42 protein-coding genes and 15 pseudogenes (2 of these 57 only partly in view) are annotated in these 57,671 nt (G+C 68.5%); 26 read left to right on the top strand and 31 right to left on the bottom strand.

Annotated elements, in window-relative coordinates:
• Positions 1–345: the 5' portion of a response regulator transcription factor gene (locus tag OG395_RS54315; protein WP_327249220.1), read on the bottom strand. It extends 294 nt beyond the left edge of the window; the window shows 345 of its 639 coding nt (coding positions 1–345); it begins with the start codon at positions 343–345; its stop codon lies beyond the left edge, outside the window.
• Positions 346–653: 308 nt separating this feature from the next.
• Here OG395_RS54315 and OG395_RS54310 point away from each other — a divergent pair, with 308 nt between their 5' ends.
• Both OG395_RS54310 and OG395_RS54305 read left to right on the top strand, forming a co-directional pair.
• Entirely contained in the window at positions 654–1,625 is a 972-nt protein-coding gene (locus tag OG395_RS54310; RefSeq protein WP_327241193.1) for an ATP-binding cassette domain-containing protein, read from the top strand.
• A pseudogene (locus OG395_RS54305) lies at positions 1,622–1,849 on the top strand (ABC transporter permease); the annotation flags it as partial. The gene OG395_RS54310 and the pseudogene OG395_RS54305, both read left to right, overlap by 4 nt.
• 5 nt (positions 1,850–1,854) lie before the next feature.
• On the opposite strand, the gene OG395_RS54300 reads toward OG395_RS54305, so the two are convergent.
• On the bottom strand, positions 1,855–4,005 hold the full coding sequence (locus OG395_RS54300) for a zinc ribbon domain-containing protein (protein WP_327249207.1): 2,151 nt from the start codon (positions 4,003–4,005) through the stop codon (positions 1,855–1,857).
• Between the two features lie 432 nt (positions 4,006–4,437).
• Between OG395_RS54300 and OG395_RS54295 the strand changes: the two genes are divergently transcribed.
• From OG395_RS54295 to OG395_RS54265, 7 genes are all read left to right on the top strand, one after another.
• Entirely contained in the window at positions 4,438–4,929 is a 492-nt protein-coding gene (locus OG395_RS54295) for a hypothetical protein (protein WP_327241195.1), read from the top strand.
• 123 nt (positions 4,930–5,052) lie between these two features.
• Entirely contained in the window at positions 5,053–6,798 is a 1,746-nt protein-coding gene (locus OG395_RS54290; protein ID WP_327241196.1) for a sensor histidine kinase, read from the top strand.
• A 19-nt stretch (positions 6,799–6,817) separates the two neighbouring features.
• Positions 6,818–7,483, top strand: coding sequence for a nitroreductase (locus OG395_RS54285; RefSeq protein WP_327241197.1), 666 nt, complete (start codon positions 6,818–6,820; stop codon positions 7,481–7,483).
• Positions 7,484–7,559: 76 nt separating this feature from the next.
• Positions 7,560–8,090 (top strand): hypothetical protein, encoded by a 531-nt coding sequence (locus OG395_RS54280; protein ID WP_327241198.1) that lies wholly within the window; start codon positions 7,560–7,562, stop codon positions 8,088–8,090.
• Positions 8,091–8,281: 191 nt separating this feature from the next.
• Entirely contained in the window at positions 8,282–8,950 is a 669-nt protein-coding gene (locus tag OG395_RS54275; RefSeq protein ID WP_327241199.1) for a hypothetical protein, read from the top strand.
• Between the two features lie 387 nt (positions 8,951–9,337).
• The gene (locus OG395_RS54270) at positions 9,338–9,553 is read left to right on the top strand and encodes a hypothetical protein (protein ID WP_373302700.1); all 216 of its coding nucleotides are present in this window, start codon (positions 9,338–9,340) and stop codon (positions 9,551–9,553) included.
• Positions 9,554–9,640: 87 nt separating this feature from the next.
• On the top strand, positions 9,641–9,769 hold the full coding sequence (locus OG395_RS54265) for a hypothetical protein (protein ID WP_327241200.1): 129 nt from the start codon (positions 9,641–9,643) through the stop codon (positions 9,767–9,769).
• A 77-nt stretch (positions 9,770–9,846) separates the two neighbouring features.
• On the opposite strand, the gene OG395_RS54260 is transcribed toward OG395_RS54265, so the two are convergent.
• Together OG395_RS54260 and OG395_RS54255 are read right to left on the bottom strand one after the other, a co-directional pair.
• A complete protein-coding gene (locus OG395_RS54260; protein WP_327241201.1) occupies positions 9,847–10,269 on the bottom strand; it encodes a YjbQ family protein in 423 nt (140 codons plus the stop codon).
• Positions 10,270–10,700: 431 nt separating this feature from the next.
• Positions 10,701–11,204: a hypothetical protein gene (locus OG395_RS54255; protein WP_327241202.1), complete on the bottom strand. Its 504-nt coding sequence runs from the start codon at positions 11,202–11,204 to the stop codon at positions 10,701–10,703.
• A gap of 201 nt (positions 11,205–11,405) precedes the next feature.
• Between OG395_RS54255 and OG395_RS54250 the strand changes: the two genes are divergently transcribed.
• Positions 11,406–13,025 carry an IS1634 family transposase gene (locus OG395_RS54250; protein ID WP_327241203.1) on the top strand — a complete coding sequence of 540 codons (1,620 nt, stop codon included), beginning with the start codon at positions 11,406–11,408 and terminating at the stop codon, positions 13,023–13,025.
• 109 nt (positions 13,026–13,134) lie between these two features.
• On the opposite strand, the gene OG395_RS54245 is transcribed toward OG395_RS54250, so the two are convergent.
• From OG395_RS54245 to OG395_RS54230, 4 genes and pseudogenes are all read right to left on the bottom strand, one after another.
• Complete coding sequence (locus OG395_RS54245) at positions 13,135–13,866, bottom strand: helicase associated domain-containing protein (protein ID WP_442818492.1); 732 nt, start codon at positions 13,864–13,866, stop codon at positions 13,135–13,137.
• A 41-nt stretch (positions 13,867–13,907) separates the two neighbouring features.
• Positions 13,908–14,951 carry an IS630 family transposase gene (locus OG395_RS54240; protein ID WP_327244963.1) on the bottom strand — a complete coding sequence of 348 codons (1,044 nt, stop codon included), beginning with the start codon at positions 14,949–14,951 and terminating at the stop codon, positions 13,908–13,910.
• Between the two features lie 113 nt (positions 14,952–15,064).
• A pseudogene (locus OG395_RS54235) lies at positions 15,065–16,453 on the bottom strand (Helicase associated domain protein); the annotation flags it as partial.
• Positions 16,454–16,596: 143 nt separating this feature from the next.
• Positions 16,597–16,857 carry a hypothetical protein gene (locus OG395_RS54230; RefSeq protein ID WP_327241204.1) on the bottom strand — a complete coding sequence of 87 codons (261 nt, stop codon included), beginning with the start codon at positions 16,855–16,857 and terminating at the stop codon, positions 16,597–16,599.
• 93 nt (positions 16,858–16,950) lie between these two features.
• Here OG395_RS54230 and OG395_RS54225 point away from each other — a divergent pair, with 93 nt between their 5' ends.
• Both OG395_RS54225 and OG395_RS54220 read left to right on the top strand, forming a co-directional pair.
• Entirely contained in the window at positions 16,951–17,529 is a 579-nt protein-coding gene (locus OG395_RS54225; RefSeq protein ID WP_327241179.1) for an IS607 family transposase, read from the top strand.
• The gene (locus tag OG395_RS54220; protein ID WP_327241178.1) at positions 17,522–19,150 is read left to right on the top strand and encodes a transposase; all 1,629 of its coding nucleotides are present in this window, start codon (positions 17,522–17,524) and stop codon (positions 19,148–19,150) included. The genes OG395_RS54225 and OG395_RS54220 overlap by 8 nt, the downstream gene beginning before the upstream one ends.
• Here the strand turns inward: OG395_RS54220 and OG395_RS54215 are convergent.
• Positions 19,147–19,371, bottom strand: a complete 225-nt coding sequence (locus OG395_RS54215; RefSeq protein WP_327241205.1) for a hypothetical protein — start codon at positions 19,369–19,371, stop codon at positions 19,147–19,149. The genes OG395_RS54220 and OG395_RS54215 overlap by 4 nt on opposite strands.
• Positions 19,372–19,589: 218 nt before the next feature.
• A pseudogene (locus OG395_RS54210) lies at positions 19,590–19,910 on the bottom strand (transposase); the annotation flags it as partial.
• Between the two features lie 67 nt (positions 19,911–19,977).
• Between OG395_RS54210 and OG395_RS54205 the strand changes: the two are divergent.
• Positions 19,978–20,166: pseudogene (locus OG395_RS54205) on the top strand (alpha/beta fold hydrolase); the annotation flags it as partial.
• A 5-nt stretch (positions 20,167–20,171) separates the two neighbouring features.
• Here OG395_RS54205 and OG395_RS54200 read toward each other — a convergent pair.
• Entirely contained in the window at positions 20,172–21,629 is a 1,458-nt protein-coding gene (locus OG395_RS54200; RefSeq protein ID WP_327241206.1) for a VCBS repeat-containing protein, read from the bottom strand.
• Positions 21,630–21,763: 134 nt separating this feature from the next.
• Between OG395_RS54200 and OG395_RS54195 the strand changes: the two genes are divergently transcribed.
• The gene (locus OG395_RS54195; protein WP_327241207.1) at positions 21,764–21,886 is read left to right on the top strand and encodes a hypothetical protein; all 123 of its coding nucleotides are present in this window, start codon (positions 21,764–21,766) and stop codon (positions 21,884–21,886) included.
• 80 nt (positions 21,887–21,966) lie between these two features.
• On the opposite strand, the gene OG395_RS54190 is transcribed toward OG395_RS54195, so the two are convergent.
• Positions 21,967–22,176, bottom strand: coding sequence for an Lrp/AsnC ligand binding domain-containing protein (locus OG395_RS54190; protein ID WP_327241208.1), 210 nt, complete (start codon positions 22,174–22,176; stop codon positions 21,967–21,969).
• Positions 22,177–22,600: 424 nt separating this feature from the next.
• A complete protein-coding gene (locus OG395_RS54185) occupies positions 22,601–22,999 on the bottom strand; it encodes a DUF2750 domain-containing protein (RefSeq protein ID WP_327249745.1) in 399 nt (132 codons plus the stop codon).
• Between the two features lie 178 nt (positions 23,000–23,177).
• On the opposite strand from OG395_RS54185, the pseudogene OG395_RS54180 reads away from it, so the two are divergent.
• A pseudogene (locus tag OG395_RS54180) lies at positions 23,178–23,474 on the top strand (transposase); the annotation flags it as partial.
• Positions 23,475–23,515: 41 nt separating this feature from the next.
• Here the strand turns inward: OG395_RS54180 and OG395_RS54175 are convergent.
• Positions 23,516–24,608 (bottom strand): annotated as a pseudogene (locus tag OG395_RS54175) (integrase core domain-containing protein).
• Positions 24,609–24,718: 110 nt separating this feature from the next.
• On the opposite strand from OG395_RS54175, the gene OG395_RS54170 reads away from it, so the two are divergent.
• Together OG395_RS54170 and OG395_RS54165 are read left to right on the top strand one after the other, a co-directional pair.
• Entirely contained in the window at positions 24,719–24,922 is a 204-nt protein-coding gene (locus OG395_RS54170; RefSeq protein WP_327241210.1) for an integrase core domain-containing protein, read from the top strand.
• A 373-nt stretch (positions 24,923–25,295) separates the two neighbouring features.
• Positions 25,296–25,853 (top strand): GNAT family N-acetyltransferase, encoded by a 558-nt coding sequence (locus OG395_RS54165; protein ID WP_327241211.1) that lies wholly within the window; start codon positions 25,296–25,298, stop codon positions 25,851–25,853.
• A 227-nt stretch (positions 25,854–26,080) separates the two neighbouring features.
• On the opposite strand, the pseudogene OG395_RS54160 reads toward OG395_RS54165, so the two are convergent.
• The 8 genes and pseudogenes from OG395_RS54160 to OG395_RS54125 all read right to left on the bottom strand — a co-directional run.
• Positions 26,081–27,160: pseudogene (locus OG395_RS54160) on the bottom strand (cytochrome P450); the annotation flags it as partial.
• A 174-nt stretch (positions 27,161–27,334) separates the two neighbouring features.
• Positions 27,335–28,705 (bottom strand): annotated as a pseudogene (locus tag OG395_RS54155) (NAD(P)/FAD-dependent oxidoreductase); the annotation flags it as partial.
• Positions 28,702–28,929, bottom strand: coding sequence for a ferredoxin (locus OG395_RS54150; RefSeq protein ID WP_327241212.1), 228 nt, complete (start codon positions 28,927–28,929; stop codon positions 28,702–28,704). The pseudogene OG395_RS54155 and the gene OG395_RS54150, both read right to left, overlap by 4 nt.
• 656 nt (positions 28,930–29,585) lie before the next feature.
• A complete protein-coding gene (locus tag OG395_RS54145) occupies positions 29,586–30,878 on the bottom strand; it encodes a cytochrome P450 (RefSeq protein WP_327241213.1) in 1,293 nt (430 codons plus the stop codon).
• A gap of 555 nt (positions 30,879–31,433) precedes the next feature.
• Positions 31,434–31,772 (bottom strand): DUF6529 family protein, encoded by a 339-nt coding sequence (locus tag OG395_RS54140; RefSeq protein WP_327241214.1) that lies wholly within the window; start codon positions 31,770–31,772, stop codon positions 31,434–31,436.
• A gap of 232 nt (positions 31,773–32,004) precedes the next feature.
• Positions 32,005–32,493, bottom strand: coding sequence for a hypothetical protein (locus OG395_RS54135; protein WP_327241215.1), 489 nt, complete (start codon positions 32,491–32,493; stop codon positions 32,005–32,007).
• A 2-nt stretch (positions 32,494–32,495) separates the two neighbouring features.
• Positions 32,496–32,735, bottom strand: coding sequence for a hypothetical protein (locus OG395_RS54130; protein WP_327241216.1), 240 nt, complete (start codon positions 32,733–32,735; stop codon positions 32,496–32,498).
• A gap of 45 nt (positions 32,736–32,780) precedes the next feature.
• Complete coding sequence (locus tag OG395_RS54125) at positions 32,781–32,957, bottom strand: hypothetical protein (RefSeq protein ID WP_327241217.1); 177 nt, start codon at positions 32,955–32,957, stop codon at positions 32,781–32,783.
• 107 nt (positions 32,958–33,064) lie between these two features.
• On the opposite strand from OG395_RS54125, the gene OG395_RS54120 reads away from it, so the two are divergent.
• On the top strand, positions 33,065–34,450 hold the full coding sequence (locus tag OG395_RS54120) for an ATP-dependent DNA ligase (RefSeq protein WP_327241218.1): 1,386 nt from the start codon (positions 33,065–33,067) through the stop codon (positions 34,448–34,450).
• 32 nt (positions 34,451–34,482) lie between these two features.
• On the opposite strand, the pseudogene OG395_RS54115 reads toward OG395_RS54120, so the two are convergent.
• Positions 34,483–35,569 (bottom strand): annotated as a pseudogene (locus tag OG395_RS54115) (IS110 family transposase); the annotation flags it as partial.
• A gap of 276 nt (positions 35,570–35,845) precedes the next feature.
• On the opposite strand from OG395_RS54115, the gene OG395_RS54110 reads away from it, so the two are divergent.
• From OG395_RS54110 to OG395_RS54095, 4 genes and pseudogenes are all read left to right on the top strand, one after another.
• Positions 35,846–37,048 (top strand): M14 family zinc carboxypeptidase, encoded by a 1,203-nt coding sequence (locus OG395_RS54110; protein ID WP_327241219.1) that lies wholly within the window; start codon positions 35,846–35,848, stop codon positions 37,046–37,048.
• 11 nt (positions 37,049–37,059) lie between these two features.
• Entirely contained in the window at positions 37,060–38,091 is a 1,032-nt protein-coding gene (locus tag OG395_RS54105) for a M14 family zinc carboxypeptidase (RefSeq protein WP_327241220.1), read from the top strand.
• Between the two features lie 76 nt (positions 38,092–38,167).
• Positions 38,168–38,467, top strand: a pseudogene (locus tag OG395_RS54100) (IS5 family transposase); the annotation flags it as partial.
• A gap of 261 nt (positions 38,468–38,728) precedes the next feature.
• Positions 38,729–38,974: pseudogene (locus OG395_RS54095) on the top strand (transposase); the annotation flags it as partial.
• 625 nt (positions 38,975–39,599) lie between these two features.
• On the opposite strand, the gene OG395_RS54090 reads toward OG395_RS54095, so the two are convergent.
• Positions 39,600–40,400: an SAM-dependent methyltransferase gene (locus tag OG395_RS54090; protein ID WP_266993504.1), complete on the bottom strand. Its 801-nt coding sequence runs from the start codon at positions 40,398–40,400 to the stop codon at positions 39,600–39,602.
• A gap of 519 nt (positions 40,401–40,919) precedes the next feature.
• Between OG395_RS54090 and OG395_RS54085 the strand changes: the two are divergent.
• Positions 40,920–41,195 (top strand): annotated as a pseudogene (locus tag OG395_RS54085) (DDE-type integrase/transposase/recombinase); the annotation flags it as partial.
• Positions 41,196–41,443: 248 nt separating this feature from the next.
• Here the strand turns inward: OG395_RS54085 and OG395_RS54080 are convergent.
• The gene (locus tag OG395_RS54080; RefSeq protein ID WP_327241221.1) at positions 41,444–47,254 is read right to left on the bottom strand and encodes a family 78 glycoside hydrolase catalytic domain; all 5,811 of its coding nucleotides are present in this window, start codon (positions 47,252–47,254) and stop codon (positions 41,444–41,446) included.
• A gap of 502 nt (positions 47,255–47,756) precedes the next feature.
• Positions 47,757–48,512: pseudogene (locus OG395_RS54075) on the bottom strand (integrase core domain-containing protein); the annotation flags it as partial.
• A 111-nt stretch (positions 48,513–48,623) separates the two neighbouring features.
• Here OG395_RS54075 and OG395_RS54070 point away from each other — a divergent pair.
• Complete coding sequence (locus tag OG395_RS54070) at positions 48,624–50,264, top strand: IS1182 family transposase (protein ID WP_442818493.1); 1,641 nt, start codon at positions 48,624–48,626, stop codon at positions 50,262–50,264.
• Positions 50,265–50,326: 62 nt separating this feature from the next.
• Here the strand turns inward: OG395_RS54070 and OG395_RS54065 are convergent, their stop codons facing one another.
• Positions 50,327–51,526, bottom strand: a complete 1,200-nt coding sequence (locus OG395_RS54065) for an RNA-guided endonuclease InsQ/TnpB family protein (protein WP_327241223.1) — start codon at positions 51,524–51,526, stop codon at positions 50,327–50,329.
• A 51-nt stretch (positions 51,527–51,577) separates the two neighbouring features.
• Here OG395_RS54065 and tnpA point away from each other — a divergent pair, with 51 nt between their 5' ends.
• Entirely contained in the window at positions 51,578–52,006 is a 429-nt protein-coding gene (gene tnpA, locus OG395_RS54060) for an IS200/IS605 family transposase (RefSeq protein WP_327241224.1), read from the top strand.
• A 592-nt stretch (positions 52,007–52,598) separates the two neighbouring features.
• Here the strand turns inward: tnpA and OG395_RS54050 are convergent.
• The 3 genes and pseudogenes from OG395_RS54050 to OG395_RS54035 all read right to left on the bottom strand — a co-directional run bounded on the left by OG395_RS54050 (position 52,599) and on the right by OG395_RS54035 (position 55,157).
• Entirely contained in the window at positions 52,599–52,994 is a 396-nt protein-coding gene (locus OG395_RS54050) for a zf-HC2 domain-containing protein (RefSeq protein ID WP_327241225.1), read from the bottom strand.
• 143 nt (positions 52,995–53,137) lie between these two features.
• Positions 53,138–54,672, bottom strand: a pseudogene (locus OG395_RS54045) (ISKra4 family transposase).
• Positions 54,673–54,677: 5 nt separating this feature from the next.
• Positions 54,678–55,157, bottom strand: coding sequence for a hypothetical protein (locus OG395_RS54035; RefSeq protein ID WP_327241228.1), 480 nt, complete (start codon positions 55,155–55,157; stop codon positions 54,678–54,680).
• 406 nt (positions 55,158–55,563) lie between these two features.
• Between OG395_RS54035 and OG395_RS54030 the strand changes: the two are divergent.
• A pseudogene (locus OG395_RS54030) lies at positions 55,564–56,385 on the top strand (transcriptional regulator); the annotation flags it as partial.
• Between the two features lie 1,095 nt (positions 56,386–57,480).
• On the opposite strand, the gene OG395_RS54025 reads toward OG395_RS54030, so the two are convergent.
• Positions 57,481–57,671, bottom strand: the 3' portion of a protein-coding gene (locus OG395_RS54025; RefSeq protein WP_327241229.1) for an alpha/beta fold hydrolase. It continues 628 nt past the right edge of the window; only the last 191 of its 819 coding nucleotides appear in the window; the start codon falls outside the window, past its right edge; the stop codon is at positions 57,481–57,483.

Here is a 57,671-nt window from a genome sequence, read left to right as displayed (position 1 = left end):
GGCGCTCACCGCCCGTACGCCGTTGAGGAGTTCCCTCGGGTCGTCGGCCTTCAGCAGGAAGCCGTCGGCGCCTTCTTCCAGGGCGCGGGTGATGTACTCGTCCTGGCCGAAGGTGGTCAGCATGATCACACCGACCGTGGCCAGCTCCTGGTGGAGCCGCGCGACCGCCGTCAGCCCGTCCATGCCGGGCATCTGGATGTCCAACAGGACCACGTCCGGCCGGTGCCGGCGGGTGAGCGCGAGGGCCTCGTGCCCGTTGCTCGCCTCGGCGACCACTTCGACGTGCGGGTCCCTGGCCAGGACGGCCAGCACCCCGGCTCGGACCATCGCCTCGTCGTCGGCCATAAGGACCCGGACCGGCCGACTGCCGGGTGTCGTCTCTTCCACGCAGCGAGCCTACGGCCGGTGCGCCGCCGTGCGGACGTCGAGTGCCGCAGATCCGCCCAGGGGCGGAGGGCACCCCTGACGAAAGGCAGGACGCCGCTGCCGTTCGACCGGTGGGAGCGGGCGCCGCGGACTCCTAGCGTCGCTTCCGTACGGGAAACGGGACAGCCGCTCCGGGCCGACCGCACGTCGATGTGCGCCCCCGTCACCGCCGCCGTCACCTTTCGCGAGCTGTACTCCGCGGTCCGTAACCGACACGAAGGAATTCCGTGATCACCCTCCGAGGACTGACCAAACGCTACGGCGACACCCTCGCCGTGGACGAGCTGACATTCGATGTCCGGGCCGGCCGCGTGACCGGCTTCCTCGGCCCCAACGGGGCCGGGAAGTCCACCACCATGCGCATGATTCTCGGCCTGGACCATCCCACGCGCGGGCAGGCCCTGATCGCCGGGCGCCCCTACGCGGACCTGCGCAGGCCGCTGTGCTCGGTCGGCGCGATGCTGGATGCCCGGGCCGTCCACCCGGCCCGTTCCGGCCGCACGCATCTGGTCACCCAGGCCCGGTCGAACGGCATCCCGCTGCGCCGCGTGGACGAGGTGCTGGAGCGGGTGGGCCTGGCCAAGGCGGCCCGTCGGCCTGCGGGCACGTACTTGCTCGGCATGAGCGGGCGGCTCGGGGTGGCGGGTGCCCTGCTCGGCGATCCGCCGGTGCTCGTCCTGGACGAGCCGGTCAACGGCCTCGACCCGGACGGCGTGCGGTGGATTCGCGGGCTCGTCCGGGACCAGGCGGCGGAGGGACGCACCGTGTTCCTCTCTAGCCATCTGATGAGCGAGATGCAGCTGACGGCCGACCATCTCATCGTCATCGGACGCGGGCGGCTGCTGAGCGATACCTCCATGACCGAGTTCCTGGCTGCTGCCTCTCCCGCGTCGGCGCGCGCCGTGGTGCCCGACGCCGAGGAGAGAGCGACGCTGGTGCGGCGTCTGATGGCGGCTGACGGGGTGAGCGTCGAGTCCTCCGGGTCCGGCGAACTCACCGTCGAGGGCCGCACCGCCGCCGAGATCGGTGACCTGGCCCACCACTGCCGAGTCCGGTTGCACCAGCTGAGCGACGTTCGGGTCTCGCTGGAGCAGGCGTACATGGACCTGACCGCACGCAGCGTCGAGTACACGACGGGCAGCAGCGCCGCGGACACGACTGCTGCGCTCGCGGCGCCGAATGAAGGGGGACGACCGTGACCATCCCGACGACACCCGTCAGGCGCGCGGACCCGCCACACGCCGTCCCTGAGACTCCTGGCTGGGGCGCACCCGGAGGTTTCGCCGGGGCCGTCGCCGCCGAGTGGACCAAACTGTGGTCCGTCCGAGCCGCCTGGCTCTGTCTTCTGGCGGGCCTTGCGATCACCGGTGTTTTCACCTACTACTGCGCTTCGATCGCCCGCATCAACGAGCATCCGGTGCAGCGTCTCTAGAACTCTGTGTGTGCCTGTGGTTTCCGGGCTTTTCGGGCGCGGCGTGGCCGTGTGCGGTTGCCGTCCGGTGGTCCGATCCTTGGGGTGAGGGGGTGGACTGCGGTGGCGTGCAGGTGGTGGAAGCCGGTCCGCTCGGCGGCGCGGGTGCGTCGTCGACAGGTTCTGCGTGAGAGCCGCGTGCGTCCGGGTGGAGGAAGGTCTTCCTCCGGCCGGGCGTGGGCGGGTACTCCATGACCTGGCACCGGCCCGGTGGGGGTGGGTGTCGTGGTGTCATGCCCCGCCGGACGCTGGACCATCCCGGTGGGGGTGGTGGCGGGGACCGTACGCGCGTCGGGCATACGGCGGGAAGTCTTCGGGCCCGGGGCCTGCCCTTGGGCGGCGTGCCGGGTGTCTCGGCCACCAGGGCCGGTGGGTCTGCTGGGGGTGGGGTGACCCTTGCCCGGGGTGGTCTTCGGCCCGTGCGGGCGGGGCGGGGCCGTCTGTGCTTGGTGTTGGCGGCGCATGCGGTGGGTGGTCTTCTTCGGGCGGCGGACCGGGGTCACGGTGCCGTCGACGGTGGTGCGGATGGTGCGGGTGTGGGTGGTGGGGTCGGTGGTGGTGTGGGTCTGGGCGAGCAGGCCGCGGGAGACGATCCGGCGGGCGGCGGCATGGTCGCGGTCCATGGACAGCCCGCACCGGGTGCAGTGCGCCCATTTCCAGCCGCGTTCGGCCAGCCGGTCGGGGGCGGGGTGGTGGGTCAGGGTGGCCAGGCAGCCGGGGCACAGCCTGGAGGTGCCGCGGGCCGGGACGGTGACCACCGCGATGCCCGCCTTCGCGGCCAGGTGCCGCATCGCCTGGGCCACGGTGCCGCGCACCTGCCCCGACAGGCGGGCATTGCCACGCCGGTGGCCACGCGCCTCCAGGGTGGCCAGGTCTTCGAGGTAGATGACGCTCGCGCCGAGCGCTGCCGCCTGGTCGACGGCCCAGCGGGCCGCCGCCCGGGCCAGTGCGTCGTTCAGGTGCCGGATCCGGGCACACACCCGCCCGTGCTCGACCTCCAGCACCCGGGCCCGATCGAGGTGTTCGCCCCAGCGAAGGTGCGGGGAGCCGAGGCCATCCGCGAGGGCCCGGTGGTGATCGCGCTTGGCGGCGAGGTGCTCGCGGACGCCGCGCAGCCGGTGCAGGGCGGCGCTGACGGTGGTGGCGTCGAAGATCAGGGGCCGCCCGTCGGTGAGAACCCGCCGGGTCTGTCCTTTGCCGGTCAGGCGGCCGAGCGTGCCGGTGAGCAGGGTGCCCACACCCCAGTCGAAGCCGAGTGCCACGGTATGCCCGCTCGCTTTGGTGGCCGGGGCGGGCCGGGAGTGCGGCAGGTCCACCGCGATCCTTCCGGCCCGGGTGGGGCGCAGGGTGGGGGTGTGCAGCACCGCGTCCGTGGTGACGGTGCCGGGCAGGCGGATGTCGATCCCGTGCCAGGCCCAGTCACGGCCCGAGGCGGGAGCCGCACACAGCGGAAGCTTGAGACGCAAACGGGCGGTGGTCTCGTCCACCCTGGCCAGGGTGACCTGCTGGCGGTCCATCGCGGCAAGCAGCACCAACTCGCCGACCTGCGGTGGTCCCTCCAGCACGCACAATCCGGCGGGCAGGTACCCGTGCTCGGTCACGTACGCACGGATCTGGCGGGTGCGGTTGCGGATTTCGGCACCGCTCACGCCGGCGGGCAGCAGCTTCCGCAGCGCCGCCCACTCCGCCTCGGTGCGCCGCCTCGGATCGGTGGGCCAGGTGGCCAGGATCGCGGTCACGATGGTGCGCCGGTGCAGGGCCAGGCGCAGAGTCCTGGCCGCGTACTCCTCGGCACCGCGGCGCACCCGGTCCGACACATACACCCCGGCCGGGAGTGTGACGGCCTGCGGCCAGTCCAGGCGGCGCATCGCCATCCACCCCTTGGACGGCAGCGCCTCGCCCCGCTCGTCGACCCCGGCGGCCAGCACGTCCAGGGAGTCCTCGTCCCACCGCGAAGCCACCAGAGCACCGGTCAGCTCCTGACTCAACCGGGCCCAAAACCCCACCCGTTCGAACAGCAAGCCCTGCCCGACCCGCTCACCGCTGCTCTCCAGGACACCACGGAAGGCGGTACAGGTGGCCGTCGCCATCAACTTGGCCACACCCATCCCCCTTCCTTTTCCGCACGATCCCGGTCAGTCCCCCGAAGCGGCCACCCCCGGCGCTTTGATCGGACTAACGAACGACCCTCACACAAGGACACGGCCTTACCGTGTCCCGTCGATCCGCCCGAGCCCTCCGCACCCCGGGGCACCGCAATGCACGGGGAAACCAAGATCGTCGACGTCCCACGACGCAGAGAAGGAGGAACCCCCCTCACAACAACAGCGGAAACCGTTACCAGGAAGGAGGAAACGGGTGGGAGAGTCCGAGGAACCGTCCCAATAACGCGAAGCAGCATCAACCAGCCTGCTTAAGCCAAACCCCCAACAGTTGAAGACCCTGTCGGGAACGCGGCGGCCTCCTCCGCCGTCCTCGTCCAGTTCACCGTCGTCGTCCTGGCCACGGTCGCGGTCACCTCCGAGTACGCGACGGGCAGCGTGCGGGCTTCCCTCCTGTCAGTTCCTCGGCGGCACCGGGTCCACGCCGCGAAGGCACTGGTGGCGGCCGTGGTGGCGTTCGTCGCCGGCACCACGTTCGCCGTCGTGGGCGCGGCGGTGGCCTGGGTGGGGTTCGACGGACGGGCCTCCTTCGCGGCCGGCCCGAGCCTCCGTCAGGTCCTCGCGGTCGGTCTCTACGAGGCGTTGGTCGCTGTGCTGAGCGTCGGGGTGGCGTTCGCCACGCGTCATCCGGCAGGCGCGCTTTCGATCCTCGTCACCCTTCTGTGGGCGCTGCCCAGCATCCTCCTGGGCCTGGGAGGCCCGACGCTCGCGGACCTCAACGACCAGCTGCCGCACGGCGCAGGGGACCACTTCATGCGCCCCGCCGCCGAGACACCGTACGGGCCGGTGACGGGGGTCCTGATCGTGGCGGCGTGGGCCGCGACCGCGCACCTGATCGGCCTGTACGTGCTGCGTCGACGGGACGCCTGACTCCGACGCCGGTGGCGGCCCGAAGCCCTCGCCGGGCCCGCTTTCGCGCCGGACGTCCGGGCCCGTCCCGCAGAATCGACTCGGAAAGGTGAGGACATCCACCAGAAGGACGGTCGACGCACCATGCCGTACATACACATGCCCCCGGCCAGACTCGTGTGCGGTGACGTGGCCCTGTGGAGCGTGCTCGCCGCTGCCACCGGCTACGGGTTCAGGGACGCGGGCGTTGCACCCTCGCCGGTCCAGGACCTGTGTCTCCCGTTGGCCGTCCTGGCGGTGGCCGTGCCGCTGTCCCGCCGCCGGCCGGGGACCGCGGTCGTCCTGGTCAACGGGCTGTGCGCGCTGGGCATGGCCGACTCCGCGACCCCCGCCAACGCCCACGTTCTCTCGCTGGCCGCCCTGAGTTGTCTGCTGGGGGCCCGGGTCGCCGCGGCACGGCGCCCGCTCCTGGTGCTGGCCAGCTGCCTTGCCGTCGATCTCGCGACGTGCGCGGTGCTGCGGACGCAGGCCGTGTGGTGGTTCTACGCGCTGACTGTGCTGCCCGCCGCTCTCCTGCTGCCCTGGCTGGCCGGACGGCACTGGCGCGGCCGACGCGAACTCGTACGGGAGGGCTGGCGGCTGGCCCGGAGCCTGGAGGAGCGCCAGCACCTGGTCGCGGAACGGGCGCGGCTGACCGAACGCGCGGACATCGCGGCCGACATGCACGACTCTCTCGGGCACGCGCTGAGCCTGGTCGCCCTGTGCGCTGGCGCCCTGGAACTCTCTCCCGACCTCACCGACCGCGACCGCACCGACCTCGCCGAGCTGCGCGGGACGATCGCGGACGCCGTGGAGCAACTGCGCGAGACCGTCGCGGTCCTGCACGACCCGGCCGGAACGGAACCCGGAACGGGCCTGCCCGTCACCGACACCGTCGAGGACCTCCTCGGGCGGGCGGCCGCCTCCGGAGTGCCGGTGCGCTGGGAGCAGCACGGGGCGATGCCCATACTGTCCGCCCTGGTCCAACGGGGTATCTACCGGGCGGTGCAGGAGGCACTCACCAACGCGGTGAAGCACGCGCCGGACGGCGAGATCCGGGTGCGGATCTCACACGAGGCCGACCGTACCCGCGTGAACGTCGTGAACGCCGCTCCGCCGGCCGACCGGCCGGCGTTCGCGGCCGAAGGCCCGATGATCGGCGCCGGTGGCCGGGGCCTGACGGGGCTCAGGGAACGGGTGACGGTACTCGGCGGCTCCTTGTGGACCGGCCCATACCAGGGTGGATTCCGCGTCACCGCCGTCCTCCCGCACCAGGTCGCGGCCTGCCCGGGAACGCCGACGCCGCAACCGGAGACGGCGCCCGCACCCTGCGGGCCGCACGCAGGATCCGCTCACCCGGGTACGGACACCGTCGTACCGGAGTCCGTCAAACGGCTCGCCTCCGTACGGAATGCCGCCCGTCGCCGCCTTCGCGGCTCCTGTCGTCGCAGCCGCCTTCTTCGTACCCTCAGCCGTCTACCTGGCCTGGCAGTTGACAACCAGCGTGCTGCCGCCGTCCCGGTTCGACGAGCTGACCACCGGCCGGCCCCGCGCCGAACTCGCTTCCTTGCTGCCGGCCCACGCCTACCCCTACCCGCCCGACCACGCCCGTTCCGCACCTCAACCGCCCGGTCTCCGTTGCGAGTTCTACCGATCCGGCCGCGACCTGTTGACCGAGGTCGACCTCTACCGGCTCTGCTGGTCAGGCAACACGCTGGCGACGAAGGACACCGTGCCCGCAAGCCGACCGACAGCCCCGTGGCCACCTTCCGCACCGTCGAGGAGGAGCTGAACCGCAGCGATCCAGGACTGGTGAAGATCATTACCGACCAGCAGGTCGAGCTACGTTGAGCGAGAGGACGAGAACCACGTGGATGTGTATGAAGCCGTGGACGGCCGCCGGGCCGTGCGGGCGTTCAGCGACGAGCCGGTACCCCGAGAGGTTCTCGAACGAGTGCTGACTGCAGCGACGCGGGCTCCGTCGAGTGGGAACCTCCAGCCGTGGCATGCCTATGTCGTGGCCGGCGAGCCCCTGGCTGAACTGAAGAGGCGCGCGACGGCCAGGGCACTGGCGGGCGACCCGGGCGACGAGCGGGAGCATCCGATGTACCCGGCCGAACTGGCCTCGCCGTATATGGACCGCTTCGCCGCCGCAGCCGCCCAGCGGTACGAAGCGTTGGGCATCGAGCGCGACGACCCCGACAGGCCCATGAAGATCGCCGCCTTGAACTCGGAGGCGTTCGGGGCGCCGGTCGTGCTGTTCTGCTACCTCGACCGGACGATGGGCCCTGGGCAGTGGGCGGACGCGGGGATGTATTTGCAGACGGTCATGCTGTTGCTGAGGGCGGAAGGGTTGCACAGCTGCCCCCAGGTGATGTGGACGATGTATCGCAAGACCGTCAGCCAGATGGTCGGGGCCGACGACGGGCTCGTGCTGTTCTGCGGTGTCTCGGTGGGATTCGAGAAGGAAGGCGCGCCACGGCTGCGCACTGGGCGGGCGGACATGACGGAAACAGTGAGCTTCATCGGAATGTGACCATCAGGCGGTCAAGATCCGCAGGATCAGCAGGCGCGACCGTCTCTATGTCCTCGTACTCGCCGACGCCGACCTCGTGGTCGACGGACTCCTCATCGACTTCAAGAGCGACAAGCACCCGCACCGCTTCCCCAAGGCGAGCGCCTGGCAACTGCTCGGCTACCTCCTGCTCGACACCGCCGACCACTACCGGATCGACACCGTCGGCTTCTACCTCTCCCGTTCCGCCGTCCTGGCCACCTGGCCGGTGGAGGGCTACCTCGACCTCCTTGGCACCTGCCGCCGCGAGCTTGCTGCACTGCGCTCCGTCTTCGCCGAACTCCTCGCCGGCTGCCGGGCCGACGCTGAGCCGTACACCCCGGAAGACGAAGACCGTGTCCGGCGGCTGCTCCAGAACCTGGCCCCGGTCATCGAGGCCGGCCACTGCCCCACCTGTGCCCAGCCGCTGCCCGAGGCCACCCGCCGCCCCCGCAAGTACTGCACCACCTGGTGCCGCAGCCGCGACCAGGCCATGCGCCGCAAGGGTCTCCTCCCCGGCGGCCCCGTTCCGGCTCTGCCACGCCCGCGAAAGGAGCGCCTGAACCCCCAGAAGACGCGGAGATTGTGAGCCTCACACCGCATTTGCGCAGGTAGACACGTTGCGCAGCAAGGCTGTGAGGGTGTGAGACGGAGCTCGCGGCTGCACTCTCCTACGTTCCGACCGCGGGCTCTACCGGGCCGCCACGCGGCGCTTCCCCGCCCCGGCCTTGGCGGTTCGGGATGCCCCGGGGGAGGCTGGAGAGGGGGCAGGAGGCCGTCATGCGCGTCCAGGACATCCAGATCGGCGAGACCTACCAGGTCAAGGTCCCCCAGCGACTGCCGCCGACCCTCCGCCACCATATCCCCCGCACCCATGCCGACTTCGCCGCCGACATGCGACTGAACCTGCGCCGCGGCGACCGCTTCGACCTCACCGTCACCGGTATCGACCCCGAGGGCGCCACCGTCGACGGCTACGAGGCCACCACCAACCGGGTCACCCTGCGCCTCACCGCCGACCAGATCGAACTTCTGGACCTCCCCGCCGGCCCCGAGTACGAGATCGACGGCTTCGTCACCGACACCGACGGCAACGAGGTCACCCTCCCCGCCGCCATCACCTACACCGTCCTGCCCGCCGTCTGGCTGCATCCCCTCGAAGAACCCGTCCCCCTCGCCTCCAGCACCGCCCGGTTCTACCGCGCCCGGGTACAGGCACAGGCCACCGGGATGACGGTCCAGGACGTCGCTCGCGCCGCTGAGGACGCACAGGAATACCAGCGCGACATCGCCGGGCAGGCACTGGACAGCTACCGAGCCGAGGAATGGCTCCGCACCGCCGAAGTGGAACACCAGGAATGGCTCCGGATCTCAGCACTCATGACAGACAAGGCAATGAAGACGTACGCCCCGCAGAGCGACCCGCAAGGAATGACACCCCACTCCTGAGAAGCACGCTCCCGTCCCCCTGACCGTCGCGGCTGAGATCGCTTCGCGCGCCCGTGCGGCAGGTCAGATGCGCGGTCGCGTCCAGTGAGACAGGAATCGTAGGTGTGCGCCGGCCGCCCCCGCGCGCTTTGAAATCTGTGAGTCTCGCAGCCCATTTCCCCAGGTAGGCGCGCTGCTCTGTGAGGTGTGATAGCTGTGAGAGCAGCCGTCGGCCAGGGCCTGCTGTCCTCTGACAAGTGATCTTGGCCGTTTGCCAGGAGATTTTGACGACCAGCAGTTCCCTGCCACCTGATCTTGACCGATGGTCCTCCGTGAGCCAGGTGTCGTTTTGGTCGGACATCCCGTTGGGCCCCTTCCCGGCCTGAGATGATCAGCGGGACCGTACGAATGAACGCAGAGGTGGGGAACATGGTCGGCCTGGTGCTGCTCGGCGTCTTGGTGCTCGCCGCCGGCGGGTGTGCGTGTGTGGTGTGGGCGGAGCGCGGCGGGCCCCGCTGGGTCCGCGGCGTGGCGACCGTGACGCTCGCCGCGAGCGAGCTGGTGCGTCGCTCCGAGAAGAACCGGCGCCGGAGTCTGAACCGGACCACCAGCGACGGCGAGTAGGAACGGACGAAGCGGCCTGAACCGGGCGGTCAAAGTCGCCTGGCAATCGGTCAAGATCACTTGTCAGAGGTCACCTGCGGCTGCTGCATGGTGCTGCTGATCGTCGTGGTGGTGGCTGGGATGGTGGTTCGTGGCGCAGCGCAGCATTTGCACGACCCGGGCGGGACAAGGGTGCCGCTGCTCCGCAAGATGACCGCGCCGCAGCTCCCTACCTGATCGGCCTCCGCGACACGGCCGCATTGCTGGCCGGATTCGCCCTCGCCGCCTGCCGCAGGACCGCGTGGGTGGTGTGGTCAGCCGAGGAAGGACAGCCGGACTTGGCGTTCGGGGCTCTCCCGGTTGGAGTTCACCAGTACAACGGACTGCGAGGCCCCCAGCTCCAGCTCACCATTGACTACGGGCAGCGTGGCGTGTGGTGGTACCAGTGCCGGGAGCACGTGCTCACTGCCGTGGCCTGGACGACCGTGGCGGGCTCGCCAACGGTCGTCCGCGGGAAGAATTTCGCGGAGGGCTGCCAACAGGTCATCGTCACTGCCCGCGCCGGTCTCGATGATCGCCAGGCCGGATGTCGCGTGGGGGGTGAAAACGTTCAGCAGTCCGTTTCGCCCATGAGCGACCTCCCGGAGGAACGCGGAGCATGCGTTGGTCAGGTCGTGCATGGTCTCAGTGCCGCCGGTTGCAATGTTGATGGTGCGGGTGGTGAAGGTGCCGGTCATACTTCACCGGTACCCATCGCGGAGCAAAGCACTAAGGGCTGGATGGGTTGTTCCTCCGGGACTCCGCCGGTAGGGGCACGTGCTCGCCGGGCGCGGTAGTGAGATATCCGGGCGAAGACCCGGCCACCGCACTCCGGACACGTCAACTCCGCTCCCCGGACACGGTGAATATCCGCCCAGTCGTGTCCGCAGCCGAGGTCGTCAAGCGACGCGTCCAATCGTCCCCACCTCGGATGCACGGCTGTGTACCCCACATCGCCCCCAGTCGTCCGACTGAGGGACAGCGTCCCCAACTTGTGATGCGCTCCCACACCAGTTCTAAAGAACGGCGAGATTCCTTACCGAGCCGCATCTGCACGGCTCGGAACGCCCACTACGCGAAGCAAGCTGCGAGAACCTGGAGAACGGCATCACGGCCCGCCGCTACGCCCTCACCGGTGACCGCCGTATCCTGCACGGCACCGTCCTCTGACGTGTTCCCCAAGCACGAGAAACGGCGCTGCACAGTTGCTGCAGCGCCGTCTCACTTCGGCTGGCTGGTCAGGGAACGCGCTTGAGTTTGGTGATGGGCGTGACGTTGCCCTTGGCCTTCGCCTCGGCCTTGCAGGCCTTCTCCTGCAGAAACGGCGTTCGTACTCGTCCTCGAAGTCGCCGGCGTCCAGTCGCATGTCCTTGGGCAGGGCCTTGATGGCGCGCTGCTGCTCGCGCGGGTCGTTGAAGGCGGCGATCATCGGGTGGAGCTGGAAACGGCCGCGGCGGACCACAGTGATCAGCCGGGCGGCGACCAGGTGCGGCATGGCCCGGCTGATCATGCCGCGTTCCATAGCGAGTCCAGTGGCGAGTTCGTCGTGTGTGGCGACCACGAGGCCACCGGTCTCCTGCTCGGTCATCATGTGCAGCAGCAGCGTGTAGGCGGTCGGAGGAAGCCGCGGCACGTACGCGCCTCGGCACCGTCACACTCGCAGCCCTCATGATCTGGCTCCGAACCTGATCCGAGAAACAGCGCCTAGCCCCATCCTCCGCACATGACCGGATCGGATGATCCGGTCATGTGGCCGGTACCTGGACGGGTGTGGTTCGTTGAGTGGGATGTGCCGATATCTCGTACACGTCGTTCCCGGGTCCAGCGTCCCCGCATGGCGGTGGAGTTGACCTCTGTGGTGGAGAGGCGTCTGGGCGCTCTGCCTGCCTCTGCCGAGTTTCTGCGCCGGCTGGACGTGGCCGGGATCATCGACGAACTGTGCCCGGTGCGGGACGTGGCGCATCTGACCCACGGGCAGGTCATCGAGGTGCTGGTCGCCAACCGTCTGTCCTCGCCCACGTCGATGGTCCGGGTGGAGGACTGGGCACGGAAGTGGGCCGTGGAGGAAGTCTTCGGCGTAGAGCCTGGGCTGCTCAACGATGATCGGCTCGTCCGTGCGCTGGACGCGATCGCGCCGAATCTGGAGGAGATCACCGGCTCGGTCGGCGCGCAGGCCATCACGGAGTTCGGCGTCGATGTCACTCAGATTCACTGGGACATGACCTCGCTGTCGCTGTTCGGTGCCTACGAGGACCAGGAAGAAGGCTTCCCGCAGGTCAGGTACGGTCACCCCAAGGACCGGCGAGTGGACCTGAAGCAGATCCAGGCCGGGCTGGCCGTCAGCCGCGACGGCGGCATCCCGCTCTTCCACCGGGTCTACGACGGCGGCGCGGGCGAGGTCGCCCAGGTCGTCGGCGCGATGAAGGCCCTGCGGAAGATCGCCGACCGCAAGGACTTCCTGCTGGTCGCGGACTCCAAGCTCGTGTCGTACCCGAACATCACCGCGCTGCTGGACGCGAAGGTCGACTTCATCGCCCCGCTCCCGGCCGCCCAGGTCAAGGACGAGGTCTACGCCGCCTTGGACGTGGACTCCGCTCAGCTGGTCGGCTACGTCAACGACCGCGACCGCGAGCGGAATACCCCCGCCGATCAGCGGGAGTCCTACCGGGTTCTGGAAGACGTCCACGTCATGGCCGGGCCCCGCAAGCGTGATCCCGTACATACCTTGCGGCGGATCCTGGTCCACTCCACCGGCAACGCCAAAGGCCAGCAGGCCGCCCGTGCCAAACGCCTGGCCAGGGCGGCGGAGGACCTGGACAAACTGCAGTGTTCCGCCGGCGGCCGCTACTACAACACCGCCGCCAAGGTCGAGGCCCGGATCGGCGTGATCGCCAAGACCCGCCGCGTGGCGAGCTGCCTGCGCACCACCGTCACCACCGATACCGACGGCCGCCCGTCGCTGACCTGGCACTTCGACCAGGACGTCCTGGACGCGCAGGCCGCCGCCGACGGCTGGTACGCCCTGGTCACCCGACTCACTCCCGAGCAGGCCGACGCCGCCGAGGCCTTACGGCGCTACAAGGGCCAAGGCGTAGTCGAACGCCGCTACAGCGACTTCAAGGGCCCGCTCGCGGTCGCGCCGGTCTTCCTGGAACACAATCGACGCATCGCCGCCCTGATCAGTGTGATCTGCCTCGCGCTGCTGGTGTTCTGCCTGATCGAACGCCAAGTACGCCAGGCCCTGGGCCCCGAGCAGACTATGAGCGGCCTCTACCCCGACAACCGCAGGGTCCGCCCCACCGGACGCATGATCCTCTACCACCTCGACAGCCTCATGCTCCGCCCCGGCACCGCCACCGACCCGCCCACCATCCTCATCAGCCAAGGAGTCCAAGCACACCTGCTCGAACTCCTCGGCATCGATGAAACCAGACCCCGCTGGCTGGAGACCTAAATCCCCATGTGCGAAGTCACCGCCTAGCAGCCGGCGAAGACTCGACCAGTGCCAGAAGCCCCTCGGGGCCAGCCGCGGGCTGTTCCGGCTGGCCCCTCGTCGTCGGGCGCTACGTCCACTCCACTCCGAGTTCGGTGAGGGCGGTGCGCTGCGGGGCAGTGAGCTTGTTCCGGCGTTGTTTCTGGTTGGCGTACCAGATGCCGAGCGCGAGCTCGTGCTCCTGGCCGTCGAGGACGATCGTCTCGCGGTGGGGCCGTTTGACCGCAGTGGTGCCTTCGCGGGCGATGTACTGGGCGAGGGCCGCGACGCCCCTCTGGAAGGCCGCTGACGCCTTGCTCTGACCCTTCGCCGCACCCTTGGAGGCTGGGGCCGCAGTGGGGCGCTCAGAGGGTTTGATACCCAGCCCGGACAGCCGCTCCTGCTGCTCGGTGGACAGCTGCGCCCAGGTGCTCGCTTCCCTTTGCCGCGCGAGCCATCGTCCGAGGTCGTCGCCCTCGAAGAGAACGCCGGGCTGGATGTCGGGCAGGAGGCCGTGGGGTTCGTCTTGGGCCAGGTGGGCGAGCACCTTGTAGTGGCGTTGCCAGTCCAGTGGCCAGGGGCAGTTCCAGTCGGGGTCGATTTCGGCGAGCTGCGCGGCCCGCGCGGTGGCGCGTTTGGGGATTTTGCCGAGGCCGTCAGTGCGGCGGAGGTTGGCGAGCAGTTGTCCGATGGCTACCTGCTCGCCTTCGCCTTCGCCCCAGACCGTGTCCTGGCGGGGGGCGAGGTGCCCGTGCGCGTGCCGGTAGGAGCGCAGCATCGCGAGCTTGGCCTCCCACGCCTCCTCCCCGGGTTCCCACACCATGCCGGCGTCGTCCGCGTCCAGCAGCTTCTTGCGGTGGTCGTCTAGTGTCCTGCGCCGGAGATCCGTCGGCAGAAGTGGGCGAGGGAGTCGAGGATTTCTTCGGCGGTCTTGGTCCAGATGAACGGCGTGGGGTCCTCGTTCCAGTTCTTGACCCAGCGGCGGATGTCGGCTTCGAGGGCCTGCACGTTCTTGTGCGCGCCTCGGCGGATCATCTGGTCGGCCAGGAAGCCGAACCACCGCTCGACCTGGTTGATCCATGAGGAGCCGGTCGGGGTGAAGTGCAGTTGGAACCGGGGGTGTTTGGCCAGCCATGTTCTGATCGCCGGGGTCTTGTGGGTGCCGTAGTTGTCGACGATCAGGTGGACCGCCAGATGCGCGGGCACCTGCTTGTCGATCTTGATCAGGAACTTCTTGAACTCCGCCGCCCGGTGCCGCCGGTGCAGGGAGCTGATCACCTCGCCGGTGGCGACGTCGAAGGCCGCGAACAAGGTGGTCAGACCGTTACGCACGTAGTCATGAGTCCGCCGCTCGGGCATTCCAGGCATCATCGGCAGCACCGGCTGAGACCGGTCCAACGCCTGGATCTGGGACTTCTCGTCCACCGACAGCACCACCGCGCCCTCGGGCGGGTTGAAGTACAGACCTACGACGTCGTAGACCTTCTCCACGAACAAGGGGTCTGTCGAGAGCTTGAACGTGTCCGTCAGGTGTGGCTTGAGCTGGAACTTCCGCCAGATCCGGCCGACGCTCGACTTCGACAGGCCGCTGCGGTCGGCCATCGACTTCCGCGACCAGTGCGTGGCGTTCTTCGGGATCTCCTCCAGCGTCGCGACCACGACCGCCTCCACCTGATCGACGCCGATGGTGGGTGGCCGGCCCGGCCGTGGCTCGTCCACCAGGCCATCCAGCCGCTCGGCCAGAAACCGCCGCCGCCACTTGCGGACCGTGTCCGCGGTCACCCGCAATTCGCGGGCGACCACGACGATCGGCGGGACCTCGGGCCCGGCACACGCGAGCACGATCCGGGCCCGCAGGGCCAACGCCTGAGCCGTCGTAGCCCGACGCGTCCACCGCTCCAGTGCCATCCGCTCCTCGGCGGACAGCAGTAACGGTTCCAGCTTCGGACCACGACGAGGAATGGATGTACCAGCTGCAGAAGTCACACAACAACTAACGATCAACTACCGGCGCAGGACACTAGCTCTCCGGCCCGCAGCGCTTTGCGCTGCTGGTGCACCCAGCGCCCCAGTGGGAATGCCTTCGTGGCGCCCACCGTCGTCTCGACGTCATAGGGCACGGCATACAGGCCCTCGATGCCGTTGTCGGCCCGCCAGCGGATAAGGGCTTGGTAGCCCTCCAGCCACACCAGTGATTTGGGCCGGTACACCCGGATGCGTAGGAACGCCGCGATGGTGGCCGCGTCGCGGGGGGAGGAGAAGTGCAGCAGCGCCGACTCGGCTGCCGCATCAGTCCCGTCCTTGTGTTCCTGTCCCTCGCTTGCGGCTGCGTTGCCGGCCCGGACGATTTGCCCGTCCTCGTCGCGGACCAGGTGGTGCAGCTTGGCCCGCGGCTGGCGCGACAGCGCCTGCGACGCGAGCTGGTCGACCATGCGCTCCGAGTGACTGCGTAGGCCTTGGAGCACGGCCACAAGGGGCGCGAACGAGGCGGAGGCGACCATGTCCTTCGGGTCCTCGCCCGGCTGAAGGAAGACCGGCACGATGATGCGCGCGACCTTGGTGGTGCCGTCCGGGTTCGGGCGGAGCGCGCGGCCGATGTTCTGCACGATCTCCACCTGCGAGCCGCGGGTGTCGGCGAAGCACACGGCCTCCACGCCCCGCTCGCCCACGATGTCGACGCCTTCGCCGAGGACGCGAACGCTCGCGAGGAAGGCGCGGTGGACCCGCCGGCCGTCAGCGTCCACACCGTTGGCGAACTGCTTCAGGGTCTCGCGCCGTTCGGAGACGAGGTGGTCGCCGCACAGCCATGCCGACCACACCCGGTCCGGCGGGACATGGCGGCCAGGCTCCAGCTCGTAGAACTCGGCGTCGATCGTCGAGGCGGGCAGGCGCTCCGCGTTGGCGATCGCGGCGTCGGACGCCTCGGCCGCATACAGCTCGGCCGTCGTCTCCGGCAGCCTCGTAGCGAACGCGGCGGCCTCCTCCACCCGCTGGTGGAAGGTCATCACGGTCTTGAGGTTGTGGCGCGTGGCATGCTCCAGGAGCGCGGCCTGGAGCAGCGCGAGCCGACGCCCCCTCAGCGCTTCCTCGGACAGTCCGAGGACCGGGTCCGGATCCCGAACTTCTAGAACATCAATCTCAAAACCTGCCAAAATACCCCGCTCGATGCTCTCCGCGAGCCCGAGCTCGAAAATCCATTCGCCGTACGGGCCTGCCAGATCACTGAGCATGGAGGCGATCTCCAGCTCCTCGCCGCCGACGCCCTTCTGGGGGCGCGGCGCGGCCAGGATCCGCAGGGTCGCGGTCAGGTACAACCTGAAGTCGGCAGGGATGCGGGCGTTGTCGTGGATCGCGGCCCAGGGCCGGCCGAGGTCTCCGGCGGTCCCGTGGGCTTCGTCCGTTTTACTGAGCGAGGTCGTGTGAGAAGTGTTGTTGAGCTGGCATTTCACGTGCCGTACATGTTCGCGAGGTTGGGGACGTGGGGACGCCTATTCGCCCTGACTCTCATGCCGTACCTGTGTAAGGCGGTGAGCCCGCTGTTCCTTAAGGGCCCTCAGTGTGAAGGTGCGGCGGTGAGAAGGACGGTGGCGGATCGCATGCCGTCGGACGCACGCGAAGGGCGGGCCGTCCGGGGGGAGGGTGGAAGAGCGGTGAGGCCAGCATCGCTGGGCGTCTGCGGCACGGCGAGACGGTCGAGGAGTTCGTTGGCGGTCTCGTGCCCGTCCACGAGGCTGCGCAGGGCCTCGGGGGTGAGATAGCGGTAGCTCTGTGGGGGGTGGAAGGCGCCGGAGCGGCGCAGATGGGCGAGGGGCACTCTGTTCCCCAGTGGGCGGGGGGTCAGGAACTGCTCTCGACTAAGTGTCCATGAGTGTCCTTCAGGTGTCACGAGTGTCGTATGATCTGGTGTATGAACCTGACGGAATGGGCACGCGCACAGGGGGTCGCCCCGCGTACTGCGTACCGCTGGTTCCGTGAGGGCACGCTGCCGGTCCCTGCGGAGCGAGTGGGGCCGCGCACGATCCTGGTGAACATCGACGCGAACACCTCACCGTCCGTGACCGGTGGCGTGGGCCTGTACGCCCGTGTCTCCTTCCATGACCAGAAGGCCGATCTGGAGCGGCAGACCGCACGCTTGTCGGCATGGGCCGCGAAGGCCGGGCATAAGGTCGTGCGCGTCGAATCCGAGATCGCTTCGGGCATGAACGGCGCCCGCGCCAAGGCCCGTCGCCTGCTGGCCGACCCGGCGGTGACCACGGTAGTGGTGGAGCGCAAAGACCGGTTGGGCCGTATGAACGTCGAACTCGTTGAGGCCGCTCTGGCTGCAACCGGCCGTCGACTCGTTGTGCTGGATGACGGCGAGGTCGAAGACGACCTGGTGCGCGACATGGTGGAGGTTCTGACCTCGTTCTGTGCTCGCCTGTACGGCCGCCGCAGTGCGAAGAACCGTGCCAGGAAGGCACTGGAAGCGGCGGCTGCCGATGGCTGACAAGAAGCAGCTCCGCACCATCGACTTGCCGTTCGTTGCTGTCGGCCCGTCCGGTGTGGCGTTACGCGACCGCCTCAAGCACCTCGCGCCAAAGGACGAGAAGGTGTTGCGTCTGGTCGGCGAGCACCAGGGCCGCCTGGCCTGTCTCGATCTCAAGGCCCGTTGCGAAGCCGGGCACAAGCACGACAACGACGCGTGGGCGTCCCGCAAGCGTGACCTGACCGAGCAGTCGTCGTCGCGTATCGCGGGTGCGATCACGAAGGCCACGCATGACCAGTACGGCCTGGCCCGACGCTGCCTGCTCGCCCATGTCCAGAACCTTGAGGCCGGTATCCGCACGCTGCGACACCGCCTGTCCCTCCCGATCGGGGAGAAAGGCAGCAAGCGGGGGCCGGGCGGGTACCGGTCCAAGGGCGAGTGGTTCCACAAGTCCCGCCGCCTGGCCACCCTGGAACACCGCCTCGACGTGGCCCGCGACGACTGGAAGACCGGACATGTCCGTGTCGTTCGCGGCGGCCGGCGGCTGCTCAAGAACCGGCACAACCTTCAGGCCGCGCAGCTCACCGAGCGCGAGTGGCGTCAGCGTTGGGAGGCTGAGCGCTGGTTCCTCGCCGCGGACGGCGAGTCCGGAAAACGCTTCGGGAACGAGACGATCCGCGTCACTCCTGACGGCGAAGTGTCGATCAAGATGCCCGCCCCGCTCGCCCACCTGGCCAACAGTAAGCATGGCCGGTACGTTCTTGCCTCCAAGGTCGCGTTCGCGCACCGTGGGGACGAGTGGCGCGACCGCACCGAGGCCAACCGTGCCGTCGCCTACCGCATCCACTACCACGTTGAGCGGGGCCGCTGGTATCTCACCGCTTCGTGGACCAGGCCCGCCGTGCAGACGATGCCGCCGGCCACCGCCCGCGCCAAGGGCATGGTCGGCGTCGACACGAACGCCGACCACTTCGCCGCCTACCGGCTCGACCGGCACGGCAACCCGGTCGGCGACCCGCGCCGCTTCCACTACGACCTGTCCGGCACCGCCGACCACCGCGACGCCCAGATCCGGCACGCTCTCACCCGCCTCCTGCACTGGACCAAGCAGACCGGCGCGCAGGCGATCGGCATCGAAAACCTGGACTTCGCCGCCGAGAAGACCCGCGAGAAGCACGGCCGCAAGAAGCGGTTCCGGCAACTCATCTGCGGTATGCCTACCGGCAAGCTCAAGGCCCGCATCGTCTCCATGGCCGCCGAACACGGCATCGCGATCGTCGCCGTCGACCCGGCATACACCTCGATGTGGGGCGACCAGCACTGGCGCAAGCCCCTGATCAGCATGACTCGCCATGACGCCGCCTCGGTGGCCATTGGCAGACGCGCCCTCGGGCACCCGATCCGGCGACGGACGGCACCGCCCCAGCATCACCAGAGTGATGGTGCTGGGCATCGGACCCTCCAGGCCGATCATGGTGACCGAGGGCGTGAGGAAACCCGCCGCCCCGTCGCGGAGCGTGCACACGATGCGCGTCACCGGACAGGGACAACGAGAACGCGGGGGACCAGCGCATCCAAAACCGTTCGGGATGCGCGCAGTTCCGGGACGTGGGTACAAGGCTCACTCCTGGACACTGTTTAGGAACGGTCGCCGAACCTTTGCACGCGTGGATGCGGCGATGGGGTGTCCGAGTCGGGCCAGCTCGCCTTGCCCGTGTATCCAGCGGCCGTTGTGGGGAACTCGGCGTCCGCGAGCTGCCCGCCGCGGTCAGTCACCACGGCGACGTGGATGGTGTCGGCGTGGGAGTCCACTCCGCCGATCACCACGTGTTCGACGACGGCTTCGGTGTCCGTTCCTGTCATGCTGGAGATGCCTTCCTGACCGGAGGTGGCTCCGGCCGGGCGGGGCAGACAGGACAGTGATGGGGCCTTTGGCCAGGCTCCTATAAGGTCATGATCCACCCGGCCGGGGCCTCGGGAACGGGCCCCGGCAGCCGGACAGACCAAGGCGAAGACAGCCCAGCAGGACGTCAGTCAGTGATCGAGTCACGACCACCGGGAACCCGGATACCACTATCACTGTCGGTGATCGTCGAGATGGTCTGTTTGGAGATCTCCGCGCCGTAAACCTCGGCCAGGTGCGCGGAGATCTCCCCGTGCGTGAGCCCCTTCGCGGACAGCGACAGCACCATCTCGTCCACGCCGGTCAGGCGCCGCTGCCGCTTCTTGACGATCTGCGGCTCGAACGTGCCGGCCACGTCCCGGGGGACCTTCACCTCGACCGGGCCGACGTCAGTCAACACGGTCTTCGCCCGGGTTCCGTTCCTGCTGTTGCCGCTGTTACGGCCCTCGGTGTCGTGCTTCTCGTACCCGAGGTGATCGGTGATCTCACCCTCCAGGGCGGGGTTTCAGGCGGGGTGCAGGACGATCCTGTCGAGGGCGACTCGGAACTCTGCCACGCCCTGCTCGCGGTCGGTGCGCGATGTCTCCCGGGCTGCGTACGTCGGTGACGTCGTCGCCGTGATTCATCAGCTCGAACTGCACCAGCCTGCCCTGGTCGGCCAATCGCCGGGCGGCCACACCGCCTTGCTCACAGCCGCCAGGCACCCCGACCTCATCCGCGCGATCGCCCTTGTCGAGGCCGGCCCAGGAGGCCCGAAGTGTCATATCACCCAAAGCAGCCCATTGCCGCCCAGGAGGGTGCCGTTTTGCTGGGTGAGTCCGACGGAGGACGCGGTGAACATGCGACTGCCCGCGGCTGTTGGTCCGGAGGTGCCGCCGGGGAGGACCCAAACGGCGCCCGTGGAGTTGTTCTCGTCGGCCGCTCCGACGAACAACTCGGCTTTGCCGTCCTTGTTCACGTCACCCGCGGCGACCGTTGTACCGAAGAAGTCGTCGACCTCTGAGCCTCCGGGGACACTTGCTGTGTCCTGATTGAAAGCGTACGCCCCGGTGCCGAGGGCGCCCGTGCGCCGTCCGGGGATGACGGTCACCTGCCCGGCCCGGCCGACCTTGCCAATGGATTCGTACGGCGCCCCGACCACGATGTCGGCAAGCCCGTCACGGTTAAGGTCGGCCACCGCCAAAGCGCCGCCGAAGGCGTCGTACTTCTCACTCCCGCCGGGGACGCCAGCAGTGTTCTGCGTGATCTGAACGGGTGCCGCGTCGGCCGCGATGCCGAGCGCCGAGCCGTACCAGACCAGGATGCGACCGCCCAGCGCGCCGTCGACCCCGGCGACTTCGGGTTCGTCCGGGTCGCCGACCACGAGATCGGCGAATCCATCGCCGTTGAGGTCGCCGGTGGCGGAGATAAGGCCGTTGCCCTTCTGGAGACCGGGTGACACACCGGGCGTGTGAACGTAGTTCTCGGGGTTCACGAAGACCGCGCCACCGGAGAGACCACCGTAGCGGTAGGTGACGTTCACATGGTCCTGGGCGCCGTCCCCGTTGAGGTCGCCGAGCGCCACAGACTCGCCCCAGGACATGTGCGCCGGCATTGCCGCGTTGCCGAACGAGCCGGTGCGACTGAAGGGGCCAGTGAAGCGGACGGCCCCGTGCCAGCCGCCCACCAGGACTTCGGTCTTCACTCCCGGGCCGGCGCTGACAGCAGCCAGGTCCAGGCCGTAGTACAGCGGATCGCTCTCCGGTGTCGGCAAGTTGGTGCCTGTGGTGAGGCCGGCGCTGCTTCCCCACAGCACCGTCACCGCTCCGGCATCGATCCCCTGGGCCGTGCCCTCGTAGGGCGACGAGACGATCAGGTCCGCGTACCCGTCGCGGTTCAAGTCCGCCGTGGCGGTGGCGGCACCAAACCGGTCGTACGCCTCGGCGGTGCCCGGCACGCCGGCGGTGTTCTGCGTAATGATCTTCCGCCGGGTCGTCGACAGTCCCGACTTCGACCCGTACATCACGACGACCGCACCGGCCGCCTCCTTACCCGCCACATCGGCGCCGGGGGCGGGCAGGACGGCGTCACGGTAGCCGTCGCCATTGAAGTCACCGGGTACCGCCCCGTGCACGGCGGCCGCGGGAGTGGCCGGCAGCAACGTGCCGCCGATCAGACCAGCGACCAGAAGGGCGGCGGCTCTCCACCTGCGCCCGGTCAGAACACGGTTCATTCTCATGTTGAGTCCCCTCCACCCCGGGCGCACCTCCCGTGCACCCAAACATCGCGACGGATTGTAAAGGCGTGCGGGGCGCTGTGGCCGGGCGGGGATGCTGTAGAAGCCTTTTGAGACGATTGAAGCAGCGTTCGAAGGTGTTGAGGCGAAGCCCCCCACTGGGGCGGGCCGGGAGCATCGAGATCACCGCCGATACGGACGGCACCGTCTGGGTCAGCGGCGCCGCCGTTATCTGCATCCGCGGCACCATCACTCTCTGACCGAGCTCCGGCAGCCAGCCGGAGCGCGGACAGCTGCGCGGCAGTCCATGCGCCGGACCACCGGGGCCGGGGCGGGATCGTCATGTGGTGTCTGCGGAGAGCGTCTTCATGGTGACGTAGCTGGTCACCATGGCCACGCCGGGCAGGCTGGCCAACTGGTCGGCGTGGAAGTCCTCGTAGGCGGGCAGGTCGGCCACCTCGACCTCGAGCAGATGGTCGAAGTTGCCGGTGATGTGGTGGCAGGCGACCCCCTCGGGCAGCCGGGTGACCGCACTCTCGAACGCGATCACGTCCTCGCGACGCCGCCAGGCATGCTCGCTTCGCTGATTGATCTCGTGGTCAGTGGAGGATCACTTCCGGGGCAGCGGGCAATGAGATGGGCGCGACCCGCAGCGACGGTGTCGGCTGACTTCGCCCTCAACCACGCCCACCAGCATGCCAACCGAGAGCCAGAAAGGGGCGTCACCTGTGGCGGACTGGAACGGCCGGCGCCCCCGCTCGCGGCGCTGGCGAAGCAGGCCGCCGTGGCGTGACGCCGACAGGCCCGGTTCGTTGAACGGGGCTGCGGAGCAACGGGCAAGCCTCCGGGGCCAGTCGGGCCCCGGAGGCTTCGTCGTCCCGGCGCCGCGCCAGCAGCAGGCGCGGCTACCCGATCAGAAGTTCCGTCTCTGTACACGCTTTGAGATCGTTGCGACAGCCGTCACTCGGCCGAATCTACCGGTCGTATGGTGGCTCGCCGAGCGCGTGAATGAGACGATTGACTACTTCACCGACAGTGAAGTCCCATCCGGTTAGGCGCTGTCCGCTCCAGTTAATCCCTACCCGGAAGTCATCCTTGGCTAGATCCGGCAAAGCCGCGCTTCGCCAATGATCCAGCGGCATTGAAACAGCTCGAAATTGAGGACCCCATAGCTGAGCAGCGCGCTGCGCACGGGTCTTCGACGACCAATAGGGGAAAGCTGGTTGCCCAGAACTTGAGACCGGGGTCGGACTGCCGTCGTCGTCTCGAACCCACCAAACGGTACGAGTCCGGGCGATCTCACGGAAGAAGGCCGCTGCCTGAGCCCCGCTTGTGCTCACCTGAATCCTCCTAGATCGTCCCGACTTCAGCATCACGCTTGAGCGCGGCACCAGAGGGCCCCAGTTGCCGCGCCCCGTTCGCAGCATTAGCCCCGGGCCTTCACGTGGCCGGTTGTTCGATGCGTGATCGGAAACGCGAAGAGTGCTCCTGACTTGCAACGATGAGACTTGTCTAGGGTCCTGGTCGTCGCATGAAAGAAGCACTCCTCAGGTGAAGAAGCGTATCGGCTCCTATCCGCGTGTCCGCATCGAGGGCGGCGGGAGCGGGGTGGTCTCGCAGGCTGGCGGGGTGCTGCTGGTCGAGACTGCCCGTAAGGCCGGCCTGGATACCGCGATATCGGCGGCGCTGACACCGTGGCGGCGGCCTCGGGCGGTGCACGATCCGGGCAAGATCCTGCTGGATGTCGCTCTCGCGGTCGCGCTGGGTGGGGACTGGCTGGCCGATGTGGGACTGCTGCGGGCCGAGCCGGCCGTGTTCGGGCCGGTGGCCTCCGGCCCAACGGTCTCCCCTGATCGACACTGCGGATGCCGATTAATCATCCGCCCTGATCAGGCGGCATGTTGGTACTCGCGAAGGGTTCCGCCGAGTCGATCTCGTCGGCCGATCTCCCAGTGCTGAATCTGCCCTGGTTCGGCGGTCGGTGTGGGCAGCGGGCGGAGCGGAGTGGCTTGCCCCAGGGCCCGGTGGGGGCGATGGCGGTTGTACAACGACTCGAACTCGCGCAGGGTGTGGAGTAGGTGCCGCTGGCCCCATATGAGGGTGCGGTCCAGCAGCTCACGTCGACAGGTTTGTATCCATCGCTCCGTGATCGAATTCATCCGCGGCATCCGGATACCGCTGAGGATGACCTCCAGCCCGGCGTCGGCCATCACGGCGTCGAAGGCCTTGGTGAACGTGGAGTCCCGGTCGCGGATCAAGAACTTGGCCTGGCTGCCCGCGTCCTGGAGATCCATGGCGAGATTGCGTCCGACCTGTACCACCCAGTCCGCGGTGGGGTGTGCGGTGGCGCCCAGGAGCCGGATCCTGCGGGTGGTGTGCTCGATGACGGCGAAAACGTACAGGCGTGCCCCGGCCAGGGTGCGGGTCTCGAAGAAGTCGCAGGCGAGGAGCGCGCCGGCCTGGCTGCGCAGGAAGTCAGCCCAGGTCGTGCCTTCGCGTTCGGAGGCGGGCGGGATGCCGTGCTCCTTGAGAATCTCCCAGACGGTGGAGGCGGCGATCTTGATGCCGAGCGCCGCGAGCTCACCGTGGATGCGCCGGTACCCCCAGGAGCTGCTCTCGCGTGCCAGGCGCAAGACCAGGCTGCGGATCGAGCGGACTGCGGGTGGGGCGCCCTCGCCGCCGCGGTGCGCACGTGACGGCATGGCGCTGTTTGAGCAGGTCGCGGTGCCACCGCGAGATCGTGTCGGGACGCACCAACAGCAGGAGCCGGCGCAGCTTGTTCACTGGGAGACGATGGAGCAGGCCAGCGAGCAGCGCACGGTCGGTGTCGGTGAACGCGGGCTTGCCGACCTGGCGCTGCAGGACCAGCAGCTGGTGCCGCAGGGTGAGGATCTCGATGTCTTTGTCCCGCTCACTCATCGGCAGCAGCCGCAGGAGCGTGAACGTATGGGTGACGGCGAGGTAGGCCAGGCGCAGCAGCACGACAGATCATGATGCCGCCGACGGCCATCCGGGTGAACAGCACGGGCGCGAGTGGCGCGCGAGCAGAAGGCCTGCCAGCGACGATCAAGCTCCTGACCTGGCCGGATAATTTGTCGGCACCCGCAACGTTCAAGGCCGAACTGATCGAGATGCAGGGCCCCTGGACGGACGTCGACCAGGTCGAGCGGGCGATCTTCCAGTGGATCACGTGGTACAACGAAGAACGTCTCCACTCCGCACTCGACTACGTACCGCCCGCCGAGTACGAACACGACTTCTGGCGGAGCCAGGAACAAGTCCCGCAGCCCGCCTGAACCATCAAGATCGGACTCTACGAAACTCGGGGCAGCTCAGGGCGACGCATGGCAGCGCGTCATCGGCGAGGACCGGACGGCACTCGGCAGAGTGCCGGAAGACCGCCTGATGGAAATGACGAAGCAGCTGCGGAAACTGTCGCATGGTGCCCCATGCTGTGGGTTCGAATCCCACGCTCTCCGCGTGGGGTGGCCCCTGACCAGCAACTATGGTCAGGGGCCGCCTGGCTTTTCGGCCTCGGACGCTGTCCGTGACCGACCACTGTTGTCCGGTGTTGACCGCCCCAACTGGCACGCATCTGGCACGGGGCCGACAGCGCCGCCTCGGCGTGCCTGTTGGCCTCGCGCGCAGTGCAGCGTGATCGAATAGGGCATGGCATCGTCCTGGACCGGTAGGCGGGTGCGCCTACGCGCTATTGAGCCCGATGACTGGACGGTGTTCGCGCGCTTCGCGGACGATGACGGGCGGCGAGTGGGCCGGTTGGATCTGCCGCGGTCCGCCGAGAGCTATCGTGCCTGGGCGAAGGAGCAGGCCGTTGCCGAGTGCGATGACGACCGTTTCCGGTTGGCGGTCGAAACGACGGCCACGGGGGAGCTGGTCGGCGCGGTCGGCTCACATCGCACCGGTCGTTGTTCGGGCTGGTTCGAGTTCGATGTCGTGATCGGCGCCGGCCACCGGCGCAAGGGCTACGCGGCGGAAGCCGTGGTGCTGTTGCTGCGCTTCATGTTCGCCGAGCGGCGCTATCACAAGTGCCTGGCGGCGGTCTTGGCCCCCAACGAGGCGTCGTTGGCACTTTTTCGTCGGCTCGGCTTCACCGAGGAGGGGCGCTTACGGGAACACGTTTTCTTCGCCGGCGGGCATCACGACCTCGTCATGATGGGCATGCTCGCCGACGAGTTCGACCGGCGACACACGATGAGCGAGCCGTGAGCAGGTCGTCCGGGCGTGTGCGGAACGGTACTCGGACTTGATCGACGTTCGCTGTTGGCGGGTGTAGGCGGTCTGTCGCCGAAAGCGGGGCTGTCCTCAGCCGCGCACGGTGGCACGCAGGTGCAGGCCGGCGGCTGCGAGACCGAGGAGGGTAGCGGGTTGCTGTCGAATGCAGAGTCGGCCGGGCCGTCCGCGGCGCGACCTTGCAACTGCCCTCGGCTGCCGCGTCAACCGTCACCCTGCTCGATGTCCAGATGGATCGGACCCCGAAGAACGGGGCTGGGCCGGTACGGCGGCGGGTCGGCGACCAGCCTGGGGCGGTCGAGCCGGCGTACCAGCTCGGTCAGCGCGATCTGGGTTTCCCGCCGGGCCAGCGGGCCGGCGAAACACAGGTGGATGCCGCTGCCGAACCCCAGGTGCTGGTTGTCATGCCGATCCGGGTCGAAGCGGTCCGGATCGTGGAAGCGCTTCGGATCGCGGCTGCCTGAGGCCAGCATGAGCATCATCTGCGAGCCCTGGGGGATGACGGTGTCGGCGACGGTGACGTCGCTGTACGCCACCCGCCAGGGAATGATGTGCACGGGGGGCTCGTAGCGCAGCAGTTCCTCGACCAGCGGCACGACGAGGTCCGGTTCGTCTCGCAGTCGCTGCAGCACCTGCGGGTGGCGCAGCAGCGTCAGCATGCCGTTGGTGATGAGGTTGACGATGGTCTCATGGCCGGCGATGAGGAGCAGTCTGGCGGTGGCGACAATTTCGGTGTCGGCCATCCGACCGTCGGGCCCGTCGTCGTTGGCCAGCCGTGACAGCAGGCCGTCTCCCGGCCGGCCGTGGCGCTGTTCCACCAGCTCGCCGAGGCACTGGCGCAAGTCCTTGCGGGCCTGTACGCCCTTGTCCAGCTTCTCCTTCGGGTCGGTCTTGGGGTTGTAGTCGATCGAGTTCATGATGTCGTTCACCCAGAGGTGGAACCTTGGCTCGTCCTCGCGTGGCACGCCGAGCAAGTGACAGATCACGGTTACGGGGAGCGGGGAGGCGAAATCGTCGACGACGTCGATCTGCTCCTTGCCCGCCAAATTGTCGATCAGGCTGCCGACGGTGGCGGTCAGGAAGCCTTCAAGTCCGGTCACCAGCCCAGGGGTGTGCGGGGGGCCGAAGTGACGCATCGCCATACGCCGCAGGCGATCGTGCTCGGGCGGGTCCATGTGGATGAACGACGACGTGGCCCCTTCCTCGGCTGAGGGCAACGGACGCGACAGATTGCGCGGGTCGGAACTCAGATGCGGGTCATTCAGTATGTCCGTGATCTCGCGATAGGTGCTGATGACGTAGCTGCCGTCCTCCTGCCGAGCCACCGGCGTCTTGCGCAACTCGGCATACAGCGGGTAGGGGTCGGCCCGGGCGGAGTAGTCGAAGATCCGTTGCAGCGTGCCGGGCGTCCCGGTCGTGGCCGTTTGGCCTTCCTCCTGCCGATGCTGGTGCACGGCCGTGACGCGGCGCTCACCCCGGTCATGGCCTGTGACCACCACCGTGGCGCCCTGCGCGAGCAGGGCGGGGCCGGGGAAGTCGACGGGCACCGGTTTCATGTCGGCCGGCTGGTCCGGCGTGGAGCAGGGGGGCGGGAAAGGTGCGGCCGTCTCGATCAGCCGTCGGTAGTGGTCCAGCCACTTACCGTTGTTGAAGCTCACGGCAGCCGTGACCCGGCCCCGATAGCCATATGCGGTGACGAAACGGTGGTCGTCCAGCGATCCCTGGGTGACGACCACCTCGTCGGCGAAGGTCGGCACGCCGACGGACTTGATGTTGACGCCGAACTGGATCGACCAGAACAGCGGGATGGACAGGTGGGGCCAGCGGTCCGCCTGGGCACTGACCATGTTGTGTGCCGCGACCTCTGCCTGCTCCACGGCGTTGGCCCAGTGCTCCAGTGAGATGAGCCGGTATTCGTAGATGGGGTTCGGGCAACGTGCCACGTCTCCCGCGGCGAAGACGTCGTCGGTGACGCGGCCATTGATGTCGAGGGCGCGGCAGCCCGTGTCACAGGTGATTCCCCACACGCCCGCCGCCAGTCCCGACTCCCGCAGCCACTCGGTGTTGCGGATGCTCCCGAGTGCCACCACCGCCACATCGGCGTCGACCGTACTGCCGTCGTCGAAGTGAGCACGGCGAAACCGTCCCTGCGCGTCGCCCTCCAGCCGGGCAACCTTGACACCGCATCGCAGGTCGACACCGTGAGCGCGCTGCATGTCGGCCGCAACCTCGCCGATCATGGCGCCGAGCGCCCCGACCAGCGGGGCCGGCGCGAGTTCGGCGACGGTCACCGGGATGTCCCGCTCGCGGCAGATCGAGGCGATCTCGGAGCCGGTGAATCCCGCACCGATGACCAGCACACGGGAGGGCCCGGCGGCGAGGGCCCGCTGCAGGCTCTCGGCATGCTCGCGTGTACGTACGACGAACACTCCGTCCAGGGCCGCCTCGGACTCAACGAACCACGGCCGGGCCCGTACCCCGGTAGAGATCAGCACCCGGTCGAAGGGAACCTCGCGTCCGTCGGCGAGACGCACGTGGTTCGTCGCGAGGTCCAGCCCGCTGGCGGGCACGCCCAGCAGCCACTCCGCATCGATGCCACGACGGCGGGGCAAAGCGGTGCCCCCGGCCAGCACCCACCCGGTCAGTACTTGCTTGGACAGGGGAGGCCGGTCGTAGGGCTCGCCCAACTCGTCACCGATCATGGTCAACGATCCGGTGAAACCCTCGTCTCGCAAAGCCTCCGCGGCCCGCAGCCCCGCCAGCGAAGCCCCGACGACCACGATGCGGCCATCGCGCTTGAACGCACGCAGGCTGTCGGCACTGGTCATGACGCCGACGCCTCCGCCGGTGCGTGCCGCGCCTCCAGCTGGTCGACCAGGATCGCCTGGACCGGGCAGGCCGCCGCAGCGCGTAGCACCTGGTCGCGCTGGGCGTCGTCGGGGTTCGGGTCGTACATGAGCGCTTCCTCACCGTGCATCCGGAACGCCTCCGGAGCCAGGAACGCGCACTGTGCATACCCCTTACATCGGGAAAGATCAACGACAACTTTCACCCCGACCTCCACAGGGAGTGGGAGCTGCAGACCCTCAAGCCGGCGCCACTCCGGCGCGCAACGAGGGAGGATCCGGCCGCTGCCCACCCCTCGAAGTGCGAGGGGGTGCACCGCGCTCGTCGGGTCTCCATGGAAAGAATTGATCATCGCGGCTAAGGTGATCGGCGCCTGACTAGAGACGTATCCCTCGTTGCGGCTGCATTTTGGCTACGTGAGCGACGCTCTTTTGGATTGCCGTTTCGACGGAAACCGTGTGGCACGGTGCTCCGGAATACCGTGAATCAGCCTAACAGCGACACCGATACCGGCGAGCGCAATGGCCCGGGAGACGAACGCCTGACATCCAACGTTGACATCAACGACGCTGGACAGCGGCGTACCTTGGTAGAGGACCGGCGTACGCGGCATGGCAGCGAGACGCCGAGTCTGCAGAGGTCGGATCGAACTCCTAAAGCAATTTGCGGGAACACGTTTTCTTCGCCGGCTGGCACCACGACCTCGTCATGATGGGCATGCTCGCCGACGAGTTCGACCGGCGACACACGATGAGCGAACCATAAGCTGGTCATCCAAGCGTGTGCGGAACGGCACTCGAACTTTGTCAACGTTCGCTGTTCGCGGGCTGAGGCGGCCTGTCACCGAAAGCGGGACTGCCCTCAGCTGCGCAAGGTGGCACGCAGGCGCAAGCCGACAGTTGCGAGACCTTCGAAGGTGGCGACCTGGTAGCTGGGTTGCGGTCCGGGCGGCTCGCTCAAGTGGTAGCAACGGGCGGTCTGCGCAGTCAGGAGCGTCAGCATCGCCATGGCCAGAGCGGCTCCCTCGCAGCCATGCGGCCCGGTACCGAAGGAGAGGAAGACCCCGGGTTTCGCCGGCGAGCCCGAATCATCGAGCCAGCGCTCGGGCTGGAACCGGTCCGGCTCGGAGTGTTCCCGTGCGTCGCGGTGGGCGGTGTAGGGGCAGACGAGAACGGTGGACCCGGCGTCGATGGTGTAGTCGGCGAGCTGAGTCTGTCGCGGGGCGCGCCGGGTCAGTAGCCAGCTCGGGGGGTACAGGCGGAGCACCTCGCGTACCAGTGCCTGGGTGTATTGCAGGCTGTCGAGGTGGGTGCTGGTCGTCGCGGCCGGGTCCGCGGGCAGCAAGGCGGCTTCGGCCGCGACGCGGCCCGCTGCCTGGGGGTGCCGGGCCAGGTGGAGCAGGATCCATCCGGCTGCCCGGGAAGGTGTCTCGAAGGTGGCGACGGTGATTCCGGGGAGAGTGTCGAGGATGGCCTCTTCCGGCAGTAGGCCGTAGCGGGAGGAGGGCTGGAGCATCTGTCCCAGCACGTCGTCACCGAGCCGGCCCGATGAACGGCGCCGGCGGACGATGGGCCGCAAAGCGTTGGTGAAGGCGACTTGCTGCCGTGTGCGGAACCGCCGTGCCGGTGTGGGGATCCAGCGCGGCCATACCCAGCGCGAGGGGCGTACGAGCACCTCCCGGGCCACGAAGAGCTGTGAGGCAAAGGGCAGCAGGGTGGGAGCGTCCTCGGAGAAGAGGTAGCGCACGCCGATCTCTGCCAGGGCGTGCCGGACCGGGGGCAGAATCTCGACGTCCTGGCCCGTGGGCCACTGGTCAACAAATCGAGCGGTCCCGGGCGCTATCTCACCGATCCGGGCTGCAACCGCCTGCGGGCGCAGTCCGCGCATGCGGGCGGCGTGAGCGTGCGCACGCTCCTCAGACGTCGGTGCTCCGCTCGACCGCTTCAACGGCGGGAAGAGAGGCGAGGGCACCTTGGGGAAGTCCCGTGCGCGGCGCAGGACTGCCTGACACGGCCCGGCCGCAGCGGCTACGTAGACACCCGGCTCCAGCTGCCAGACGTCCCCGCACTCGTCAGCGCCACGGCGCGCGAGTGCCAGCCGGTCGCGGCTCCAGGCCGCGAAGCTGCCTTCGGGCAACCGCGGCGGCTCATTCATTCGGCCCATGGGATCGCCCCTGACTCTCGTACCTGTCCAGGCCGATATCGTCGGCAGCGTGGCCGGGAGCCGGCGGGCGCCCGGGGGCTCCCGCCGGCAGGGCGGTCAAATCCTGTCATCGCCGGTGTGCGTGGCCCAGTCGTGGCCGCCGTACGCACCGTAGTTGCGGGTGAAGGACAGCTTGCCGAGCAGCTTGGCGATCATGGCGCACTCCTCTCACCTGTCTTCAGCACCATGTATTTTAAGTGCCATTTTTTTCATACATGCCCTATATGTCATCTTAAGGGCGTCAGCCGCACGCACGGATATAAGGCGCGTACCTGCGGGCCGGGCCCGCAGGCGGTCGACGTCGCCCCGGCGCTGAGGGGCGGTGCCGCCCCCGGCCGCGAGGTTCGGCGGCGCCGGGCACCTCAAGACCGGCGGCACCAACGCCCCGAAGGAACGGAACGGCTTTCGCGCGAACCGGTCACCTCGCACCTCGGGAAGGCGGCGGGTTGGCGAGCTGCGACCACTGCCGATAGTGGCCGACAACGGCACCGAACCGGCGCCGTCCGCCTACAGGCCGGGCGCCCGGTAGCCGCCCAGGTACCAGAACGCCGCCGAGTACCAGACCAGGGCGATCACCGTAACGAGCGCGCCACCGGCGAGCGGGAGCGCCCAGCCCGGCCAGCGGCGGTGGCGCACTACGACGACCTTGGCGACGACGGCCCCGTAGAGAAAACAGCCGGCGAGCGAGTGCAGCGCCTCGCGGGTCCCGGTCAGGCTGACGCTGTGGGCGATGATGCGCTGCTGGGCGATCGGGACGGAGAACAGGAAAGCGACCATACCGATCAGGCGGTGCACGGTGGGCACCGGGTGCGGCGCGGCGCGCAGGCCGGGCAGTCGGCCGTACATCCACAGCGCGAGGGGCAGCTAAATCAGCGCCAGGCCCAACCGAGCGCTGCCCAGCTGGGCCTTGAGCAGGACGACGGCGTGGCCGTGCACCCCGAAGAGGCTGCGCCGGTACTCCGGGGTGTGTACCCGGCCCTACCAGAGCAGGGCGGCGGTCACCGCCAGGGGCAGCAACAGCCACAACAGCCCAAGGAGCTGCCGGGATTCGGTGCGCGGGGCAAGGCGTGGCATGTGATCAGCCGCCCACGCCGTCGGCCTTGTCGCCCCGAGGAGCGCCGGCCCGAGTGGATGTAGAGCGCGGCGGGCCGGTGATCAGGAAGCCGGCGAGCGAGGTCACGGCGCCTACGGCCTCGGCGATCGCGCTGGCGGTCTTCTTCGGCCACCAGGCCGGCTCGTACATGTTCGGCAGCGGACCCAGAGCGCCCACGTTCACGTACCGATAGAGCAGCACGGCGCCCAGGGCGGAGACGGACACCAGGAAGGCGAACGCCCACACCGGCCGCCGGCGACCGAGGAGCAGGACCAGCAGCGCGGCCAGGGACGCCACGGCGGCTTCGAGGCGGAACAGCGTTCCCTGGCTGATCTGCTGCCCGATCGGATCGAAGGCGTGGGCGAGGTCGGCGTGCACGTAGGCGTTCACCGCCAGGGCGGCTGCGGTCACCACTTGGAGCAGCACACGGGTGATCGTGTTGCGGCGCGGGCGGTCGCCAGGTCCGGCAGCCATCGCTACTGCCCGGTCGCGCTTGCTGCGGCACTGCCGGGCGCTGGGGACGCCGTGCCGTTCCCGCCGACCCGGAGGTGGGTGTCCATGCCGAGTTCCTTGTGCTTGTCGATGGGACTCGGACTCCCGGTTGGGGCCAGGGCCGAACCGCTGGAGCACGCAGTGGCAGCGGTCAGCGCGGCGAGTGCCAGGAACCGCAGTCCAGCGCGGGCGCCACGCGGGGATTCGAAAACGTGCACGGCCATGTTTCGGGGCCTCCCTTCCTCGACGAGACTGGTCCAAGTTTCCGATTACGCCAACGCCAACACTCGCCCCGCGCGGGCCATCACCCAGTCAGGCGAGGATGTGCCCGGGGCACGCCCCAGATCCTTCGACAGCAGCGCGGTGCCGACCTGGTTGTCGTGGGCGCCGGCGGTCATCACCACGACCGCGATGATCAGCCCTGTCGCGCAGGTCGTGGTGCTCACCCCAGGTATGCAAGGGCTGAGCCTGGCATCCGAAATGCTCGGCGCCCCTCTCCGAGACGACCAGGGCTGAGTCGCACGCTCCCAGAAGCCGTCATGTCGGTGGCCACGTGTCTCATGAGACACATCGAAGTCTGGAGAACGACGGGCACCGAGTTGTCCTGCGGCGCACCGATGACACCGTGATCCTGTACGCCCAGTCCGGGAGGGTCGTCACGCCGTACTGGATGGACCTGGCCCTGGCCGGCGTGGCACTGCGGCCGGGCACGGTCCTCGATGGCGAGGCGGTGATCTGGCGGGATGGGCGGCTCGCCTTCGGAGCGGCTCAGTCCAGGGCCGCGTCGTCCGTGACCCGGGCCCGCGCTCTGGCCGCCCGGCACCCGGCCTCGTACGCCTGCTGGGATCTCATGCAGCACCCCGACCCGGCGATCGGCGACACCCGCCCCCTCCCCTACACGGAACGGCGCGCCCTGCTCCTCGAACTGCTCGCCGAGGTCGGCCCGCCGATCCAGCCCGTACCGGCGACTGACAACCGGGATGTGGCGGAGCACTGGTACGAGGCACTCCAGGAGCAGGGGCTTGAAGGAGTGGTGGCCAAGCAGGGCGCGGCCGCGTACCCGTCGGGGCGCCACGGGTGGGTGAAGGTCCGCCATGCCGACACCGTCGACGGATTGGTCGTCGGGTTCACGGGGCCCAGGCTCCGCCCGCATCACCTGGCCCTGGTGGTCGGCGACGAGGACAGCCAGGTACGGCTGTCGGCCCGCCTCGAGCCCGTCCTCGCCGCCCACATCGGTACCGCCCTGGCGGGCACGGAAGTGATGGGCGAGCGACGAACGGAGCGCGAGACATACACCCGGATCCAGACCGACCTCACGGTGGAAGTCCTGGCGGGATCGGGTCGGCACGGAACGCTCACGGTGGTAAGGATTCCCAATGATTCTTGTCAACCAGTGAGCCCTAAGCTGCGGCTCATGGAATCGTTGATCGCTGCCGTCCGCGAACAGGACGAAGCTGCCCGTTTTCTCGCTGGGCCGGGTGACTTCGACCTGGACCGAGGCGACCATGTCGAGGAAGTCCACCTAGCCTCGGGCGCTGCGCTGGAGGGCTTCGCGGGCGACGGCGCCGGGGGCACGTATTTCTTCTGTGGCGAAGGCGGCGAGGAACGTCCTGTCCTGTATGCCGACTCCGAAGGAGGTTCGGCTCTGGTTGCGATCGGCCTGCCCGAGCTCCTGCGGCTGCTGCTGGTCGCCCCGTGGTGGCGAGGCTGTCAAGCGTTCACGGCCGAGGAGAGCCGCAAGCTGGCAGACGAGTACCTGGAGGACATACCGGACCTCCTGGCCCGACGAGACTATGCCGCCGCAGCCCTTGGCCTCGATCTTTCCACCGAGGCAGTTGTCCTGGACCGCCTGCGGGAGGTGGCCCTCGGAGTCGGAGAGGACTTCGTCCTCATCTTCACGCCGGAGGGTTATCCCTACGAGCCTCTGATCAGGGCCTGAGGTGCACCGTGGCAGCAGCAGAGCGTGCCGTCTCACGCCGACGGGGATCCGGTGGCGAGTTCGCGCTGAGGTGGCTGGGCCTTGAAGGTCCGCTGATCACGTATGAGGGCCCAAAGCACGTCGAGGCGGCGCCGGGCGAGGGCAAGGACAGCCTGTTTGTGGCTCTTGCCCTCGCTTCTCTTACGGTCGTAAAAGGCTTTGGATGTGGGGCAGAAGCGGGCGGCGATCTGGGCAGAGAGGTAGAAGACGCGCAGGAGTCGGCGGTGGTAGCGGTGTGGTCGGCGCATGTTGCCGCTGATCCGGCCGGAGTCGCGTGGGACCGGTGCGAGACCGGCGACCCCGGCCAGGCGCCCCGAACTACCGAAAGCGTCCATGTCCCCTCCGGTGCAGGCGATGAACTCTGCCCCCAGAAGTGGGCCCATTCCGGGCATGCTGACAATCACTTCCGCGTCGCGATGCTCACGGAAGCGGGCAGCGATCTGCAGGTCGATGTTGGAGATCTCCTCGTCCAGCGCCAGAACGGCCCTGGCCAGGGTGTGGGCCACAGCTGCGGCCGTGGCCTCCCCGGCGACAGCGGTGTGTTGGGCATGCGCCGCGGCGACTGCGGTGTCTGCCAGGGCCTGGGCGCCGCGCACTTTACGGTTCTTCAACCAGCTCGCCAGTCGGTTCGGACCGATCCGGCGCAGGGCAGCCGGCGTTTGGTAGCCGGTCAGCAGCACGAGGGCACCCTTGGATGCGGCGTAGCCGAACGCCCGCTCCAGAGCGGGGAAGTACTCCAGCAGCTGGGCCCGCAATCGGTTGATGGCCCGCGTGCGGTCGGCCGTCAGGTCGTAGCGGCGAGCGGTGAGGATCTTCAGGTCCACCGCGATCTCGTCCCAGTCCTGCAGGGGCTGCAGGTCCCGGCGCATCCGTGCCTGGTCGGCGATGACGTAGGCGTCCTTGGCGTCGGTCTTGCCATCCCCTCGGTAACCGCGTGAGGCATGGTGAACGGTGCGGCCAGGGATATAGAGGAGTCGTTGGCCGTGGCTGGTGAGCAAGGCGATCAGCAGGGCGGCTCCGCCCGCGTTAAGGTCGTGCCCAGGTCACCGGTGCGTCCTCGGCCAGTGCGAGGACGTCGCCTCGTCGTGAATGCGGCGCCGCCACCGACGGCAACGAGCCCGACGGCCGAGCGACCACCCCGGGCCGTCCCGCCCCGACTGGCGCCCCAGCGCCTCGATGACCGGCCGGGCCGATGCCCGTTCCTGCCCCGATACAGCAGTGAAACCAGAGGATGCTGATGCCTTGTCATGCACGCTGCCAGGAATCAGACTGGGCCGACAGACCGTGATCGCTGCAATCGTTCTTGTCGGAGAGGACCGGGGGGGATCCCTCCCATCGACCGGAAAGCGAGAGCACATGCGTCGACGCACGATCCTGGCCGGGATGGCAGGCCTCGGGGTGGGGACGGTTCTCCAGCCGTCGGCCTACGCGGAACCGCAGTCGCGGCCCAACGGGCCGTGGATCCAGCCGGAACAAACAGTCCAGAAAGCCGCATTGACGGCGAACTCCGAACTCGGCCCCAAACTCCAGAGCATCGCGGCCCGCTCGAAGGGCAGGATGGCCGTGGAGGTGGCCGGTCACTCGGCCGGCGGCTGGCCCATCCATCTCATACGGTTCGGCGAGCCCGCCGCCGGCAAGCTCCCCGTACTGATCCAGACCCAGATCCACGGCGGTGAACCTCTCGGCACCGAGGTCGCGCTGCATCTGATGCAGACGCTCGCCACCAGCTCGCATCCGACCGTCAAGGCGATCCTCGACCGGCTCGCGGTCTGGTTCATCCCGCGGCTCAACATGGACGGCGCCGACTTCCGGGACGCCGACGGCTTCCTCGTACAGCGGCGGCAGAACACCCAGCGCTGGACACCGCAGGAATGGGGACTCGCGGCGGGCACACCGGCGCCGTGGTATCTGCCCCGTACGCTGCTGGAGCCCGGCCGGGTCTCCGGCTACGACATCAACCGCGACTTCCACCCGGATCTGACGTTCCGGCTGAAGCCTGGCGACGAAGGCCTGTTGCCCGGACGCTCCGAGCTGCCGGGCTTCTTCGTAACGCCCGAGGCGCGCACCTCCGCGGCGGTCTTCCAGCGGATGCGGCCGAAGGTCTTCATCGACCACCACCACCGCGGCAGCAACACGCAGTCCGACACGGACAACCAGCTCACCACGCTCCAACTGGTCGGCATCGTCACCAAGGGCACCACCGGGTATCCGCTCGACCCGGCCGCCCGCGACCTGGGCTTCCGGGTCAATGTGCTCGTCTGGGACACCCTGCGCGCCCTGGGCCAGTCGGGCTTCGGAGGCATCACCCGCTACCCCGACGTCGAACTGCCGGGCACCGCGCTCGGATCGTACGCACTCAACGGCGCCGGAATCATGCTCTACGAGACGCGCTCGGTGGCCCAGAAGTCCATGGGCATGCTGATCCGCCAGTCGCTCATCGGGATGGGCACCACGCTCGAGAGCCTCGCCACCGGTGGCATCCAGAACGTCGACCCGGCCCGCTACTACGACATTCCGCCGGCCGGCCCGTCCATCGGCAATCCGCGCGACGACCTGTGAGGGAGGCACCCATGATCGGACGACGCACACTGCTCGGCGCTGCCGGCGTGCTGGCTGCCGGACTGGCCGGCGTCTCCACCGCCTCGGCGGACCCGGCGCATCTGCCGGGCGGGCCCTGCATCCAGCCGGACCAGAACGTCAGCCTGGCCAGCGTCGCGGGATACGACGACGTGGTCCGGCAGCTCGACCGTATCGCCCGGACCTCGCACGGACTCGTCAATGTCGGAACGGGCGGTCTGTCGGGCGAGGGACGCGAGCTGCTGTACGCCACCGTCGGCACTGGGCCGACCGTCTTCTGGCTGCAGGCCCGTATCCACGGCAACGAACTGCACAGCACCGAGGCCGTCCTCCAGATCCTCGGGCACCTGGCGAGCGGCGACCCGGCCGCCCGCCTCATCCGCGAGAAACTCACCGTCGTCGTCCTCCCCATGTACAACCCGGACGGCGCTGAGGCCAACATCCGCCAGAGCACCACCCCGACCCGTACCGACCTCAACCGTGACTGGGAGAACTTCGTCCAGCCGGAGTCGGTCGCCTACTGGAAGCTGTGGCGCCGGACCGCCCCGCAATTGAGCCTCGACCTGCACCACATGGGTCAGGCCCCGGTGGTCGCGGGAACGAACGACCTCAACCAGTTCCAGATCGGAGCCCGTTCCATCGCCCCGTCCCGGATGACAGCCGAACAGTGGCTCACCAACCGGCAGATGGCCATGGCCAGCGTCGACGCGCTGGACCACTACGGCCTGGCCAATGTCGCCCACTACCCGCTCATCGACATCACCAACGCCGTCTTCAGCCGCATGCTCATGGGTGGCACGGCCCCCGCCGGCGAACAGCCGGTGCTGCACACGCCGACCAAGGGCGCGATCTTCTACGAGGTCCGCTCGGTCGGCCAGAAGAGCAACGGCCAGCTGGAACGGCTCTTCACCATCCCCACGATGGCGGTTCTCACGGCAGCCGCCGACGGCTCCCTCGGCTCGTACGACGTCTCAGGCTACGGAAGTCTTCCGTTCGCCGTGCAGGAGCAGTGCGGCGGCAGCTGACGACTGCCGGACGCGGGTGGGCCTCGCCCCACGGCGCGGGGGCCACCGCACTAGGCCGTGTCTCATAATTGATCTTGTGGTGGGGCGAGGAGAACTGACAGACGCAGCCTGGTCGCGAATAGAGCCGTTGCTGCCGAAGCGTGACGGTGCAGGCCGCCCATGGCGGGACCACCGTCAGGTGGTCAACGGGGTGCTCTGGCGGTTGCGGACGGGTGCGCCGTGGCGTGATCTGCCGTCGCGGTACGGGCCCTGGCAGACCGTTTACCGGCGTTTCACCCAGTGGGAGAAGGACGAGGTCTGGGCGAAACTCCTGGAAGAAGTCCAGGTCCGCGATGACGCGGTGGGACCGACGGCCCCGGACACGAGCGTGAACCGTCCGCCCTTCTCCCGCACCAGCCAGCCCCGCTTCTCCAGCGCATAGGCACGGTGACGGATCTTCTCCACCTCGCTCTTGATCCCCGCATCCCGGCCCACCATGCGCGTCAACTCCACCCCGCTCACCGGCCCCGACGCGGCCACCACCGCGGCGAACACCTCCCGATACACGCCACTGAGCACCTCCTCACCCATGCCCGACCGCCACACCGGCGGCCGCTCGGCATACCCCGCGCCGGAGCCGCCCGATCCCCCAGCGGCAGTGGAGATCCGCAAGATCGTGTGCACGACGAACGCGATCGAGAGCGTCAACGCCCGCATCCGCAAGACTGTCCGGGCCCGTGGGTACTTCCCGAACGACCAGGCCGCTCTCAAGTGCGTCTACCTGGCCGTGATGAGCCTGGACCCCACGGACACCGGACGCAAACGCTGGACCATGCACTGGAAGGCCGCACTCCAAGCCTTCGACATCGCCTTCGATGGCCGGCTCACCGCCGGACGCCGCTAGAAAACACTGACCGAGTCCCACCGTTCGCTGTACAGACCCGCGGCAGAACGGCGGGCAGGCTGTGGCCGATCTCTACCCGGTGCGTGCCTTGGGTCACGGCCTTCGCGGTGGCGCACAGATGCGCCGTGCTGCCGTCCTGGGTGAACGATTCGACGCTGTACTCGGCGCCCGGGGCACAGCCCTGAATCAGGACGCGCACATCGGTCGGCATGCCGTACGTGCCGCGCGGGGCGCGGGCCGCCGACCTGATCTCCCGCCACGAGGGGGGCTGACCGCCGGGGCTGCTGACCGCGACCGGTCGGGCGCTGACGAGGCGACCGCCGCCCCGTCACCGCCAGGACCCTGCCCGTGCCCTCGCGGACGGGCGGCAAGTTTCGCGCACCGAGCCCCGGTTTACGCCCGTGGCCCGGGGAGCAGCACTCGTACTCCAAGGGCCCGTTCACCGGTCCGATGTACGGCGTGTGGCGCACCTACCGCTCAGGCGGGACCGGGGCGGCGGCCGGTACCGCGTCGGCCTTCTTGCCGGGCAACGTCAGCACGGGGAGGCTGACGTCCGGGAGGCCGCCGCGGCGACGGGGCAGGGGCCTTGCTGGCTGCGCCCACGGCCTCGGCGGAACGGAGGCAGCTACCGCTTGGCGGCCACGAATCCCCACTGGTCGACCGGTTCGCCGACGACAGGCTCTTCGGGGCGCCACAGGCTGATCGAGCCGAAGCCCGGCTCCACCAGCTCGAGTCCGTCCGCAAAGGTCCCCATGACCTCCCTGGGACGCGAGATGTACGGCATGGCGCCGCCACTGGCGTACTCGTCGGACCCGGCCTGCGTCTCCGGAGTCTCGATGGTGTCGCACAGCATCAAGTAGCTGCCCGCGGGCAGCGCGTCCAAGTAGCTGCGGAGCAGCGCCGCGGCCTCGCCCGAGTCGGCAACGTGTCCCAGCGTCGAGAGCACCATTACGGCCACCGGCCGGTCGAGGTCCAGCGTCCGGGCGGCCTCGCGCAACACAGTCTTCGCGTCCGTCAGGTCCGCGTGCACATAGTCCGTCGCCCCTTCAGGCCGGCTGGTCAGCAGGGCACGCGCGTGAGCCAGGACGATCGGGTCGTTGTCCACATACACGATGCGTGCTGTCGGCTCGACGTCCTGGGCGACCTCGTGCGTCGCGTTCGCGGTCGGCAGACCTGTGCCGAGATCCAGGAACTGGCGCACCCCGGCCTCACCGGCCAGAAAGCGCACCGCTCGCGCCTGGAATGCCCGCGAGGCGCGCGCTATCTCGATGATCTGCGGGTACAGCTCCTCCATCGTAGCCCCGAGCCGACGGTCCACCTCGTAGTTGTCCTTGCCACCCAGCCAGTAATTCCACACCCGCGCAGAATGCGGCGTGCCCGTTTCGATTCCGTCCACCGGCGTCCGGATGCCTTGCTCGTCAGTCATCGGCCCTCTTCGTGTCGCACATCGGTTGCGCGGACGGCATTCGTACCGCGCACGCCCATGCTTCCTCACCAGCATCGTCCGCACCAGCCCGACAAGGGAGTAACTCCCTTGTCGGGCACGGACGCAGAACGGGGCACACCCCGTCCGGGAAGAGCGCGCGGTGCACTCGTGCCGACCGTGCATCAGGCTGTCGAGGATCACCGGGGTGAGACCGGCGCCCGGAAGAGCTCGGCAGTTTGTTCGGGCGTCACCAGGCACTCGGACCGGCCTTGGCTTGAGCCGCCCGCCGAGTGATAGGCCCTTGTGCCGGCCATTCCCTGTCAAGTTCAGCGTGTTGAAACTTGGGGTCGTGTCTGAGGGCCGACAGCTGGCGGCTGTCGGCCCTCAGGGATGAAGAGGTCAGCGGGGGTCCAACTCTCGCCGCGCGTCCCGTCGCGCGTCCAGGGACGTCTTGAGAACAGCGGACCGCGGCCTGCCAGTCAGCAGGATCTGCGTCCCTGCCGCGATCAGGCCGCCGAGCGGGCCCCGGACCTCCTCGACCGCGACTTCGTCGCCAGTGCCCCCAACCGCTGCTGGGTCGCCGACTTCACGCACGTCGCCACCTGGAACGGGGTCGTCTACGTCGCCTTCGTCGTGGACACTTTCTCCCGTCGCATCGTCGGCTGGTCCGCCTCCACCACCAAGGAGACCAGGCTCGTCCTGGGCGCCCTGGAGATGGCGCTGTGGCAGCGCGACCGGGACGGATTCCCGCACGCACAGGGCGAGTTGATACATCACTCGGACGCGGGGTCGCAGCCCAGGTTCAAGGAGTCGTCGCAACACTTCCGTTTTGTGTTGATTGTAGATGACTGTTGAGAGTCTCGGAGGGTGTTCTCCAGCCAAGGGTTTTGCGGGGGCGGCCGTTGAGGGCGGTGGCGACGGCAGCGACGAAGGCCGCTGCCAGAGTGAAGGTGACAAGCCGGGCGCGCAGGGCGATCTTCACGGGGGCTCCTCGGCTCGGCTGTCGGTTGGCGGTTGGCGGTGGATCGGGCGGGGCTCGTGGATCAGAGCACGCGAACGTGCACCTGGGAGGAGGATCCCTCGACCGACGCGCCGCCGGCGTAGACCACCTTCAGGGTGCGCAGGCCCCGTTGATTCATCGTCAGCGCAGTCGAGGCCGTGCCGCCGGCCGAGAGTGTGAGGGTCTTGACCCGGTGCCCGTTCTCGTAGACCAGCACGCTCCCGCCCGGTGTGCCCGCCGTGGTCGAGACCGTGACCGTGAGCGTCACCGACTGCTTCTTCTTCACCGACGTCGCGGAGAGGCCGACGACGACCTGAGACTTCGCCGCGGTCACCCTGGCGGTCTCGGCCGAGGTCGACGACGCCGGAGCCTTTCCGGCCTTGGACGCGGTCACCGTCACCGACAGCCGATGCCCCATGTCGGCCCGGACCAGCCGGTAGGTCGAGGCGTTCGCGGCGCTGATCGGATGCCCGTCGCGGCGCCACTGGTAGGCGAACGACAGGCCCTTGGTGTTCCACGAACCCGTGGTCGCGGTCAGCGCCGAGCCGTACTTCGGTGTCCCGGCGATCTGGGGAGCGACCAGGGCCTTGATGGTGTCCACGTCCGCCAGGTCGACGGCCACCGAGTGCACCGGCTCCGGGTTTCCGGCCACGTCGGTGGAGAAGAAGTCGACCGTGTGCCGGCCGAAGCCCTCGACCGCGGGAGTCTCGCCGGCCAGCACCTTCCAGGCGCTCCCGTCGATCCGGTAGGTCGTCGTCGCGACGCCGCTGAGCGTGTCCTGGGCGGTGAAGCCGACCGTGGCCCGGTCTGCCTCCGCCGTCCCGGGCCCGCGGGTGACCGCGAGCTGGGTGACGGGAGCGGTCCCGTCGATCCATATTTGCGCAGTCCGCTGACCGGTGGAGTTGCCGGCCGTGTCCTTCGCCCGGTAGTAGACCGAGTGCTTGCCGTCACCGCTGACCATGACCGGAGCGACGTACGCCTGCCAACCGGCGGACTGGCCGACCTCGACCGAGGGAGCGGTGTCCCGGTTGTCGACGGCGGTGACGGCCACGGAGGCGTCACCCCGGTACCAGCCGTTGTCGCCAGGCGCGGCGGCACTGGTCACCGTCGCGGAGGCCAGCGGAGCCAGGCTGTCGTCGGACACCGGCAGCACCCAGCTGTCAGCGATCGACGGGTCGAAGTAGCCCGAGGCATCGAGCGGGAACTCGTACTTGATCCGTACGGTGCCGTCGTTGTCGATCGCGGCGGGATCATCGATGACCGTCTGATAGGTCTTCGTGCCCATACCGGTCTCGGTGCGCTTCAGCATGTACGTCTTCACCAGGGTGTCGTCGACGTAGATGTTGTACTTCTTCGTCCTGGCGCCGTCGAACGTCTCCCGGTTGCGGAGCATGAAAGGCTTACCCGGCGTCACATGCACCACGGCCGAGTACCACGAGCCCGGGTTGGCCGAGTTCGCATAGCGTCGGTCGAGGCCGGCTTCGATGTTCGTCCCGCTGGCCGGTGCGGCCATGATTGCGTGGGCATTCTCCGAAGCCGCGTTGCCGAAGTCGACGTAGTCGAGGACATCCTGCGTCGGCGGTACCGCGAGGTTGACCCTGATCGTCGCGTTCTTGCTGGCGAGCATCGCACCCTCATCGACGAAGTCGACCTCGGCGTCCTGGTCACCCGCGACGGTCTCGAGTCCGGGGAACAGCGGGAGTACGACGACCTTGGTCGCCCCGGGCTCGATCGTGACCCGGTCGGAGGCGGGCGGGGTCTTCCACCCTTCCGGCAGGACCGCCGTGACCTGGCCCGACACGGCGGAGCGGCTGTTGTTCTTGACCGTCGCGGTCAGAGTGGCCTTCTCGTCGGAGCCGTCGACCGGGTTGGCCGACGTCACGGTGGTGATGTCAACGCCCGACGTCACCGAGACCCACGGCGTCGAGTCGTTCAGGGTGAACGTCCCGTACTGGCTGGTGAAGGTCAGCTTGACCGAGGCGTCATACGTGCCGGGCTTCTGGTGTTTCGGCACACTGACCGTGAACGGCAGTTGTGCGCTGTCGCCCGCTCCGACCGTGTCCTTGGTCGAGCTGGTCGGGTCGACATTCCAGTCGTCGACCGTCACGACGGCCTTCAGATCGCTGATCGCGACATCACCGGCATTCGCAATCCCGATCGTTCCGGGGACGCTCGCTCCGGGCAGCCCCGGCTCGGCGACGGGCGGGACAATCACCGAGATTCCGAGACTCGCGGCGACCGCCTTGCCGAACAGCGCCTCGATCGACTCCAGACGGGTCGTCAGGTCGTTCTTGACCGGTCCGTCGACCGACGAGTCGGCCAGCCAGGTCTTGAGGGTACGGATGGTCGCCACGCCGTCGCTCAGCCGCTGCGATGCCTGACCCGAATCGCCTGCGACGTCCGCCGCGAGGGCATCCTCGACCTTGCCGCTCGCGGTGTCGAGTGCCCCACCGATGTGGGTGCGGCTCGCCGCACCGAGGTCACCCGCTGTTGCCAGGTCGCCGGCATGGTCGTCGGTCTTGTGGATTTCAGAGACGATGTCGCCGAACAGGGCGCGCTTGGTGTCGGAGTGGATCGAGTACGAACCCGAGCCGACGGTGAACGTCACGACGCCCTTGCCGACCGATACATCGCTGACACCATCGGCCTTCGTGATCGGCGTGCCGCCCTCGGTCACGGCCTCGATGTTTCGGGCCGGGATGCTGACTCTCGAGGTCGTGTTGACCGGGACCGTGATGTCCAGGGACATTCCCTGATCGGTCTTCTTCCAGTTCGAGCCGATCGTCCCGTACACGGATTCGTAGGTTCCATGGCCGCTGGTCAGGTCGCCGCCCATGGCCGGGGCGATCTTCGACTCCTTGTAGCCGGCCTTGGTCGCCGAGATGCCGCCGATGTTCTGATACATCCAGTCACCGACCGCGCCATAGGCGTAGTGGTTGAAGGAGTTCATGCTGACATCGCCGAAACTGCCATCGGGGTTGATCGAGTTCCAGCGTTCCCACATCGTGGTGGCACCGTGCTCGATCTCGTAGCCCCACGACGGGTAGTCCTTCTTGAGGATCATCGTGTAGGCCAGGTCGGACCGCCCGATGCTGCTGAGCGCCGGCAGAAGCCACGGTGTTCCGAGGAACCCGGTCGTGAGGTGGTAGTCGCTGGTCTTGAGCTTGGCGACGAACTTCTCGCCGACCTTCTCGCGCAGCGCCGGATCGGTCACGAGATTCATGCCGAGCGCCATGGCGTATGCCGTCTGGCTCCCGCCTTGGACCGTGCCGTCGGCCGCCACGAGCTTCGACGTGAAGGCATCGCGCACATCGGCTGAGAGCTTCGCATAGGTCGCCGAGTCGGCGTCCTCACCGATCGCCTTCGCCATCTCCGAAAGCATGCGCGCGTCTTCGGCGTAGTACGCGGTGCCGAGGACATCGGTGCCGGTGTTGTCGTCGAGGTTGAGCCAGTCGTTCCAGTTGCCACGCGCCGAGTCGATGAGGTCGTCGCCCGCGCCGTTCTTCACGAAGCCGAGGAACTTCTTCATCGACGCGTAGTTGGCCCGCACGATGGCGTTGTCACCCTGCGCGTGCCACACCGCGTACGGCACCGTGACCGCCGAGTCGGACCAACCGAGGCCACTGCCCATGTCGATCGTCGGCACCGATGGAGCGATGCCCGGGTAGTTGCCATTGCTATAGGCGGAGTCACGCAGGTCGGTCGTCCACTTGCCGAGGAACGCGCGGGTGTCGCGCAGGTAACTCGCGGTCGGCGAGAAGACGTTGATGTCGCCGGTCCAGCCGAGGCGCTCGTCACGGGCCGGGGTGTCGGTCGGGATCGACAGGAAGTTGCCGCGCTGTCCCCACGAGATGTTGCTCTGGAGCTGGTTGAGCATCGCGTTGGAGGTCGTCAGCGTTCCGGTCGCCTTGAGATCGGAACCCCAGACGACGCCGGTGACATCGCCGAGTTCGGGTGCGCTCGTGACATTCGAGATCTCGAGGTAGCGGTAGCCGTGCTGCGTGAACTTCGGTTCGTAGACGACCGTGCCGCTCGTGCTGAACGTGTAGTAGTCGGTGACCTTGGCCGCGCGGAGGTTGGCGGTGTAGAGGCTCCCGTCCTTGTTGAGGACCTCGCCGTAGCGGATCTTGACGGTCTGTCCCGTGACGCCCTGCAGGCGCATCCGGGCGACGCCGACCATGTTCTGGCCGAGGTCGTAGACGTAAGTGTCGGCGGAAGGACTGGTCCTGGTGAGTGCCGGAAGCTCGCCGGTCGCGCGCACGGGCTCATCGGGCTGCGGCACCAGCTTGGCGGTGTCGGAGGCGCCGACTGTGGCAGGGTTCCACGCCGCGTCGTCGTAGGCGGGGCGGTCCCAGCCGGGCTGTTCGGCCCCTGCGTCATACGTCTCACCGTCGATGTTGTCGGCAGCCACGTATGGACCCGAGTGGCTCTTCCACGTGCCGTCGGTCTTGATGACCTGATGGGTGCCGTCGGTGTAGTCGATGCGCACCTGCGCGATCAGGCCGACCGAGTTGCCGAACATGCCGGGGCCCCACATGCCGACCTTGCCGGCCCACCAGCCGTCACCGAGCTCCGCGCCGATCGCGTTCCGGCCGTTGGCAAGCTGATCGGTGACGTCATAGGTCTGGTACTGGATGCGCTTCCTGTAGTCGGTGTCGCCAGGGGCCAGAAACTGGTCGCCGACCTTCTTGCCGTTGAGCTCCAGCTCGTAGGTGCCGTGCGCGGAGGCGTACACCCTGGCCCGGGCGACCGTCTTGTCGGGGTCGGTGGTGAACTCCTTGCGCAGAAGCGGCAGATTGCTGTCGCTGGTCCGCAGGATCGCGTCGAGCTTCTTCTCCACGAGCAGGCCGTCCGGCGTCAGGGTGCCGCCGGTGAACGGGTCGGTGGGCCCGGAGAAGTCGGTCCGGAACAGCACGTCGCCGGCCTTCGAGGTGACCTTGACCGCGTGGATGTGCGCTGTCTCGGGTCCCTCGTTGGCGAGGTCCTGGCGGAAACCGATGAAGCCCTTGGCGAACGTGGCATCGGTGCGGCTGTCGATCTCGGCGCCATCGAGCCTCGTGGTGATCGTGGGGCCGTCGACGGTGATCGACAGGCGGTGTGTGCCGGTGAGCAGTTGGGCGGATGTCAGGGTCGTGATCGGGATGTTCCCGAGCAGGGAGTAGCCGCCGTTGACCTTCTTGTGCGGCCGGAACTTCGGGACTGCGGTCCCGTCGGCGGTGCTGACCTGCCACATGTACGCGTTCCCGGTGTCCGACGCGCGCAGGTAGACGCCCAACGCCAGGTTGTCGAGGGTGAAGTCGACGTCTGTGGTGTAGTCGGTCCACTTGTCCATCTCGCCGCCGGCGGACTTGCCGATCCAGTCGCCGGTCCACTCGGCGGCGTCCAGGATGCCGGTCTCGAACCAGCTCGGAGCGCTCCAGTCGCCGGCCTGGTCGTCGCCGTCCCAGACCCTGGCCTGCCAGTAGTAGCGGGTCTGCGAGGCCAAGTCCGGCCCGGCGTAACGCACGTCGAGCTGGTCGCTCGACTCGACCTTCCCCGAGGACCACACGTCGTCGGCGGCTGCGCTCGTGCCGACCCGGACCTCGTACGCGCTCTGCACCACGCCACGGGCGCCCGACGTCGACTTCCAACTGAACGTCGGGGCGTTGCCCGCGATGCCGAGCGGGTCGGTCCGGGCGTTCGTCTGGAGAGCGCCGACCGCGAGGCCGTTCCCCTTCGTTGCACCGGCCGCCGGGTCCGCGACCAGGAAGGCGACGGTCACCATGACGAGGGCCGCAAGCAGCGCGAAGAACCGGCGCCCCACTGGGGCGGCGGGTGGGACAGGGAGTGCGGCAACTGGTCTGGCAGGCGTCATGCCGACGGGCCTTTCGTGGCAAGAGGGGGCCCTCGCGGTTCCCACTGCGAGGTGAAACGTTCCAAAAATGATGTGGCAGCCGTCACATGTCAAGGGTTTGGACAAACATCGGCCACCGCACTTGATTGCGCCCAGGTGCGCAACCACGCCATCGAGCCCACGCCTACCGTTGATTGAAACGACACATTGTCAAGCCGTGGCGGCGATCTCAGCTGAGCTCACCGCGAACCGCCCAGACGACCGCCTCGATCGGCGTCCCACGTCGAGGAGGTCTCACAGGGCCCGCAAACCTGCGGCGCAGGGCCCGCTCGCTGGTGTCGAGTTCGCGTGCCGGCGCCTCGGGCGCGCGCCCAGCCGCGCGCCGGACGACGCGGGTCGAAGTTGATCCCCAGGGCGGCGAAACGGGCGGTGGTTCGGCGTACATGGCCCTGCGGTCGATCCGCCGGCCGGAGCCAAGTCAGGCGACCGCGCCTGCGCTTGCCGGAAACCCCATCCATGCTGCTCACGCCGCATGCTGGTACTCATTCAGGATGCCGCCGAGGCGTTCACGTCGGCGTATGTCGAGGCGGGCTATCTCGTCCGGATTGGCAATCGGTGTGGGCAAGGGGCGTAGCGGTCGAGTGTTCGCGATGCCCTGGTGTGGGCGGTGGGAGTTGTAGAACTGCTCGAACTCGCGCAGGGCATGCAGCAGATGGCGCTGGTTCCAGATCAAGGTGCGGTCTAGGAGCTCGCGTCGGCAGGTCTGCACCCATCTTTCCGTGATCGAGTTCATCCTCGGCGTCCGGACAGCGCTGAGCACGGTCTCGATCCCCGCGTCCTTGAGGATCGCGTCGAACAGGGCCGGGAACTTGCCATCCCTGTCCCGGATCAGGAACCGGGCCCGGCAGCCGGCGTCCTTAAGGTCCATGACGAGATTCTTCGCGGCTTGCGCCACCCAGGAGGCGGTCGGGTGCGCGGTGGCGCCCAGGATCCGGATCCGTCGGTTGGTGTGCTCGATAACGGCGAAGACGTACAGCCGCGCCCCGGACAGGGTGACCGTCTCGAGAAAGTCGCATGCGAGCAGGGCGTCTGCCTGTGAGCGCAGGAAGTCGGCCCAGGTGCTGGAGGAGCGCTGGGGCGCGGGATCGGTCCCGGCCTCCTTCAAGATCTCCCAGACGGTGGACGCGGCCACCTTCACCCCCAGCACGAGCAGCTCGCCATGCACCCTCCTGTAGCCCCAACTGGGGTTCTCGTTCGCCAGGCGCAATACCAGGGCCCGGGTGACTCCTCCCCCACCTTCAGGACTCCGTTGGGGAATCCGCAAACCGGTGATGACGAGCTGCCTGGACTGCCATGATCGTCCTGTTCATCGATCGAGGGCGGGGACTGGATGTCGTTGGAGCCGCGGGTTGATCGCGGGGTGCCGGAGCTGACGGCGCGGGTGGTGCGGGCGTCGTTCCCGAAGGGGGTGCTGGCGGTCCGGGTCCGGGAGGCGCTCGGTCCGCTGTTCGAGGACGAGTCCTTCGCCGAGGCGTTCCCGAAGCGGGGGCGGCCGGCGGTCTCGCCCGGGGCGTTGGCGTTGGTGTCGGTGCTGCAGTATGCGGAGGGGCTCACCGACCGGCAGGCCGCCGACCAGGTGAGGGCCCGGATGGACTGGAAGTTCCTCCTGGGCCTGGAGCTGGACGACCCGGGGTTCGACTTCTCCGTCCTGGGCGACTTCCGTGCCCGGCTGATCGAGCACGGGCTGGAGGAGAAGGTCCTGGACCTGGTCCTTGAGCGGATCTCCGCACTCGGACTGCTGCGCGCGGGTGGCCGTCAGCGCACCGACTCCACCCATGTCCTGGCCGCCGTGCGGACACTGAACCGGATGGAGTTCGTCGGCGAGACCCTGCGCGCGGCCCTGGAGGCCCTGGCAGCAGCGGCCCCCGCGTGGCTGTCCACGCTGGCCACGGCCGGCTGGGTCAAGCGTTATGGCGCGCGGATCGACTCCTACCGCTTCCCCAAGGGCGACAACGTGCGCCGGGAGTGGGCCGAGCAGGTCGGCCAGGACGGGTTCACGGTGCTGGACACCGTCGACGCGCCGGGGGCGCCGACGTGGCTGCGCGAGGTCCCCGCCGTCCAGGTCCTGCGCCGTGCCTGGGGCGAGCAGTACCACCGCGACGGGAAGGGGGTGCGCTGGCGGGAGGGCAGGGACCTCCCGCCGAGCAGAGAACGCCTGTCCTCGCCCTACGACCTCGATGCCCGCTACGGGACCAAGCGCGGCTCCGGCTGGTGCGGCTACAAGACCCACCTGAGCGAGACCTGTGAGCCCGACGCCCCGCACCTGATCACCCACGTGGCCACCACCGACGCCACGGTCACAGACACCGAGCTGACCGATTCCATCCACCAGGGCCTGGCGACAAGGGAGTTGACGCCGGACGAGCACGCGGTGGATGCCGGCTACGTCACCGCCGCCCACATCGTCACCGCCCGCGACGACCACGGCGTCGACCTGCTGAGCCCGGTCGGACTCGACACCTGCCATGACCGGTCAGGCGAAGAGCACTTCGCCCAGAGCGCCTTCACCATCGACTGGGATCGCCGACAGGTCACCTGTCCCCGGGGCGCGACCAGCGTCAGCTGGTCCGACCAGCGCAAGGCCAGTGGTACCCCGCTGGCCCGCATCCATTTCGCCGTCACCGACTGCGCGGCCTGTCCGCTGCGGGCCAGGTGCACCACGGCCACCAACGGCAAGTGGGGACGCAGCCTGACCCTCCTGCCCCGCGAGCAGCAAGAAGTCCTGGCCCAGCGCCGCCGGGAACAGCAGACCGAGGAGTGGAAGAAGCGCTACGACGTCCGCGCAGGTGTCGAAGGCACCATCTCCCAAACCGTCCGCCGCACGCGCTGCACCGGTCTACCCAAGACGCACCTCGGCAACGTGTTCGCCGCCACCGCGATCAACATCATCCGACTCGACGCCTGGCTCACCGGCACCCCGCTCGGCCAGACCAGAACCTCACACCTGGCCCGCCTCGAACTCGCCGCCTAACCATGATCACGACAGCCAGTTTGCGGATTCCCCAACGGAGTCCTGAAGGTGGGGGCTTCTCGCTAGGCCGGTTGGGCTTCGCGACGGACCAGCCCGGCCCGTAGAACGTTCAGGGCGCCCACCGTGTCCGCGTGTGCCTGGTGGCCGCACGAGACGCAGCGGAACTTCTGTTGTGTGGGCCGGTTCTCCTTGGCGGTGTGCCCGCATACGGGGCACCGCCGGGAGGTGTTGCGGGGGTCCACGGCCATCACTTCCCGTCCGGCGCATTCTGCCTTGGCGGTGAGGATCGTCAGGAACACCCCCCATCCGGCATCAGCGATCGAACGGTTCAGCCCGGCCTTGGCGACGGCCCCGTTGGGCAGGAAGCTGCCCGGCGTGGCGGGGTCCGGCTTCGGAGCCGGGACCTTGCTCATGTTGCGGATCCTGAGGTCTTCGTGCGCGATGAAATCGTGGTCACGCACCAGGTTCAGCGCGGTCTTGTGCGCGTGGTCCAGGCGCTGACGGCGGACCTTGCGGTGCAGCCGCGCCACAACCTCCACGGCCTTGCGTCGGCGCTTCGAGCCGCGCTTGCACCGGGCGAGGGCCTGCTGCGCGGCTTCGAGCTTCGCGGCGGCCTTCGCCCCGTGCCGGGGGTTGGGCACGAACTCGCCGTGGGAGTCGGCGAGGAAGTTCGCTATGCCCAGGTCGATGCCGACCATGCTGCCGGTCGCCGGTAGGGGCTCGGGCTGTTCCTGGTCGGCGGTGAGGATGACGTACCAGCGCCGCCCTTCGCGCTTGACGCTGATCGTCTTGACCTTCCCGGCCACCGGCCGGTGCTGGTGCACCTTGACGTGCCCGACGCCCTGGAGGCGGACGCGGGTGACGGGGTCGTGCGGGGTGGCATCCCAGCGGCAGCCGTCGCCGTCCTTCGGGAAGTCCACGGTGTCGAACCGCTTGCCCGAACGAAAGCGCGGATACCCCGGTGCCTCTGCGGCCTTGACCCGACGGAAGAAACCGGTGAACGCCTTGTCCAGCCGTCGCAACGTCGCCTGCTGAGAAGAGAACGACCAACGTCCCTGACGTTCCGGGTCGAAGGCCCGGATGTCCTTGAGCTGGGCGGACTGCTGCCCGTACCGGACCGTCGTCTTCGAGCTGTGCCGGTAGGCATCGCGGCGTTCTTGCAACGCGCCGTTGTAGAGCGAGCAGTGATCCCGCAGCATCTCGGCGAGCGCGCCCTGCTGGCCCACGGTGGGCCGCATGAGGAACTTGTACGCACGGATCATCCGGCCCACCCCCTTCCTGGCCCGCTTCGGAGATCATACTACGCTTGGCGTATGTCACCACGATGGGAACCAAACCCCGATATTCGTACCGGTCGCCACGTCGCCTCCCACCTCCATGCCCACTTGGTGTTCGTCACCAGGTACCGGCGCGGCGTGTTCGATGACGACATGCTGAAGCGGTGCGAGGAGATCATGCGCGAGGTCTGCGGCACGTTCGAGGCGGAGCTGCGGGAGTTCAACGGCGAAGCCGACCACGTGCACCTGCTGGTGCACTACCCGCCGAAGGTCACCCTGTCGAAGCTGATCAACAGCCTCAAGGGCGTCAGCTCCAGGTACCTGCCAGCGGAGTACACCGGGCGAATCAACCGGATCGGCATGGGGCCGGTGTTCTGGTCCCGCTCCTACTTCGCGGGATCCTGCGGCGGAGCACCGCTGACCATGATCCGCCAGTACATCGAAGAGCAGAAGCGGCCTGCCTGACCATCCCCCAGGCACAGCGAACTCCGGCGCCTCGCGCCTCCGGACCATGGATGCGTTTCCCTCCCCGACTGAAGCCGGGGATACCCACGCAAGATCAGGGATGGAGTGCACGGTCCGCGGTCGTCCTGGGCGCTTGGGGCGGGAGGCGGCGCCGTGGCGGCGTGCGAGAAGGTCGCGATGCCAGCGCAGTAGCGTGTCCGGGCGTACCAGCAGCCGCACTCTGCGGAGCACATCCCTCGGGAGTCGGTGCAGTAGCGCCGCCAGGAATGCCCGATCGCTCAGGGTGAACCGCACCCTCTTCTCGCCCAGTTGGCGTTCCAGGACCGTGATCTGATGGCGCAGGGCGAGGATCTCCGCGTCCTTCTCTCGATCGCTCATCGGTAGCAGGCGCAGCAGGGCGAACGCGTTCGCCATGCCCGGTACGCCAGTCGAAGCAGCATGGTCGATCATCATGCCGTGGTGATCAACAACCCACGCGAGGGCACTGGCTCAAGCGACCGCCGTGGACATCGCCTACACCGTGCACACCGGCTCCCACCGGCGCGGATGAGGCTATCGGCAGGCGCAACGTCGTCGCTTCCACGAGATCCGCTCACCCGAAGTACGTCGTGGTCTTGCTGACCCATTGGGACAGTGTGATCTGCATGGGCAGGGCCGCCCGGTCCGGGCTGCGGCGACGGGGCGAGGCGTGGCCGCATTCGGCCCGGGTGACCGCGCACATCCGCCGATTTTGGCCTCTGCCGCAGGCCAGGGCGTCGCGGAGAAGGGACAGATGTGCCGCCACGGCTGCGAGGCAGTCATGCTCGTCCCGGCATGTGTCGCAGGTTGCCAGGTGAGACCCCACCGCGCTCGCCTCATCGGGTGCGAGAGTCTTGAGCGCGTATCCGGCCAGCAGTTCACAGAACCTGCGGCATTCCCCGACGGCTGCCTCGTCGCCGTACTCCGTGGTCAGGCAGTGGGCTCCGATCATGGCGAAACCTCCGTTCATGGTCTCACCATCTCCCAGGAACGGCCCCCCGCGCGTCGTCCCCGCGCAGCGACTTACGGCTACCACGGCCGCAGTATCCACCGCGCCAGCCTACGGCCGGGGCGGAACACGGATGGGTGCAGATCCAATGAGGGTGCTGTCGATCAGGTGGTGGGTATGACATGGTCGCGGCGCGTCTGGTGGTTGCGGATGAACTCCTGCTGCTGGTGCCACGTCCAGTAGGCGTCGAAGTCGCCGTTGGCGCGGACGGCACGCAGCTTGAGCACGGCTTCAGCTCCGGACAGGCCCCAGCGGGCGCCGGTGATGTCCAGGCGGTCTTTGACCAGGTGCCGACATGCTCCCTCGATGGTTCCGGTGGCGATCGGCCAGCCGCGTTCCAGGGCGGTGTCGTAGCGCAGGTGCTCGGCCTTGCCGGCCAGGTAGTTCACGGCCTCGTCGATGCCCTTGCGCTGGGCGCCACGCAGTCCGGCGGCGCGGGCGGCTTCCTCGAGTGCGGCGGCGGACTGCTGCACGCCGCCGCCCAACAGGACTCGGGCGTGACGGGTGACCCAGTTCTCGGCGGAGGCATCGCCGCTGTCGTGCAGGCGCCACGACGCTCGCCACAGATATTCGAGCACGTGGATCAGGTCGACGATGATGCGGACGTCCACGCCGCGCTGCTGTGCTTCGGCCTTGATGAGGTCGATCTGATGGCGGGCCCCGTCGACCAGGACGACCCATGGACGGCGGTGGCCGGGGTCGCGGTGCTCCGCCTGATCGAACACGGCGGCCACCACCTGCGCGGCGGTGTCGGTCACCGGGCCGCACAACCACTTCGACCGGGCCTTCGGCCCCTGGCGGCGCTCGGGCGCCGCGTCGTGGCCGGGGTCGTCTTGCTGGTCGGAGTCGGCGATGATGTCGTCGACTGTGCGCGGCGCGGGTTCGGCATCGTAGACGGCTCCCAGGGTGTCCATCCGTTTCCTGCCGTGTTTCTCCCCGGACGCCAGCCGGGTCTTCATCGCGTTGCCACCTTTGGCGGCCGCGGCCTTGGCGGTGTCCTCGCGCAGCGCTTCGGGTCTTATCACCACGCCCTTGCCGTCGACCGACAAGATCAGTGGCGTGGTGTCGGTGCAGGGAGCGGGCACCAGGGCGTCGTAGAACGCGTCGATGTCCGCTGCGGCACTGACAGCGAGTTCCTGGACCTGTCGGTGCCCGATGCCGGAGCCGGTGTGGGCGTTGATCCGCTCGCAGGCGTCGGCGAAGCTGCCGCGGGAGGACTCGATCGCGGCGAGCCTGGCCAGCCCGTGCGAGTGCATCCCGTCCGGCAGGTTCAGCAGCGCATCGGTCGGGTGCAGGTCCGCCACGCCGGTGCCGCGGTAGGCGATCCGGGCCACGGTGACCTGCCGAACACCGTGGCCAGCGTCCGGTGTCGGTCCCGCTCGATCCGGGAGCGCTCGACACCGGCGGCGTCCACGACCTCCTGCCGACGCACCTCGTCCCTGGCCCGCAGGGTCAGGTGGTCCTGGAACAACTGCCGGGTGACCTCGCGCATCCGCGCTCCCAGCAGGTCCTCCAACTGCGCGTGCGTCATCACCGCCGCCTTGGGGGCCGCCAGCGCCGCGCACGCCGCGGCGAACAGACCTGCCGAGGCGGCGAAGGCGTCCTCACACTCCGCGAGCGCACCCTGGGCTGGCCCCACCGTGCTCACCACCCCTGCTTCCTGCCGTCGACCTTGAACAGCCCGGACGAAGGCTCGGCCAGGATCCCGCGCTCCACGAGCCTCTTCAGCTTCGAGCGCATCCCCTCGACATGTCGCGGCTCGGTTCCCAGCCCCAGGTGCTGGCAGACCTCTTTGCAGCGCATCGCCGCTCCCGAGGTCGCGAACAAGGCGATGATCGCCCGGTACTCCGGCGACATCACCGTCACGTCCAGCTCTGCCTCGGCCTCCACCAGCGCCACGGCGACTCCGCCGGCACCCCCACCCGTGGCGTCCGTGCCCGGCACCGACGAGGACGGCGCGGCCAGCACCTCCTCCACCGTCTCCCGCGCGATCTGCAACCGCGTCAGCCGCTCCTCGACCCGCGACAACTCCTCGGACAGGCCAGCGATCTGTTCACGAAGCCGCTCGGCCTGGCCCAGCACCTCAGCTCGCCTGGCCTCCAACGCCTCCATCAACGACGGCACACCACACCCACCCTCGCTCAGCACCCGCACGCCTCAAGGCGGGCTCGACCTCGGCGACGGTAGAAGTCGGCACGACCGGCCACATCCCGAACCTCTGCGAATCACCCCACCGAGGCACCCTCAGAAGATCTGCACCCAAGTGAGAATCCGCCAGCTGCACTGCGACAGGACAGCAGCCCTTGCCACCACGGACCTGACCAGCGACAACACACGCCGTGCTGTACCGATCGGCAATCAACTGACCCGCATCATCACCAAAAACGTCAGCACTAGATCGGCACCCATGACAGCGGTCGAGTCACCCACGACAACAGACTGAACAGCAAAAGCCCGATACCTACTGCACTGACATCATGATGCCGAACCACCACCGACAAAAACCCGCAGATCATCACTTGCCGCGTAGTACGGGCGAATCGCGACCTCCATCCCCAATCTCCTCTCTGACGCCGTCCGCGACGTCCACACCGCGCGCACCGCCGACCACCAGGAAGCCCTCCGATCGCTGGTTTCCGCCGCCCGCAGCGGCGACGCGATCGCGTTCAAGTACGGCGCCCACGACCTGTCCGCCCGGCTACTCGACCTGATGCGCTGGGCAGCCGACCGCTCCACCGATCCTCTCGTTCAGGCCGCCACGGCATACGTACGGACCGAGATCTTTTTCGCAGCCCGCGCCCACACCGTCGGCCTCGCCGCACTGGAGCAGGCGATCGAAGCCGCCCCCGCATCTACCTCCCGCACAAAAGCCGCCGCACGCGGCGCTCTCCACATGCGGGCCGCCGTCATTGCCGGACGTGCGGGCAACGCCGACTCCGCCGATACCCACCTGAAGCATGCCCACCAGCTCGGTGACCAGGTCGCGCGCGAAGGCATCTACCTTGGCACGACGTTCGGCCCTGACTCTGTCCGCATCCACGAAGTCTCCGTCGCCGTCAGCCTCGGCCGTGAGCACGTCGACCGCGCCCTTCGCGTGGCTACCGAGTGGAAGCCTCCTGCCGATCTGCCAGCCGAGCGCCGCAGCGGTTTTTACATCGAGCTCGCCCGCGCGCAGAACTGGGCAGGTCTCCCCGCGGACGCTTTCGAGAGCCTCAAGGTGGCCCGCGCGGCGGCGCCGCAGCACACCCGCGAGCACCCGTGGGCGCGCGAGGTCGCCAGGGATCTGCGACGCTTCCACCGAGCCGGCGCCGAGAGCCTGTCGCACTTCGCCCAGTGGATCGGCGCCGTTTGACGAACTGCTACAAGCAGTAGCAGTTGCGCCCCTTCCCAGGCCCCACGATCTATCTGTCCGCACCACACAGGTAGAGACGAGGGGCCCCATGACCACCCCTGTGCTCGTCGACGGCCAGGTGAGCATCGCTCGCCTCCACGGCGAAGCCGGCTGGACCTGCGGCGCCGTCACCCGCGGCCTCATCCCTGCAGGAGCCGTCGTCTTGGCGGGGCAAACCCAGCCTTGGCCAATCGTCTCCTGTGGCTGTGCGCCGGTCACCGACATGGAGACGGCCATGCCCCCATCCGCTGCCGCGTCACCTCTGCTTGATCTTCCTGATCCGGTGACACTGTCCGACGCGCAGCAGCGCGGCGCGAACTGCGTCTGGTGCGGTGCCCCTCTGGCTATCGGCGCGGCGCACGACCTCGGGCCCCGCCCGGTCGACGCGCATGGCACCGCGGCCGGATGGTTCCCCCGCTGCTGCCCCACCTGCTGGAAGTGCCACCAGTGACAACCCTGAAGAAACCCAGCCACCCGCGCGGCGACGATGCGTACCGAGTCCTGGTGCGCCACACCTACGGGTGCGCGGCCTGCCGCTGCTTGCCCTGCCCGACCGCGGTCCGCCTCACCCGTGCGTGGAGGGGGCCCGCCGATGATGTGCGAACGCTGCCACCAGCCCGTGACCCGCGAGGAGTCGAAGCCGTACGACGTGCCCGGAGCGTCGGGCCCCGGCATCACGATCTACGTGCACAAGCGTCCATGCGCCCTGCCCGTCTCGGCCCAGCCGCAAACATACCCGCAGCGCAGGCCCTGATCTCCCGCCCGCGACTGACGCCGATCGGTCGCGGGCGGGTTCTACTCCCGTACGAGGTCGGCGAGCGGGGCACTTTCTCGGTCAGCCGCTCGCGTGCCGCCCAGGGACGGCGTGTGCGCGCTTCGGCGACGACCGTAACGGTTGGGGGCTCACCTGCGGGCGGCCCGCCGCCGGGTCATCCGCCCCTTCACCGAGTGGTCCGTGCTCCGTGAGGCACGTCGGGAGGCCGCGCAAGGCCGATACAGCGCCAACTCGGCTTCCGCCAACCGCAACGACGTCCGACCGCGCAGTGACCGCTCCTGTCAGCCTCCGTTTCCGGTGCTGACTGTACCCATGGCATGGCTCAGCACGAAGTCGCGCGCCAGGCGTGCGGCCTGCTCACGGGCCTCGAAGGTGATGCCGTGCCGAGTACGCGGCAGGATCACCAGACGTGCGCCAGGGATCTCCGATGCCATGAGTTCGGCGACCTGAGCGCGGACGATGGGGTCCTCCG

The sequence above is a fragment of the Streptomyces sp. NBC_01320 genome (genome assembly GCF_035974375.1).
GTDB lineage: Bacteria > Actinomycetota > Actinomycetes > Streptomycetales > Streptomycetaceae > Streptomyces > Streptomyces yanii.
Note: the sequence above shows the minus strand (reverse complement) of the source record. Positions and strands in the feature narration are given on the sequence as shown.

Coding starts and splice junctions, on each gene's coding strand:
- OG395_RS54300 (WP_327249207.1), bottom strand. CDS start 4,005: ATGGGTGTGGCCAAGTTGATGGCGACGGCCACCTGTACCGCCTTCCGT.
- OG395_RS54290 (WP_327241196.1), top strand. CDS start 5,053: ATGCCGTACATACACATGCCCCCGGCCAGACTCGTGTGCGGTGACGTG.
- OG395_RS54275 (WP_327241199.1), top strand. CDS start 8,282: ATGCGCGTCCAGGACATCCAGATCGGCGAGACCTACCAGGTCAAGGTC.
- OG395_RS54270 (WP_373302700.1), top strand. CDS start 9,338: ATGAACGCAGAGGTGGGGAACATGGTCGGCCTGGTGCTGCTCGGCGTC.
- OG395_RS54265 (WP_327241200.1), top strand. CDS start 9,641: ATGGTGCTGCTGATCGTCGTGGTGGTGGCTGGGATGGTGGTTCGTGGC.
- OG395_RS54260 (WP_327241201.1), bottom strand. CDS start 10,269: ATGACCGGCACCTTCACCACCCGCACCATCAACATTGCAACCGGCGGC.
- OG395_RS54250 (WP_327241203.1), top strand. CDS start 11,406: ATGGCGGTGGAGTTGACCTCTGTGGTGGAGAGGCGTCTGGGCGCTCTG.
- OG395_RS54245 (WP_442818492.1), bottom strand. CDS start 13,866: ATGGTGTGGGAACCCGGGGAGGAGGCGTGGGAGGCCAAGCTCGCGATG.
- OG395_RS54240 (WP_327244963.1), bottom strand. CDS start 14,951: ATGGCACTGGAGCGGTGGACGCGTCGGGCTACGACGGCTCAGGCGTTG.
- OG395_RS54225 (WP_327241179.1), top strand. CDS start 16,951: ATGAACCTGACGGAATGGGCACGCGCACAGGGGGTCGCCCCGCGTACT.
- OG395_RS54220 (WP_327241178.1), top strand. CDS start 17,522: ATGGCTGACAAGAAGCAGCTCCGCACCATCGACTTGCCGTTCGTTGCT.
- OG395_RS54215 (WP_327241205.1), bottom strand. CDS start 19,371: ATGACAGGAACGGACACCGAAGCCGTCGTCGAACACGTGGTGATCGGC.
- OG395_RS54200 (WP_327241206.1), bottom strand. CDS start 21,629: ATGAGAATGAACCGTGTTCTGACCGGGCGCAGGTGGAGAGCCGCCGCC.
- OG395_RS54185 (WP_327249745.1), bottom strand. CDS start 22,999: ATGCTGAAGTCGGGACGATCTAGGAGGATTCAGGTGAGCACAAGCGGG.
- OG395_RS54165 (WP_327241211.1), top strand. CDS start 25,296: ATGGCATCGTCCTGGACCGGTAGGCGGGTGCGCCTACGCGCTATTGAG.
- OG395_RS54145 (WP_327241213.1), bottom strand. CDS start 30,878: ATGAATGAGCCGCCGCGGTTGCCCGAAGGCAGCTTCGCGGCCTGGAGC.
- OG395_RS54140 (WP_327241214.1), bottom strand. CDS start 31,772: ATGTACGGCCGACTGCCCGGCCTGCGCGCCGCGCCGCACCCGGTGCCC.
- OG395_RS54135 (WP_327241215.1), bottom strand. CDS start 32,493: ATGGCTGCCGGACCTGGCGACCGCCCGCGCCGCAACACGATCACCCGT.
- OG395_RS54130 (WP_327241216.1), bottom strand. CDS start 32,735: ATGGCCGTGCACGTTTTCGAATCCCCGCGTGGCGCCCGCGCTGGACTG.
- OG395_RS54110 (WP_327241219.1), top strand. CDS start 35,846: ATGCGTCGACGCACGATCCTGGCCGGGATGGCAGGCCTCGGGGTGGGG.
- OG395_RS54105 (WP_327241220.1), top strand. CDS start 37,060: ATGATCGGACGACGCACACTGCTCGGCGCTGCCGGCGTGCTGGCTGCC.
- OG395_RS54090 (WP_266993504.1), bottom strand. CDS start 40,400: ATGACTGACGAGCAAGGCATCCGGACGCCGGTGGACGGAATCGAAACG.
- OG395_RS54080 (WP_327241221.1), bottom strand. CDS start 47,254: ATGACGCCTGCCAGACCAGTTGCCGCACTCCCTGTCCCACCCGCCGCC.
- OG395_RS54070 (WP_442818493.1), top strand. CDS start 48,624: ATGTCGTTGGAGCCGCGGGTTGATCGCGGGGTGCCGGAGCTGACGGCG.
- OG395_RS54065 (WP_327241223.1), bottom strand. CDS start 51,526: ATGATCCGTGCGTACAAGTTCCTCATGCGGCCCACCGTGGGCCAGCAG.
- tnpA (WP_327241224.1), top strand. CDS start 51,578: ATGTCACCACGATGGGAACCAAACCCCGATATTCGTACCGGTCGCCAC.
- OG395_RS54050 (WP_327241225.1), bottom strand. CDS start 52,994: ATGAACGGAGGTTTCGCCATGATCGGAGCCCACTGCCTGACCACGGAG.